This window comes from Methanobrevibacter sp., assembly GCF_045646205.1.
Lineage (GTDB): Archaea > Methanobacteriota > Methanobacteria > Methanobacteriales > Methanobacteriaceae > Methanocatella.
The window spans coordinates 115,344-166,470 of record NZ_JAZRKF010000064.1 but is presented as its reverse complement, the minus strand read 5'-3'; the positions used below and the strand labels follow the sequence as shown (position 1 = coordinate 166,470).

Annotated in this window: 49 protein-coding genes and 1 tRNA gene (1 of these 50 running past the window's edge); 21 read left to right on the top strand and 29 right to left on the bottom strand. The window is 34.2% G+C overall.

The genetic code is table 11. From position 1 onward, the window contains the following. The first annotated feature begins 358 nt into the window (after positions 1 to 358). From ACKI44_RS11845 to ACKI44_RS11835, 3 genes are all read left to right on the top strand, one after another. Positions 359 to 1,096, top strand: a complete 738-nt coding sequence (locus tag ACKI44_RS11845) for a DUF655 domain-containing protein (protein ID WP_407424653.1) — start codon at positions 359 to 361, stop codon at positions 1,094 to 1,096. 112 nt (positions 1,097 to 1,208) lie between these two features. Next, a complete protein-coding gene (rsmA, locus tag ACKI44_RS11840; RefSeq protein ID WP_407424651.1) occupies positions 1,209 to 2,108 on the top strand; it encodes a 16S rRNA (adenine(1518)-N(6)/adenine(1519)-N(6))-dimethyltransferase RsmA in 900 nt (299 codons plus the stop codon). Positions 2,109 to 2,154: 46 nt separating this feature from the next. Further along, positions 2,155 to 2,739, top strand: coding sequence for a HemK2/MTQ2 family protein methyltransferase (locus ACKI44_RS11835; protein ID WP_407424656.1), 585 nt, complete (start codon positions 2,155 to 2,157; stop codon positions 2,737 to 2,739). Between the two features lie 17 nt (positions 2,740 to 2,756). Here the strand turns inward: ACKI44_RS11835 and dapF are convergent, their stop codons facing one another. Together dapF and lysA are read right to left on the bottom strand one after the other, a co-directional pair. Then, positions 2,757 to 3,617, bottom strand: coding sequence for a diaminopimelate epimerase (dapF, locus tag ACKI44_RS11830; RefSeq protein WP_407424649.1), 861 nt, complete (start codon positions 3,615 to 3,617; stop codon positions 2,757 to 2,759). 9 nt (positions 3,618 to 3,626) lie between these two features. Beyond that, the gene (gene lysA / locus ACKI44_RS11825) at positions 3,627 to 4,910 is read right to left on the bottom strand and encodes a diaminopimelate decarboxylase (RefSeq protein WP_407424647.1); all 1,284 of its coding nucleotides are present in this window, start codon (positions 4,908 to 4,910) and stop codon (positions 3,627 to 3,629) included. 130 nt (positions 4,911 to 5,040) lie between these two features. On the opposite strand from lysA, the gene ACKI44_RS11820 reads away from it, so the two are divergent. Beyond that, positions 5,041 to 5,445 carry an NUDIX hydrolase gene (locus tag ACKI44_RS11820; protein WP_407424645.1) on the top strand — a complete coding sequence of 135 codons (405 nt, stop codon included), beginning with the start codon at positions 5,041 to 5,043 and terminating at the stop codon, positions 5,443 to 5,445. On the opposite strand, the gene ACKI44_RS11815 is transcribed toward ACKI44_RS11820, so the two are convergent. Next, positions 5,442 to 6,608: an acetylornithine transaminase gene (locus tag ACKI44_RS11815; RefSeq protein WP_407424643.1), complete on the bottom strand. Its 1,167-nt coding sequence runs from the start codon at positions 6,606 to 6,608 to the stop codon at positions 5,442 to 5,444. The genes ACKI44_RS11820 and ACKI44_RS11815 overlap by 4 nt on opposite strands. Before the next feature lie 79 nt (positions 6,609 to 6,687). Here ACKI44_RS11815 and ACKI44_RS11810 point away from each other — a divergent pair, with 79 nt between their 5' ends. Together ACKI44_RS11810 and fdhD are read left to right on the top strand one after the other, a co-directional pair. Beyond that, positions 6,688 to 7,119: a peptidylprolyl isomerase gene (locus ACKI44_RS11810; RefSeq protein ID WP_303737889.1), complete on the top strand. Its 432-nt coding sequence runs from the start codon at positions 6,688 to 6,690 to the stop codon at positions 7,117 to 7,119. 124 nt (positions 7,120 to 7,243) lie between these two features. Beyond that, complete coding sequence (gene fdhD, locus ACKI44_RS11805) at positions 7,244 to 8,074, top strand: formate dehydrogenase accessory sulfurtransferase FdhD (RefSeq protein WP_407424641.1); 831 nt, start codon at positions 7,244 to 7,246, stop codon at positions 8,072 to 8,074. A gap of 5 nt (positions 8,075 to 8,079) precedes the next feature. On the opposite strand, the gene ACKI44_RS11800 is transcribed toward fdhD, so the two are convergent. Continuing rightward, positions 8,080 to 8,835, bottom strand: coding sequence for a HesA/MoeB/ThiF family protein (locus ACKI44_RS11800; protein ID WP_407424639.1), 756 nt, complete (start codon positions 8,833 to 8,835; stop codon positions 8,080 to 8,082). A 230-nt stretch (positions 8,836 to 9,065) separates the two neighbouring features. Here ACKI44_RS11800 and ACKI44_RS11795 point away from each other — a divergent pair, with 230 nt between their 5' ends. Further along, positions 9,066 to 9,269, top strand: coding sequence for a MoaD/ThiS family protein (locus tag ACKI44_RS11795; protein WP_407424637.1), 204 nt, complete (start codon positions 9,066 to 9,068; stop codon positions 9,267 to 9,269). Here ACKI44_RS11795 and ACKI44_RS11790 read toward each other — a convergent pair. From ACKI44_RS11790 to ACKI44_RS11760, 7 genes are all read right to left on the bottom strand, one after another. Next, positions 9,253 to 10,629 carry an MFS transporter gene (locus ACKI44_RS11790; protein WP_407424635.1) on the bottom strand — a complete coding sequence of 459 codons (1,377 nt, stop codon included), beginning with the start codon at positions 10,627 to 10,629 and terminating at the stop codon, positions 9,253 to 9,255. The two genes, ACKI44_RS11795 and ACKI44_RS11790, sit on opposite strands and share 17 nt — an antisense overlap. A gap of 23 nt (positions 10,630 to 10,652) precedes the next feature. Further along, positions 10,653 to 11,555: a DNA glycosylase gene (locus tag ACKI44_RS11785; protein ID WP_407424633.1), complete on the bottom strand. Its 903-nt coding sequence runs from the start codon at positions 11,553 to 11,555 to the stop codon at positions 10,653 to 10,655. Further along, on the bottom strand, positions 11,552 to 12,376 hold the full coding sequence (hisF, locus tag ACKI44_RS11780; RefSeq protein WP_407424631.1) for an imidazole glycerol phosphate synthase subunit HisF: 825 nt from the start codon (positions 12,374 to 12,376) through the stop codon (positions 11,552 to 11,554). The genes ACKI44_RS11785 and hisF overlap by 4 nt, the downstream gene beginning before the upstream one ends. Positions 12,377 to 12,425: 49 nt before the next feature. Continuing rightward, entirely contained in the window at positions 12,426 to 12,587 is a 162-nt protein-coding gene (locus ACKI44_RS11775) for a preprotein translocase subunit Sec61beta (protein WP_407424629.1), read from the bottom strand. A gap of 97 nt (positions 12,588 to 12,684) precedes the next feature. Next, complete coding sequence (gene moaC, locus ACKI44_RS11770) at positions 12,685 to 13,152, bottom strand: cyclic pyranopterin monophosphate synthase MoaC (protein ID WP_407424627.1); 468 nt, start codon at positions 13,150 to 13,152, stop codon at positions 12,685 to 12,687. Positions 13,153 to 13,161: 9 nt separating this feature from the next. Then, on the bottom strand, positions 13,162 to 14,352 hold the full coding sequence (locus ACKI44_RS11765) for a tRNA pseudouridine(54/55) synthase Pus10 (protein ID WP_407424625.1): 1,191 nt from the start codon (positions 14,350 to 14,352) through the stop codon (positions 13,162 to 13,164). A gap of 7 nt (positions 14,353 to 14,359) precedes the next feature. After that, positions 14,360 to 15,700, bottom strand: a complete 1,341-nt coding sequence (locus tag ACKI44_RS11760) for a signal recognition particle protein Srp54 (RefSeq protein ID WP_407424623.1) — start codon at positions 15,698 to 15,700, stop codon at positions 14,360 to 14,362. A gap of 82 nt (positions 15,701 to 15,782) precedes the next feature. Here ACKI44_RS11760 and hpt point away from each other — a divergent pair, with 82 nt between their 5' ends. The 8 genes from hpt (at position 15,783) to ACKI44_RS11720 (ending at position 20,204) form a co-directional block, all read left to right on the top strand. Then, positions 15,783 to 16,352, top strand: coding sequence for a hypoxanthine/guanine phosphoribosyltransferase (gene hpt, locus ACKI44_RS11755; protein ID WP_407424621.1), 570 nt, complete (start codon positions 15,783 to 15,785; stop codon positions 16,350 to 16,352). A gap of 1 nt (position 16,353) precedes the next feature. Beyond that, positions 16,354 to 17,352: a diphthamide biosynthesis enzyme Dph2 gene (dph2, locus tag ACKI44_RS11750; RefSeq protein WP_407424619.1), complete on the top strand. Its 999-nt coding sequence runs from the start codon at positions 16,354 to 16,356 to the stop codon at positions 17,350 to 17,352. Between the two features lie 74 nt (positions 17,353 to 17,426). Beyond that, positions 17,427 to 17,999 (top strand): exosome complex RNA-binding protein Csl4, encoded by a 573-nt coding sequence (locus ACKI44_RS11745; RefSeq protein ID WP_407424617.1) that lies wholly within the window; start codon positions 17,427 to 17,429, stop codon positions 17,997 to 17,999. Positions 18,000 to 18,012: 13 nt separating this feature from the next. Further along, the gene (locus ACKI44_RS11740) at positions 18,013 to 18,288 is read left to right on the top strand and encodes a DNA-directed RNA polymerase subunit L (RefSeq protein ID WP_407424615.1); all 276 of its coding nucleotides are present in this window, start codon (positions 18,013 to 18,015) and stop codon (positions 18,286 to 18,288) included. A 33-nt stretch (positions 18,289 to 18,321) separates the two neighbouring features. Continuing rightward, positions 18,322 to 18,738, top strand: a complete 417-nt coding sequence (locus ACKI44_RS11735) for an NUDIX domain-containing protein (protein ID WP_407424613.1) — start codon at positions 18,322 to 18,324, stop codon at positions 18,736 to 18,738. Between the two features lie 86 nt (positions 18,739 to 18,824). Beyond that, the gene (locus ACKI44_RS11730) at positions 18,825 to 19,136 is read left to right on the top strand and encodes a transcription factor S (protein WP_303737479.1); all 312 of its coding nucleotides are present in this window, start codon (positions 18,825 to 18,827) and stop codon (positions 19,134 to 19,136) included. 10 nt (positions 19,137 to 19,146) lie between these two features. After that, positions 19,147 to 20,118 carry a topoisomerase IV gene (locus ACKI44_RS11725; protein ID WP_407424611.1) on the top strand — a complete coding sequence of 324 codons (972 nt, stop codon included), beginning with the start codon at positions 19,147 to 19,149 and terminating at the stop codon, positions 20,116 to 20,118. Between the two features lie 12 nt (positions 20,119 to 20,130). Beyond that, positions 20,131 to 20,204 (top strand) — tRNA-Arg (locus ACKI44_RS11720). Between the two features lie 54 nt (positions 20,205 to 20,258). On the opposite strand, the gene ACKI44_RS11715 is transcribed toward ACKI44_RS11720, so the two are convergent. Then, entirely contained in the window at positions 20,259 to 22,088 is a 1,830-nt protein-coding gene (locus tag ACKI44_RS11715) for a helicase C-terminal domain-containing protein (RefSeq protein WP_407424609.1), read from the bottom strand. Between the two features lie 76 nt (positions 22,089 to 22,164). Here ACKI44_RS11715 and cobI point away from each other — a divergent pair, with 76 nt between their 5' ends. After that, positions 22,165 to 22,866 (top strand): precorrin-2 C(20)-methyltransferase, encoded by a 702-nt coding sequence (cobI, locus tag ACKI44_RS11710; protein ID WP_407424607.1) that lies wholly within the window; start codon positions 22,165 to 22,167, stop codon positions 22,864 to 22,866. A 2-nt stretch (positions 22,867 to 22,868) separates the two neighbouring features. On the opposite strand, the gene ACKI44_RS11705 is transcribed toward cobI, so the two are convergent. After that, positions 22,869 to 23,627 (bottom strand): V4R domain-containing protein, encoded by a 759-nt coding sequence (locus tag ACKI44_RS11705; RefSeq protein ID WP_407424605.1) that lies wholly within the window; start codon positions 23,625 to 23,627, stop codon positions 22,869 to 22,871. A gap of 238 nt (positions 23,628 to 23,865) precedes the next feature. On the opposite strand from ACKI44_RS11705, the gene ACKI44_RS11700 reads away from it, so the two are divergent. From ACKI44_RS11700 to ACKI44_RS11690, 3 genes are all read left to right on the top strand, one after another. Beyond that, complete coding sequence (locus ACKI44_RS11700) at positions 23,866 to 25,092, top strand: FprA family A-type flavoprotein (protein WP_407424603.1); 1,227 nt, start codon at positions 23,866 to 23,868, stop codon at positions 25,090 to 25,092. 55 nt (positions 25,093 to 25,147) lie between these two features. After that, complete coding sequence (locus tag ACKI44_RS11695; protein WP_058740194.1) at positions 25,148 to 25,561, top strand: ferritin family protein; 414 nt, start codon at positions 25,148 to 25,150, stop codon at positions 25,559 to 25,561. A 130-nt stretch (positions 25,562 to 25,691) separates the two neighbouring features. Continuing rightward, positions 25,692 to 26,699, top strand: a complete 1,008-nt coding sequence (locus ACKI44_RS11690; protein ID WP_407424600.1) for a LytS/YhcK type 5TM receptor domain-containing protein — start codon at positions 25,692 to 25,694, stop codon at positions 26,697 to 26,699. 143 nt (positions 26,700 to 26,842) lie between these two features. Here ACKI44_RS11690 and ACKI44_RS11685 read toward each other — a convergent pair whose 3' ends face one another. The 5 genes from ACKI44_RS11685 to metK all read right to left on the bottom strand — a co-directional run bounded on the left by ACKI44_RS11685 (position 26,843) and on the right by metK (position 35,956). After that, positions 26,843 to 27,976 carry a site-2 protease family protein gene (locus ACKI44_RS11685; RefSeq protein ID WP_407424598.1) on the bottom strand — a complete coding sequence of 378 codons (1,134 nt, stop codon included), beginning with the start codon at positions 27,974 to 27,976 and terminating at the stop codon, positions 26,843 to 26,845. Positions 27,977 to 27,992: 16 nt separating this feature from the next. Further along, positions 27,993 to 29,210: a gephyrin-like molybdotransferase Glp gene (gene glp / locus ACKI44_RS11680; RefSeq protein ID WP_407424596.1), complete on the bottom strand. Its 1,218-nt coding sequence runs from the start codon at positions 29,208 to 29,210 to the stop codon at positions 27,993 to 27,995. Between the two features lie 25 nt (positions 29,211 to 29,235). Continuing rightward, a complete protein-coding gene (gene purL / locus ACKI44_RS11675) occupies positions 29,236 to 31,374 on the bottom strand; it encodes a phosphoribosylformylglycinamidine synthase subunit PurL (RefSeq protein WP_407424594.1) in 2,139 nt (712 codons plus the stop codon). 9 nt (positions 31,375 to 31,383) lie between these two features. Then, positions 31,384 to 34,623 (bottom strand): isoleucine--tRNA ligase, encoded by a 3,240-nt coding sequence (gene ileS, locus ACKI44_RS11670; protein WP_407424592.1) that lies wholly within the window; start codon positions 34,621 to 34,623, stop codon positions 31,384 to 31,386. A 169-nt stretch (positions 34,624 to 34,792) separates the two neighbouring features. Continuing rightward, a complete protein-coding gene (metK, locus tag ACKI44_RS11665) occupies positions 34,793 to 35,956 on the bottom strand; it encodes a methionine adenosyltransferase (RefSeq protein WP_407424590.1) in 1,164 nt (387 codons plus the stop codon). Between the two features lie 133 nt (positions 35,957 to 36,089). On the opposite strand from metK, the gene ACKI44_RS11660 reads away from it, so the two are divergent. Next, on the top strand, positions 36,090 to 36,764 hold the full coding sequence (locus ACKI44_RS11660; RefSeq protein WP_407424588.1) for a DsbA family protein: 675 nt from the start codon (positions 36,090 to 36,092) through the stop codon (positions 36,762 to 36,764). A gap of 220 nt (positions 36,765 to 36,984) precedes the next feature. Next, on the top strand, positions 36,985 to 37,275 hold the full coding sequence (locus ACKI44_RS11655; RefSeq protein WP_407424586.1) for a DUF192 domain-containing protein: 291 nt from the start codon (positions 36,985 to 36,987) through the stop codon (positions 37,273 to 37,275). Here ACKI44_RS11655 and ACKI44_RS11650 read toward each other — a convergent pair. The 11 genes from ACKI44_RS11650 to ACKI44_RS11600 all read right to left on the bottom strand — a co-directional run. Continuing rightward, on the bottom strand, positions 37,272 to 37,964 hold the full coding sequence (locus ACKI44_RS11650; protein WP_407424584.1) for a dihydromethanopterin reductase (acceptor): 693 nt from the start codon (positions 37,962 to 37,964) through the stop codon (positions 37,272 to 37,274). The genes ACKI44_RS11655 and ACKI44_RS11650 overlap by 4 nt on opposite strands. A 6-nt stretch (positions 37,965 to 37,970) precedes the next feature. After that, positions 37,971 to 39,239 (bottom strand): serine hydroxymethyltransferase, encoded by a 1,269-nt coding sequence (gene glyA, locus ACKI44_RS11645; RefSeq protein WP_407424582.1) that lies wholly within the window; start codon positions 39,237 to 39,239, stop codon positions 37,971 to 37,973. A 158-nt stretch (positions 39,240 to 39,397) separates the two neighbouring features. Continuing rightward, the gene (locus tag ACKI44_RS11640; RefSeq protein WP_407424580.1) at positions 39,398 to 41,386 is read right to left on the bottom strand and encodes a 4Fe-4S binding protein; all 1,989 of its coding nucleotides are present in this window, start codon (positions 41,384 to 41,386) and stop codon (positions 39,398 to 39,400) included. A gap of 246 nt (positions 41,387 to 41,632) precedes the next feature. Then, positions 41,633 to 42,538 carry an AEC family transporter gene (locus ACKI44_RS11635; RefSeq protein ID WP_407424578.1) on the bottom strand — a complete coding sequence of 302 codons (906 nt, stop codon included), beginning with the start codon at positions 42,536 to 42,538 and terminating at the stop codon, positions 41,633 to 41,635. A 64-nt stretch (positions 42,539 to 42,602) separates the two neighbouring features. Further along, the gene (gene radA / locus ACKI44_RS11630) at positions 42,603 to 43,538 is read right to left on the bottom strand and encodes a DNA repair and recombination protein RadA (protein WP_407424576.1); all 936 of its coding nucleotides are present in this window, start codon (positions 43,536 to 43,538) and stop codon (positions 42,603 to 42,605) included. A gap of 22 nt (positions 43,539 to 43,560) precedes the next feature. Beyond that, positions 43,561 to 46,176 carry an OB-fold nucleic acid binding domain-containing protein gene (locus ACKI44_RS11625; RefSeq protein WP_407424574.1) on the bottom strand — a complete coding sequence of 872 codons (2,616 nt, stop codon included), beginning with the start codon at positions 46,174 to 46,176 and terminating at the stop codon, positions 43,561 to 43,563. 148 nt (positions 46,177 to 46,324) lie between these two features. Next, complete coding sequence (locus tag ACKI44_RS11620) at positions 46,325 to 47,728, bottom strand: undecaprenyl-phosphate glucose phosphotransferase (RefSeq protein ID WP_407424571.1); 1,404 nt, start codon at positions 47,726 to 47,728, stop codon at positions 46,325 to 46,327. Positions 47,729 to 47,778: 50 nt separating this feature from the next. Further along, positions 47,779 to 48,636, bottom strand: coding sequence for a glycosyltransferase family 2 protein (locus ACKI44_RS11615; RefSeq protein WP_407424569.1), 858 nt, complete (start codon positions 48,634 to 48,636; stop codon positions 47,779 to 47,781). 6 nt (positions 48,637 to 48,642) lie between these two features. Beyond that, positions 48,643 to 49,599 carry a glycosyltransferase family 2 protein gene (locus ACKI44_RS11610; protein ID WP_407424567.1) on the bottom strand — a complete coding sequence of 319 codons (957 nt, stop codon included), beginning with the start codon at positions 49,597 to 49,599 and terminating at the stop codon, positions 48,643 to 48,645. A gap of 6 nt (positions 49,600 to 49,605) precedes the next feature. Further along, a complete protein-coding gene (locus tag ACKI44_RS11605) occupies positions 49,606 to 50,562 on the bottom strand; it encodes a glycosyltransferase family 2 protein (RefSeq protein WP_407424565.1) in 957 nt (318 codons plus the stop codon). Continuing rightward, positions 50,555 to 51,127, bottom strand: the 3' portion of a protein-coding gene (locus ACKI44_RS11600) for a CDP-glycerol glycerophosphotransferase family protein (RefSeq protein ID WP_407424563.1). It continues 513 nt past the right edge of the window; the window shows 573 of its 1,086 coding nt (coding positions 514-1,086); its start codon lies off the right edge, out of view — the gene reads right to left on this strand; the stop codon is at positions 50,555 to 50,557. Before ACKI44_RS11600 ends, ACKI44_RS11605 begins: the two co-directional genes overlap by 8 nt.

Genomic DNA, 51,127 nt, shown 5'->3' with positions numbered 1-51,127 from the left:
TTTATTCTTCAAAGCAGATTTACTTTTTTTAAACAATTTTTACTACTTTTAAAATTTTTTTTAAATAACTATTTTTTAATTAACTTTTTTTAAAAAATCATTTTTTATTCTATTTTTTTATTAACTTCTTTTTTTTCCATTTTTTATCTATTTTTTAAACTATTTTTATTAAAAAATAAAAAAATTATAAATATTAATAAAGTAAAAATATACTAATATTATATTAAATTTACAAAAAGTAAAATAAAATTTATAAAAAATTGAAGGGAAATTATTAATGGGCAATTACTGAGGACAAATACTAATTGACACTAATTAATTTACTGACTAATAAACAATTATAGTAAGAGGTGAAAATATGGATAATCCAAACATTGATAATCCTACTCCAAAAAAAGAAGAATATGTTATAATTTTAGATTATCTTAAATTTGGGTACGTAAATCCGGAAAGACCAAATGCTCATGGCAAACCTATTGCACAAGCTATTGGAGTAGACAAATTCACATTAATCGAAGTTACACCTAAAGAAGGTATTGATTTAGATATTCATGACAAAGTCTATATAGGATCTGGAAAAAGGGATAAAGTAAATAGAGTGAAAGGATTATTAGACTTTGAAAACTTAACTGCAACCAGTAGAATCGAATTGGAATATGCAATAAAAGAAATCATATCCGAAAAGGAAGACATCTATATAAAATTCTTCAATGAAATCGATTCTCTCAATATCAAAATGCATAAATTAGAGCTAATCCCAGGTATCGGTAAAAAGCACACTCAAATGATTTTGGAAGAGCGTGAAAAGGAACCTTTCAAAAACTTTGAAGACTTGAAGGAAAGAGTTCCTCTTCTTGGAGACCCTGTGGATATGCTTGCAAAAAGAGTTAGGCTAGAACTTGATACCACTACAGTAAAAAGAGGTAAAAGCAAATATTATATGTTTACCCAAGTTCCTTCCAGACACCCTGCCAACAAAAGAAAGAAATACAGCAAAGGCAGAGGCAAAGGTAGAAACAATAGGGGAAGAGGAAGAAGACCTAACAATAAAGGTAAGAAACCTCAAAACAAGCCTAAAACTGAAAGCAAAGAATAATCTTGAGTAAAACTCTTAAATAGAGTTAAACTCATTTCTCTTTTTTTATTTTTATTTTTTAATATTATTTCAACAAGACAAACTACTATTTTAAGGCTCGAAAGGTGATTGATTGACTGAAAAAATATCCTTGGCTAAAGAAACCAAACAGATCTTAAATGAAAATGGGATTATATTGAATAAGAATTTAGGTCAAAATTACCTTATAGATGATTTCAAAAGAAAGAAAATCATCGAATATGCAAAGCTTACAAAAGAGGACACAGTCCTTGAAATTGGCCCTGGAATAGGTACACTTACAATTGAACTTGCCAAAAAGGCAAAAAAAGTAATAGCCATCGAACAGGACACAACTATTTTTAATATACTGCAGAAACGTTTGGAAAATGAAGGTATAGACAATGTGGAACTCATCAACGGCGATGCAGTGAAGGTGGATTTTCCAGAGTTCAACAAGATTGTATCAAATCTTCCATATCAAATATCTTCACCGATCAGCTTCAAATTCCTAGAATCTAACTTTGACCTTGCAGTCCTAATGTATCAAAAGGAATTTGCAGACAGGATGAACGGAAAGGTAGGAACAAAACAATATTCAAGACTTTCTGCCATGCTATACTTCAAAGCAGATGTCAAGTTCCTAACAAAGGTCTCTCCAGAATCATTCATACCATCTCCAAAGGTAGATTCATCTGTTGTCCAATTAAAGCCAAAAGACATCAAATCCATAAAAATCGATGATGAAGAATTTGAAATAGATGATGAGACATACAAAGTATATTCAAAAGTCGTTAAGGCATTGTTCCAGCACAGAAATAAAAAATCAAAAAATGCACTTATTGATTCAAGACACATAATTGGCTTTAAAGACAAGAAAGAATTGAAAGGCATACTTAACAACTTAGAGGATGAAAATCCTAAAGTGAAAGAACTGCTTCTAGAGAGAACAATCAACCTATCTCCAGAAAGCATTATGGAACTGTCAATCTTATTGAAAGATCATCTTAAATAAAGCATAATTAAATTGAAATATTATATTACTGAGGATTATTATGAAAATGGGAAAATTTGAAATAGAAACAGATGAAATGGTTTACATTCCTTCAGATGACACTTTTCTATTGGCTGAAAACCTTGAAATCAAAGAAGGGCAAAGTGTTCTTGAAATAGGAACTGGATCAGGTCTTGTTTCTATGTATGCAAGTTTACTCACAGATGACGTTACAGCAACTGACATCAACTACAATGCTCTTGAACTTGCTGAAAAAAACTTCAAGCTCAACAATATTGACACCATAAGGCTTGAGTTCGGCGACCTCTTTGAACCCGTGAAAAATGAAAAGTTTGATGTAATTTTATTTAATACTCCATATCTTCCTACCGATTCTGATGATATTATTGATGGTGATTTAAATTATGCGTTTGACGGTGGATTAAATGGAAGGAAAGTTATTGATCTTTTTTTAAATGAAGTGAAAAATCATTTAAATGATGGTGGAATTGTGCAGCTGATACAGTCTTCACTTTCAGACAATGATGAAACATTAAACCGATTGGATGACCTTGGTTTTATAGCGGAAATTGCAAAAAAAGAGCACTATTTCTTTGAAGATATAGTATTGATAAACGGATATTTAATATAATTAAAAAAGGAGAATAATTAGAATTCTCCATCAAAAACAAGTTTAGCAGGACCTTTCATGAATGCGCCTAACTCGCCATCTTCCTCATAGATTTCGAAGTTCAGGTCTCCGCCAGGCAAATGAAGAAGAATTTCATCATCAAATAATCCTAATTTATAACCGGAAATGGCAGTTGAAGTTGCACCGGTACCGCATGCAAGAGTAACGCCGGCACCACGTTCCCAGGTAATCATTTTTCCTTCATTTCTGCTTATGACTTCAACAAAGTGCACATTGATTTTTTCAGGAAAAACCTCATGTGCTTCAATGGCCGGACCGTATTTATTAATGTCAACCGCATCAACGTCGTCAACGAAAATGATTGCATGAGGATTGCCGACACTTATTGCCGTGACATTGAATTTGGTGTCCAATACTTCAAGCTCACCGTCAACAAATTCGTCCTCATCACTGGTCATTGGAATTTCAGGAGTTTTAAATGTTGATGTACCCATATTTACTTTAAATAAAACAGGTTCATCATTTTCTAAAGTTATTTCTATGGTTTTAATCCCGGCTCTTGTCTCAACAGTCATTTTTTCCTGTTTTAAAATGCCTTTCCTGTAGACAAAATCACCAAAGCATCTTATACCGTTACCACACATTTCAGCTTCGCTTCCATCAGGATTGAACATTCTGTATCCTATATCTGCAATGTCGGACGGTTCTACAAAGAGCACTCCGTCTCCGCCTACACCGAAGTTTCTGTGGCATAATATTCTGCATGCTTCCGGTTTATCAGCTTCAGGAATTACTTCCCCTTTGGATTCATCGATAATGGGAAAGTCATTACCTATACCATGCATTTTTGAAAATTTTAATCCTTTTAAATCAAGCATAACTATCACTTATTTTAAATGATCAGGAATAATCTGATGGGCGTATAAATCTTCAAAGGTCTGTCTTTCACGGACAACCTGACATTCACCGTCAGTTACCAATATTTCTGAAGATAAAGGTCTTGAATTGTAGTTTGAAGACATTGTAAATCCATATGCTCCTGCATTCAATATTCCCAATACGTCTCCTTCTTCAACATCAGGCATCGGTCTGTCACGTGCAAAAAGATCTCCTGATTCACATACATTACCTGCAATGTCAACTTCCTGAGTATTAGGAGCGTCCATTCTGCTTGCATCGACAATGTGGTGATATGAATCATACATAGCCGGTCTTAAGAGTGTGTGGAAACCGCCGTCTACACCGATGAATTTTCTGTAGCTTTGTTTTACACTGTTAACAGTAACCAATAAGACACATGCATCAGCAACCAAAAATCTACCTGGTTCAAGATACATTGTAGGTGAGCCCATGTCATACTCTTCTAATTTTTCTTTAAATAAACCAATGTTGACTTCTGCAAATTTATCCAAATCAACAACATTTTCTTCAGGAGTGTAAGGAACACCGACACCTCCACCAAAATCAACAAATTCAAAGTCAATTCCAGTATCTTCGTGAACTTTACCTGCAATGTCCATGGTTGATTCAACAGCCAATTTGAATGGTTCCGGGTCTAAAATTCCTGAACCGATGTGGGAGTGCATACCGATTGGATTGAATCCTAAGTCTATTGCCTGTTGATAAACATCACTAGCTTCATTGTCCATAATACCGAATTTACTCATTACTCCACCAGTGATACAGTGGTCATGGTGTCCTGCACCGACCATAGGGTTTACCCTGAATGAAATTTTCAATCCTTCAGGATCAACTACTTTAGCCAATCTTTTAAGTGCTGAAACGGAATCAATGTTTAGGACTGCACCTTCATCATGGACGAATTTCAATTCATCGTTAGTAATGTTATTACCTGTAAATAGGATTCTTTGACCGTCAAATCCTAATTTTTTAGCGGTGTATACTTCACCAGGAGAAACTGCATCAATACAGCATCCTTCACTTTCCAATATTTTCATTACAGCCAAATTGGTGTTAGCTTTACATGCATAAAATACTTTGAAATCAGGATAGTATTTGGAGAATGCACCATAAAATTTATTATAATTTTCTCTTATCCTGTTTTCATCAATAACATAAGTTGGAGTTCCGAATTCTTCTGCAATATCTACTGCATCAGCGCCTCCAATATCCAAGTGGTTTTTATCGTTGACTTTAATATTTAAATCCATAATATAAACTCCTAAAAAAGTTTCATTATAATTATAGTTATATATAGAATTATATTTAAAAGTAGTGAAGGAAATTGAATTGCCAACAAATAATTAAAAGTTAAAATACAATTAATTAATAGGTGAGATGATGGAAAAGCCATACGGACTGACAATGAGAAGTGTTGTGAAAAACAGTGAAGGAAAGATTTTAGTTTTAAGAAGACATCCAAAATCAAAAACAAACCCCCACAAATGGGAATTGCCCGGTGGAAAAATAGAAAAAGGCGAATTCTTTGATGAAGCGTTAATTCGTGAAGTTAAAGAGGAAACCGCATTGGACGTGAAAGTTGGAGACTTCTGTGAAGCGGTACAGGACGACTATCCCCACAAAAGAACCGTTCAGCTAATAATGTATTCAAAAGACATCACAGGCGAAGTAAAAATAAGCGATGAGCATGACGACAGGATGTGGGCCAGTGTTGATGAAATTAAAGCATTGGATATAACTTCATCACTTGAAAAAATAATTGAAAAAAGAAAAGAAAGACTTTAGAGTGTTTCATCTAAAGCTTTAACAAATTGATCTATTTCTTCTTTTTTAATAATTAATGGTGGAACTAACCTTAAGACTTTATCTGCAGTACAGTTGATTAAAAATCCTTTTTCGCGGAGTTTATCAACGTATTCTGCTCCAGGTTCAGTCAATTCTATACCAACCATCAATCCGCAGCCTCTTACTTCCTTGATAATGTCATGATTTTCTTTTATTTTGTCCAATTCATCTTTTAGGTATTGACCCATTTCTTTTGAATTGGCCAATAAATCATCATCTATGATAGCATCCAAAGTTGCATTGGCTGCTGCACAGACTAATGGTCCTCCACCGAATGTGGTTCCATGATCACCAGGTACAAATGCTCCGGCCACTTCTTCTGTTGCAAGGATTCCTCCCATTGGGACTCCCCCTCCGATTCCTTTAGCCATTGTCATTATGTCAGGTTTTACATCAAAGAGTTCATGAGCAAATAAAGTTCCGCATCTGCCGAATCCAGTCTGCACTTCATCCATAATGAAAACAATGTTGTTTTCCTTACAGATTTTGGAAATCTCTTTAAGGTAGTCCATATCCGGGATGTTGACTCCGCCTTCACCCTGAACAGGTTCAACAATAATGGCTGCAGTGTTTTCTGTAATTGCATCCTTAATTGCATCAATATCATTATAAGGTACGTTAATGAAACCTTTTGGTAAAATTGCTTTGAATGGTTCATGATAATGTTCATGACCGGTTGCTGCAAGTGTCATTATTGTTCTTCCATGGAAAGATTCGACAGTGGATATTACTTCACTTTTTCCGGTGTATTTTACAGCAAGCTTAATGGCACCCTCATTTGCTTCAGCACCGCTGTTTGCATAAAATATTCTGTCGAAGTTAGTTAATTCGATTAATTTCTTAGCATAGATTAATGCAGGTTCGTTATAGTAAATGCTTGAAATGTGAATGAGCTTTTCAGCTTGTTCCTGAATAGCTTTTACAAGTTTTGGATGATTGTGGCCTAAAGCATTAACTGCAATACCTGCAAACATGTCAATGTATTCATTGCCATCCTTATCCCATACTTTGACCCCTTCACCATAATCAAGCACGATTGGTTGTCTTGTGAATGTGTTAATAAAATAATTATCTTCAATTTCTATAAGTTCTTTTGTATTCATGATAAAAACTCCATAAACTATTTATCAAATAATAATTATATTAATAGTGATATTTATATATTTAATAAAAGGTGATTAAATGAAAGTCGCAACTATTGAAACTGATAAAGGAAATATCGAATTGGAATTATTCCCAAACGAAGCTCCAGGTACTGTAGCTAACTTTGAAAAATTGGCTAACAGCGGATTTTACGACGGATTAACTTTCCACAGAGTTATCCCTGACTTTGTAATTCAAGGTGGATGTCCTGTTGGAAACGGAACCGGTGGACCTGGTTACACCATCAAATGTGAAACTGAAGGAAACCCACACAAACATGGAACCGGTGCTTTATCAATGGCACACGCAGGTAAAGATACCGGTGGAAGCCAATTCTTTATTACCCACTCACCACAACCTCACTTAGATGGAGTGCACACAGTATTCGGTCAAGTTATTAAAGGCCAGGACGTGGTTAATGCAATCCAGCAAGGAGACAAAATGAATAAAGTTTATGTTGAAGAAAGATAGTTACCTTAACTATCTTTTACTCGTTTTTTAATTATTTGCCATACTTCCAAAACAAATCTTTTTAAAAAATATTTATATAACAATAGTTATATAATAATTATAAACACTGATAAGAGGAATGATTATGGAATTCATTAGGGAAAGTGAAGTTATTCAATGGAAGAACGGAGAATATGAAACAATTATCGAAAATAGCGTAGATGACGAATATACTTATCTGTTCATTGATTATTTGCCTCCGCGAAAATTCACAACATACCCAAAGGATTTAGAAGATTTTGCCATAGGTTACTGTTTGGGTGAAGGATTAATAAAAGATTATTCAGACATTGAATCAATAAAATGCGACGGAACAAATATTTTGGTTACCACAACTCTTAACCATGACCCGGAAGAGGATTTGGAACAGGAAGGGATAGTTCAAGAGCGAAAAGGCAACTGTGAACATGCCTGTGTTTGCAGATTGCTTGAATATCAGGGCGTTAACTCAGATAATGCTGGAGGCATAAGATCTGAACTCAAAAGCATTGAAAAGAATACCTCTGATTTAAAAATTAATGCAACCCAAATCATTAAGGATATCAAACATTTGACAGATGAAGCTAAAATATGGCAAAAAACAGCAGGAGTACATGTTGCACAATTGAAATACGAAGATAAAATCATCATCCGTGAAGATGTAAGCCGTCATGTTGCAGTTGATAAGGTGATTGGAGCAGCATCAAAAGAGGGATATGACTTTTCCAAATGTTACATTTCATATAGTGGAAGAATGCCTGCAGACATGCTGATAAAAGTAATAAGGGTTGGAATTCCAATAATTATTTCAAATGCTGCACCGGCATCATCAGGTATTGATGTTGCAAATGCAGGAAACATTACAATGATCGGTTTTGTTCGAGACAATAGATTTACGGTTTACACGTCCCCTGAACGTGTAAACTTAGAAAAATAGAAGGTTTAAAGTTCATCTAATGAAAATGAACTTAAATCCAATAAATCAAATGTTAAAATTTTTGGAGCTGCAGTAACCTTTCCAACACCCGTAATAACTTTAAAGGCTTCAAAAGCTTCCAAACAGCCAATTAAATTTGGAGTAGGACCTATAACCGGTGGAACTCCAGATGTTACATTTTTTAAATCATCGATTACATCATCCGTTAACTCCTTACCTACTGAAGGTAGATTGAACATTTTTTCGTAAGTCGCATCCCCATCAGGTAAAAAAACGGATATTTGACCCATAGTCCCATGAATTGCACCGTGAATATAAGGAATTCCTTTATTTTTAGCTTCCCTTGAAACAATTACACGGGTCAGTACATTATCCAATGCGTCAATCACGATATCCGAATCTCCAATGACTTTTGAGATATTATTCTGATCAACGTGTTCATTGAAAGTTGTAACCTTAACGTAAGGGTTGATTAATCTGACCTTTTCTTTAGCCACATCACTTTTTACAAGACCCAAATCAGAAATGGCTGCCAATGTCTGTCTGTTTAAATTTGATAAGTCAAAGGCATCCTTATCGACTAAAACAAGTTCTCCAATACCCATTCTAGCCAGCATTTCAATAGTTTCGCCACCGATTCCGCCACAACCGATGACTGTAATTTTAGCATCCTTAAACCTTTGCTGTTCGCTTCTTGTAACAACACTCATTTGTCTGGATATTATTTCCCAATATCCATCACCTATATACCTTGTTGGCAAATTTTCACCTCTTAAAACATTATTCACGAAATTAATATGTCAATTTTATTTTTTTAATCTAAAATAATGGAAAAAATCCAGAACCCCTTCAAAATTTAACTATATAACAATAGTTATTTTTTCCATAAAATAAGTGTATAGTTTATTGTATAAATAGTTTTTTTGAAAAAATATTTAAAGTAAAAAATATAATATAACAATTGTTAACTATAATATTTAAAGGTGAATAAATGAGTTTTAATCTAGAATTTAAAGATATAAATGAAAAAAGAGAATTAGCACAGGAAAATTACACCATAAATGACTTATTAAGAGAATTAGGCTTATCATCACAGACAGTTGTAGCAAAACAAAATGGAGAACTTGCAATAGAAGAAACTGTAATAAATGACGGTGATGAAATTAAATTGATCCAAATTATCTATGGGGGCTAGAATCATTGGATTTAATGCCCACAAATGAAGCAAAAACAGATGCAATACATAACACCACACAAATCAGACATGTCATCTGACAGCTGCTGATTAACAGTGGATAATACTGCTCAATGATAGGAACATCACCCATAACAAAAGCAAATACCAAGGTTAATATCCCCATACTCATTGCCTGGCCAACGGTACGCATTGTTGCAACAGCAGCTGAAGCAACCGAAGTGTCTTTTGGAGGAACCGAACTCATTATGACATTTGTATTCGGAGGGGAGAACAAACCAAACCCTACACCATAAATTACCATCGAAACGATTAAAAATTCAAGAGGCGTTTCGCTTCCTAAAAATGAGAATAAAAAGAGTGAAATTGTACCTAAAGCCATACCGATAGCTGCCAGAATTTGTGGAACAAACTTGTCAGAGAGTCTTCCTGCAATTGGGGCAAGCACTACCTGACACAATGGTGCAACAAGCAGGATCATACCTGCTGACTGTGAATCAAATCCTTTGATATACTGCAGATGATAGTTTAGAATTGTTGTTACTGCAAAAGTTGCCAGATAAGCACATAGTGAAGCGAAATTGGATGATAAAAACTTACGGTTTTTGAAAAATCTTACATCAAATGAAGGATGAGACTGTTTAAGCTCTATAACTCCAAATACAATGAGAATTATTATTCCCAAAATGGTCAATACCACTCCGGATAATGTATTGAGTATTGTAAAGCCATACATGAAAAGTACCATTCCAATCCCATAGGCAAAATACCCTTTTATGTCTAAAGGAACGTTTTCAAAGGTTATCCATTCATCATCGATTTTTGTTAAAAGCAGTGCCAATATTACAAACAAGAACGGAACTCCGAATAAAACTACAGATTTCCATCCCAGATTGTAATTCAAGATTCCTCCAAGAACCGGAGATAATGACAATCCTATATAAACTCCCGTGATATTGATTCCCAATGCCTTTCCTCTCTCTTCAGGAGCGAATGCAGATACTACCATCGCCATGGACGTTACATTAATAAATGACAGGGATATTCCCAGAATGAAACGGCATGCTAAAAATTGCCAGGAAGACGTTACCATTACAGTAACAATGGAAATAATTATAAACAGAATTATACTCAATATTGTAACTTTTTTAAGGCCGAATTTACCTGAAATCTGACCTGCGGGAATGGATAATACCGCAACAACAAGTAAAAAGATAATTATTATCCAGTTTTGAACAATATTGCTCATATGAAATTCACTGGCTATTGATGGAACGACAACCATGACTGCATTGACTGCAAAAACCGTGAAAAATGACAATACCGTACAGATTAAAAGGATTAAATTTTTCTTTTCCATTGAATTAATTTATATAACAGAAATTATTTTAATTTTTCCATCATGCCGGATTTTCTGGCATAATGAAACATGTATAGCTGAACGTAACCTGCATAGTCACCGAACTCTTCCATTCCGAATTCACGAACCTTTTCAACCTTAATATCCTTTCCGTCAAAGTACAAATGAGAAACAATACGTTTAATCCACACGTCACTTGGAAATGCCTCCCTAAATCCAAAACCGTATAATAAAATGCAGTCTGCAACCTTAGGTCCGACACCGGGAACTTTTAAAATCGTTTCAAATGCTTCGTCATAAGACATTTTTGAGATTTCCGAAAGGTCCATTTCAAGTGAAAAAATTTCACTTGCCTTGCGCATATATGGTGCTCTGTAACCAACACCACAAGCTTTCAAGTTATTATCTTTACAAACCCCGGATTTTAAAAGTTCTTCTTCGCCATCTAAAAAAATATTATTAAAAGAATCAGTATCAGGAAAAGAATAATAATTATTGAAATTTCGACCCCATTTGACTTTCATATCGCTTACGGACTTTGTCCACCTTTTAATTGAATTATTGGCAGAGCAAATTGATGATATAATGCATTCAAAAGGGTCTTTAGCATAGAATAATCTTAAACCATTGCAGAATTTAGACATGTCCTTTAACTCATCAAATTCACTTAGATATCGATAAAATTTCTCCAAATCAAAGTCCAAATCATAGATTTTTTTGACTTTTTCAAGAGCCTGATTTTCACTTATATTTCCAGTGTAACTAAAATCAATATAATAACCGTTCTGGCGAACATTAAAAATAGAAGGTTCATCTTCAACAAAAACCAAATCACTGTAAGAATCGTTAACGTTAATCCATGGAGGCTGTGAGGTTTGACCGGAAATCTGAGTCAGTTCCAAATCAATCGGAGCTTTAATTATCATAATCTGACAGCCACATTATTTTCTTTTAAGTATTCTTTAACTTCACCGATTGAATACTGATTGAAATGGAAAATACTTGCTGCAAGAGCTGCACTGACATCAGTCTTTTCAAAAACATCCAAAATATCTTTAGGCTCTCCAACACCGCCACTGGCAATGACCGGAATATCAACAGCGTCATTAATGGCCTTATTAAGTTCAATGTCATAACCTGCCTGGGTTCCATCCCCATCCATACTGGTTAAAAGAATCTCACCTGCACCACGATCCTGGCATTCACAGGCCCAAGCTATTGCATCCATACCTGTAAACTCACGTCCGCCGTAAATACTGCAGTCAAACCAGCAGTATCCTTTGTCAGTTTCAATGACTATTTTATCCTTAGCGTCATCAGGATGGTCGACATATCGCCTTTTGGCGTCAATCCCAATGACTACAGCCTGTGAACCGACGACTTTGGATGCTTCAGTTAATAAAGCAGGGTTTTTAATAGCTGCAGTGTTAGTTGAGCATTTGTCTGCTCCTGCCTTTAGCATTTTGATATAATCGTCAACTTTTCTTATTCCTCCACCGACACAAATTGGCATGAATACGTTTTCAGTCAGTCTGTCAATTACATCAGCCATTGTAGCACGTCTTTCATGTGATGCAGTAATATCTAATACAACTACTTCGTCAGCACCTTCCTCATAATAGCGGGTTGCAAGTTCTACAGGATTACCTGCATATTTAATCTCTTTAAATTCAACGCCTTTTACAACACGTCCTTCAGGAACCTGCAAGTCACAGTCGAGACAAGGAATAATTCTTTTAGTTAACATAAATATCAAATATAAAAAAAGTAGTTATTGTTTTTAAAAAACAATAATATTAAGCTGAATATCTTAAAACAAAACAGAATATTGCTAAAATGATAGTTAAAACAACAACATGCTCAGGAGAAAGTTTTGGTCCAACACTTTCTTCATCAAAGTACCTTACCAAACCAGCACCGGTTTGAGGCATACTAATCTTATTATCTTTTTTTGCCATAATATCTCCTTCAATTAATTAATTAAAATAACTGTAAATAAATATTTTTTTCATAGTATATAATATTATTGAAAATCAGAAGGGTTTTATGAAAAAATTAGATTTTTTCTTTTTTAAGGACCTTAATTTCACTGATTTTAGTGTCCGGATACTGACCATCCTCATCTTTTTCAACAGCCTTAACCATGTCCCAAATAGTTAAAAGACCAACACTGACACCGGTAATAGCTTCCATTTCAACACCGGTTTTGCCTAAAGTGTTAACAGCACATGTGCAGGTAATTACAGTAGGTTCGACATCAAAATCCACTTCAATGCCCGTTAAATTTAGAGGATGACATAACGGAATAATTGATGAGGTGTTTTTAACGGCCTGAATAGCTGCAATCTGAGCGGTCGTTAATACATTACCCTTCTTAATTTCTTCAGCCTGAATCATTTTAACCGTATTTTCATCTAAAAATATCTGACCTGAAGCCACTGCCCTTCTTTTTTGATCAGGTTTTGCACCAACTTCAACCATATGTACTCCACTGTCTGTTAAATGTGTAAATTCATCACCCATATTATCCCCTTATTTATCGCTTACTTCTATAACATCCAATTGTTTGCAAAATGCTTTAACGCCTAATGTATCTGCTACGTTAGGCTGTGATCTTCCTTCATCACCTGAAATCAATTCCTTGATATACAATCCGCCTTCGGTTTTAATTTTCATTTCAAAATGAGTATCATCAATTACTTCACAGGACAAATCAAGAACATGCTTTATACGCACCTTATCAGCACGCCTGTGTGAAACCCTTATCGGAGTCTGCTGATGGATTTCTCCCAATTCAGATAAACTATTCAATTTATCCTTATCATAGGTCTCTTCACATTCGACCAATGCCTTATAAATCTTATATGCATCGGGAGATGATACCTTGATTTCGGCTTTCCTGTTTCTGTGTGTAAATTTAAGATTATGATATTGAGTTTTGCCCTGATTGATTTCATTGATTTCCTTTTCCAGGCTTTCCAAATCAATCTTTCTTATTTTAGGCTCTTTTATTTCAAGTACAAAAGGCCTTCCTGAGCCCAGCATCAATACGTCAATATCTTCTCTGCCCGCTCCATGGAATTTGGCTTCATATCCATCAGTAGCCTTTAAAATATGCTCGGAAATTAACTCTTCTACTGAACATGGATACTGCTTTCCTGTGAAATTACATTCCTCACATCCTCTGCCTCTGCATTTACGGCAAGGCCATTTGGTTTGAGGAATTCCACGGATGAGCTTATTGTATTTGCCTTCAATGAAAATCGGATTAATCTGAACACGGACTTTCGGCTCCTTAATTAAATTAACGTTAACGATGATGTCCTGCTTTTCAAAATTGACTTCCTTTTCAAGTTCCTCTTCCAGTCTTTTACCGATTATTCTATTGATTTCTTTTTTAATCGGCTCGACATCCAAATCCAAACTTTTAATGAACTCCTCATCACGTTTCTGAAGGTCCTTATCAATTCTGGAGCCTACAACGAATGAATCGAATTCCACTTTTAAAAAGTCCAGTTTATCATAAATCTTGTCAAACAATTCATCATCAATTTTATCAAAAATATTACCGCAGATGATGCATTCGCCTTTCAATTCAACGTCCAGAGATTCCGCCCTTGAGACATTGTCTTTGCCTTCAACGCTTTTTGAAAGCATTCTTCCAAGGCAATGTGGACAAATTTTACCATCTGTTTTTTCCAGGATTTCTTCCAATAGCTGCATGTTAATCTTATCTCATGAATTGACCCATCATACGGTTCATTGCACCGCCGCCTAAACGACCACCACGTTTTCCTAATCCTTTCATGGTCTTTTTAGTATTATTATAATATTTTAAAAGGTCTTTAACTTCTGATTCGTCAACACCGGCACCACGAGCAATTCTTTGAACTCTGGACTGTTTGATGATTTTAGGATTTTCCATCTCTTCCTGAGTCATTGATGACATCATAATCTTGTAGAGTTCAATTTTCTCTTCAGTCATTTTTGATGCCTCTTTAGGAATCTTATTACCCATTCCAGGAATCATGTTCAATACCTGCTGCATAGGACCCATCTTATTCATCATATCAAACTGATTTTTCATATCAACAAGGGTGAATTTACCTTTAAGCATGTTGTTCATGGTTTTTTCAGCAATATCCTCATCGATGTTCTCTTCAGCCTTTTCTATTAAACTTTTAATGTCTCCCATTCCAAGCAGTCTTGAAATAAACCTTTCAGGATCAAAGAGTTCAAAGTCATCAATTCTCTCACCTGTACCGATGAATTTAATCGGAGCTCCGGTTTCTGCAACAGCGGACAATGCGCCCCCACCTTTTGCTGAACCGTCAAGTTTTGTAATGATGATTGAACCAATGTCAGTGGCCTGTGAGAATGCTCTAGCCTGTTCACCAGCCTGCTGACCGATTGTTCCGTCAATAACGAGAATAGCTTCGGTAGGATTAATGATATTGTCCAATTCATCCATTTCTGCAATCAAATCAGACTCTTCCTTATGTCTACCTGCAGTATCGAAAATGATAACTTTACGATTTTTAAATTCCTTTAACCCGTTTTCAGCCAATTCCAATGCGTTTTTATTATTCGGATCACCATAAAGAGGGACGTCCATTTCTTCAGTCAATTGTCTTAATTGCTCATAAGCTGCAGGTCTCCATGTGTCTGTACATACAACAGCAGGGTTGAAACCTTTTTTCTGTAAGTATCTACATAATTTTCCAATGGTGGTTGTCTTACCACTACCCTGAAGCCCCAAGAACAATATTTTATAAGGCCTTTCGTTAATATCCAAGGTTGCAGCTTCACTGCCCAAGAGATTTACCATTTCTTCATAAATAATTGTTATAACATGTTCCCTTGGAGTAATACCCTTTGGAGGTTCTTCCTCAAGAGCTCTTTCTTCAATTTTTTTGGATAAATCTAAAACTAAAGCAATATTAACATCAGATTGAATTAATGCACGTTGAATATCTTTAACAACTTCTTTTATTGTTTTTTTATCAATAACGGACATTCCCACTAATTTCTTCATCGTATTAGTGAGATTTTCTCCTAAATTTCCAAGCATGATATCACTTTTAAATAAATTTATAAATTATATTATGATATACTTATATTTATATTAAGTTTTAAAATTTTTGTGTGAGACTATGTTAGAGGAAGTAAAAAAATCTTTGGAAGCATCCCCAATTGTTAAAAAAGGAGATTATAATTATTTTGTAAATCCCATCAGTGACGGTGTTCCTGCAATGGACCCTAAAATGTTGAGAGAATTGTCTTTGGCTGTACATAAATATGCAGACCTGGACGTTGATAAAATTGTGGCTGTTGAAGCTATGGGAATTCATTTGGCTACAGCATTATCCCTTGCAACAGACATACCTTTTGTTGTAATCCGTAAAAGACAATACGGCCTTGAAGGTGAATATCAGGTACATCAAAAAACAGGTTACGGCTCTTCAGAACTTTTCATTAATGATTTGCATGCAGGTGAAAAGATATTGCTCATTGATGATGTTGTAAGTACCGGAGGAACATTAATAGCATTGATTGATACCTTAAAAGATTTGGATTTGGAAATCAAATCAATCGTTGCCGTTATTGAAAAAGGCGAAGGAAAAGAAATTGTCGAAAAGCAAACCGGCATGGACGTTTTATCAATAGTTAAACTTGACGTCATTGACGGAAAAGTAGTCATTGAAAAAACAATTGAAGATTAAAATGTCATTATACAATATGGATTTGGACAGAGCAATCCGTAAAATCAATTCCAAAAATTTCAAGACCGTGGGGCTTCAGTTTCCCGAAGGCCTTAAAATGCAGGCAGTAAACATTGCACGTGAAATTGAAGAGGAATGTGATGTTAACGTAATCATTTCAGGAGATCCCTGTTTTGGAGCCTGCGATGTTAGCGATTATAAAATGAAGGATTCAGTTGACTTAATCATTCATTTCGGTCACACCCCGCTGCCGATAAGGTATGAAATTCCTACACTATTTATAGAAGCCTTTGCCAATATTGACGTTAAAAAAGACCTTAAAAAATGTCTTGAAGCATTAAAAGACTATTCAAGAGTTGCATTGGTTACAACAACTCAACATTTACATTTATTGAATGAAATGAAGGATTTCCTTGAAGACAACGGAAAAGAAGTTGTACTCGGTTCTTCTAAAAGCACAAGAAAAGGTCAGGTTTTAGGCTGTAACTTTTCTTCCATTAAGAATCTGGATGCTGAAGTTTATCTCTTCATTGGAAGCGGTAATTTCCACCCATTGGGAATTTATTTATTTACCAAATCGCCAGTTTATGCCCTTGATCCATATAATAATGAATTAAGAGAAATGACTGAATACGCTGACAGGATTTTAAGAATACGCTTTGCAAGAATTACAAAAGCGCGAGAAGCGAAAAAGTGGGGAATTATAGTCTCATCAAAAGAAGGTCAGTACCGACTTGAACTTGCAAAAGAAATAAAGAAACTGCTTAAGGACAGCGGCATGGAAGGATATCTGATAATGGTGGACAATGTTAACCCCGACGTACTGCTGCCATACTTTGATTTAGATGCATTTATAGTTACTGCATGTCCAAGAATAGCAATTGATGATTCCCAAATGTATAAAAAACCGCTTATAACCCCACAGGAACTTGAAATTGTTTTAAATAAACGGGAATGGGAAAATTATCAGTTGGATGAAATCCTCTTCAGACGAAGATAGTACACTAAATTTAAATATAAACATTGATAAAATTATTATATTAATGAAATTTTTTCTTACTTTGGTGATTTAATATGGGCGAGAATGAAGAACGAATTGTAATGCCAGGAGACAAATTAGGAATAATTGAACAGTATGTACCTGGAGAAGGTACTTATGATGACGATGGAGAAATTAAATCATCAGTACTAGGAAATGTCAAGATTAACCAGAAAAAGAGAGTTATCTCAGTTGACTCAAAACTTGGAAAACCTGCTCTTTTAAAGAAAGGCGATATAGTATACGGTCAAATAACCGACATTAAGCCACAAAGAGCAAACATCAATATTGATTGTATTAAAGATAATCCAAGACCTTTAGCATTACCTTATATGGGTGCAATCCACATATCCCAAGCCAAAAAAGATTATTTGGAAAAATTAAGCGATGCATTTAGAATAGGGGATATTGTACAGGCTAAAGTAGTTAAAATAACTGGAGATAATGTTGATTTAAGTACTGTAGATAAAGATTGCGGTGTCCTAAAAGCAATGTGTACCCGTTGCAGAGATTATATGCACACCACCCAGAAAAAAGATGAAGTTCAATGTAATTCATGTAATAAAAAAGAAAAACGTAAAGTTTCAATAAACTATGTAAATGAATAATCAGGTAGATAATATGAATGATATCAGAATTCTCAATAAAAGTGCAAATGAAATAGAATTTGAAATTGAAGATGAAAGTCATGGAGTATGCAATGCACTTAGACATATCTTAATGGAAGACGAAAATGTTGAATATGCAGTTTACAACATTGACCACCCGCTTACCGGCAAACCAATAATGACCATTAAAACCAATGGTGCAGATCCAAAAGAAGCACTGAAAAAAGCTGCTGAACAACTTAAAGCAGACAGTGAAGCATTTAAACAACTTATTGAAGAAAATTTATAACTTCAATAATTATTATTTTTTTGTGTGGTTTTTATGGGAAAATATAAAAATCCCAGCTTAACGACAGATATTTTTATTTTTGACGATGATGAAAACTTTATTTTGATAAAACGTAAAAATGAACCATATAAGGATTACTGGGCATTGCCCGGAGGATTTGTAGATTATGGCGAATGCGTGGAAGATGCAGCAGCAAGAGAAGCTCTCGAAGAAACCAGCATTCATGTAAAACTGAATAAACTTGTCGGAGTGTATTCCGATCCTTCAAGAGACCCGAGAGGACACACTGTAAGCATTACCTATACTGCAAAAGGAGATATGGCCCAGATGAAAGCTGCAGATGATGCATGTGATATAGCCATTTTTACAAAAAAAGATTTGGAAAAAATAAATCTTGCTTTTGACCATGAAAAAATTATAAATGATTGCCTAAATTCTATTGTTAAGTAAATATTATAATCAATGAAAAATATAACTTTATATAATTTGAAATAAAAATTTAAAATAGATAAAAGAAAAAAATTGAGGTTGATAAAATGGAATTTTGCCCAGATTGTGGAGCAATGTTACTTCCTAATGACAATAAACTTAAATGTTCATGTGGATATACAAAAGATTTATCTTCAGACAACAACGAATATTCCGTTTCACAAGAAGTAAAAGGAAAGCAGGGTGTTGTTGACATGGGTGAGGCTGAAGATTTAAGATCAGAAATTACCGAAATATGTCCTGAATGCGGTCACGACAGAGCATATTATGAACTCAAACAAACCCGTAGTGCAGATGAAGCACCTACAAGGATATTTGAGTGTGCCAAATGCGGACATAAATGGAGAAATTACAACTAAGAGGACGATTATGAAAGATTCCCCAGATAAAGAAAACAGAATTTCTAATTTGAAAAATATGTTTGATCATATGAATGATGAAGAATTAGAAGAAAAATCAGAAATCGATGAATATGACGACATCGAAGAGGATGAAGAGTTAATCCGCTTTTTAAACGAACCCCATGAGGATTACGAAATCGATGACGAGTATATTTATCGTCCGGGTAAAGATTCTCCTAATGTAATTAATCTAGAAGATGAAGCTGAAATTGATGAAAATTTCATTATTGAAACTGATATTAACGAAAAAATAGACGGTCAATCACAGGTAATTAATGAGCCTTCAGACTTTGAAGACACAATTAATGATAACTTTGACAGTATGGTTAACATGAAAATTGGTGAAAAACCGATTTTAGCTATCATTAGTTTGATTTTAGGAATCATATTTATTGTTGCTTCAGTTGTAGTCTATAATTCCGGAACTGATAGAATAGTGGATAATGTTGTTTCCGGTGAAAATAACTTTTTAGTTGTTGTTTTAATAATTATCGGAGCATTATTAATCATTTATGGATTATTTAAACTATTGAATGTTAAAAATCCATTTGAGAGTATGTTCGAATCAATGAATGATGATGAAGAAAAGGAAAAGTTGAAAAAAGTTGAAGATAAACCCGAAAAACCAACTATTCCTAAAAGCAACATTCCATTAGATAAAGAATCATACAAAATCGGTGAGTTCGACATGGATGAGCTTAAAAGCAATCTAAAAAACTCTTTTTCTAAAACCGTGAAAAAACCAGAAGAGCCATCAACTTCAGAACCGGAGGAAATAGATGTTGAAAATCTCCCTCCTGCACGTGAAAAATCTCCAGATAACAAAGGATTAATCAAAGAAGAAATTGAAGAAAAAGACTATGAACAAGCTCAACTTGATGGCGAGTCTATTGATGATATCTTTGCAGATGTTGAAGATTTAAAAGAAAATAAAGAATAATATTTATATATTGGGCCTGTGGTCTAGTCAGGAATGACACAGGACTTCGGATCCTGAAATCGGGGGTTCAAATCCCTCCAGGTCCGCTACTTTTTTTAAAATTATTTAACAGATATGGTGATTAATGGAAACTAAATTAACTATTTTTTTACCCTAACCAAAGCTTCCTTAAAGAAATCCGGAACCAAAGACCTGTAAATCGGACTTTTAAGCACCATATTAATATCTGAATCCAGAATATATGTGTAACAGTAATCGTCCTCTGCACGCATACCACGACCATATGCCTGCATTAATGTCATTACCGTTTTATATGCATACCACTTTTGATCGGTTTTTCTTCTCATGTTAATCTGTTTGTCTCCAAGATACGGGAAAGGAATTTTATAAATAACCTGGAATCTGCATTTATCATAAGGCAAATCCACACCTTCACTCATTGATGGAGAAACTAACACTAATGGATTTTCATCTTTTTCAAAGTAATTCAGGATTCCCTCACGATTATCGGAATTATGTGATATTAATCTTGAATTAATCAGATTATTATTGATGAAATGCTGGCACTTATAGCTGTTAGTGTGAATTAATCCTTTTTCATCCTTATGTTTTTCAAGAATTTCTTTTAAAATCGGAATTGTTTTAGGTGCAGTCTTTTTAATCCTATTTTTAGACATTTTTCCAACTGTATTTAAAATAATAGGTCTTTTTTCTTTAGAAAACGGACTGTCCACTTTAATATGATAGACTTCATCCGGAGATAAACCCAGCCATTTCGAAAAGAGATTGCTGGATAAAATCGTTGCACTCATGAAAATGACAACATCACCATATTTAAGCAAACTGTCTTTAGCATAATGATGGACTCTTAATGGTTTGAATGAAACACCCGCTTCATTGGTGTCGATAACCCAGTTTTCAGGTTCACTTTCAAGGTTTTTCTTAAGGGTTTTGAGTCTTGAAATAGTGGATCTTATTCTATCTGCCTTATTTTTGGACAAATCTTTAATTTCAATGTCCTCATATGACTCGCTGATGGCTGCTATTTCCATAAGCCAATCCTCAAGTTCACCGTCATTGAGGGTTTCTTTGGAAATGACTTTGCTTATGTCTTTTTCCAGACGGTGATTATACAGATTGACTTCCATCGTATTCATTAATTTGGATTCGATATTATGGGCCTCGTCCAGAATGAGAAGTGAACGAGTACCGAAATGCTTAACGTAATTCAATTCGGCTATCGCATAATCATAGTTCATTAAAGTAATCGGAGAGTTGATTGCATTTGCCTTTTGCTCCCAGTAATGACAATGGTCACATGACTGGTAAAATACAGCACCCCCAAAGGAATCCTCAAAAGCCATCTCAGCGTCCAAAGTAGGGTTTTTGGCAACACCGAAAGCACAGAAGAAATTGCTTGATGTTGGAGAAGTCTTACAGGCACCCATATCACAGGTAACATCAAGTCCATCATGCAGACATGAGAAATTGGATCTTCCTTTAACCAAAGGGAACTTAAACTCGTCGCTGTACTGTGACTGCAACTGTTTTGTCATTGTTAATATATAAGCGGAACCGTACATTTTAGCAAGTGTTGTAGCAATAGCTGACTTACCAGTACCTGTTCCGGCTTCCAGAATGATATATTTATAGCCCTGCTTAATTGCATCATCAATATCCTGAATAATCTGAAACTGGCCTAATCTAGGTTCGTAGAATGGGAAATTTTCAATTATATCCTCATCAATATTAGGGTATTGCTCTTTAAGTTCGAAAAATCTATTGACCTGCATTTTATGGTCTTCAATTGAATAGACTTCTGGAATCTCATCATCTAAAATTGAAGATGACCTTGGCTTTGTAAAACTAAATAAATTAGCAGAAGCCTTTTTTTCACTAGATTTCTTATTATTACAAATACAATTGCTTTTAAGCATACCACAATTTGGACAAAACATAGAATTTGACATCAAAAATATATTAGTAATGTATAGTATAAATAAATTATATAAGAGCATTTGACGAGAAATATTTATAAGTGATAATATGGCCGAAAGAGGAAAATTATATGGAATTGGTGTTGGACCTGGAGATACTGAATTATTGACTTTAAAAGCTGTTAGAATCTTAGAAACAGTTCCAGTCGTTTTTTCACCAAAATCCTCAAAAGAAAAAGAAAGTATAGCATTTTCAATTGTCAAACCTGTTATTGAAGGCAGAAAAGATTACAAAAAATTAATGTTGGTAGAACCAATATTTCCAATGATAGAAGATAAAGAGGAACTTGAAAGAGTCTGGACATCCGCTTCTGAATTAATTGCACAATATCTCGATACCGGACGTGACGTTGCATTTATTACACTTGGAGATCCATCTATTTTCAGTACCTATTCATATGTTCAAAAGAAATTGAAAGGAGCTTATGAAATTGAAACTGTTCCTGGAATTACTGCATTTACTGCCTGTGCGGCTGCCCGTAATGAAGCATTAGTCGAACAGAATGATATTTTATCTGTTGTTCCAAAAATCGATGATAGGTTGGATGAGGTAATAGAACACAGTAATGCAATAGCTTTAATGAAAGCATCAAGAAATATGCGTAAATTAGAATTAAAAATTGAAAATAACAAACGTACAACCGACATTTATTCCGTTCAAAATTGTACCCGTGAAAATGAAAAAGTTATTGAAGGTTTTTCAAAAGATAAACCCTATCTAACTACAACAATTATTAAACTAGATGACTGAGTCTAGTTTAATGGTTCAATTTCGAAAACACATTTGCCGTCACCCATAGTATAACATTGAATTTCAATTACACTAACCGGTGAATTGAAGTATTCGCTAAATAATGCTTCAAAAATACCAGTATCTAAAAAACATGCAGGTTTACCTGTTTTTGGTAATAATCCGCATTCAAAACAATCGACAGAAGTTACTTTAATTATGTCCCCAATTTCAAATGAGACTCTGCCTAATCCCTGATTTTCCCAAAATTCTCCAATGTTTGTTAAGAACTGGTTTAAATCCTCATCATATAAGGAATCAAATAATGATTTTCCGATTTGGTTTCCCGTTGCCTGCAATACCGGGTCTATGTTGATTCCTTCCTGAATAAGCATTGATCTTAATGTATGGAATAATAAGAGTGTAAAATCTCCATTATCATTGATAATATTGTTGACCAAATATTCTTTTTGGGTCTCTTCAAGCTCCTTTTGTTCTTTAAGATTAACAGAGCCCAAATATTTGGAATTAATATAAAAAATCTTTTTTCTATTATCATTAGGATGAATTTTAAATGATACAATTCCCATTTCCCTTAATCTTTTTAAGTGTACAGAAACCGTAGATTTTGATTTACCAGTATTAGAAACAATTTCATCGAATTCCATTTCACTGCTTCTTAACATTTCTAAAATGGTAAGTTTTACTGGACTTTTAACTACATTTACACCTATATTTTTTTCGGGACTTGAGAATATTTGTATCGGTTTATCTTCCCCCATTAATTTACACCTCTTAAAATTAATTTAGATTTTTAGGTTAATATATTTAACTAAGAACATAATTTTTTGAAAAATGATTAAAGTGAAAAAAAGATTTAAAAAAATATTTCTAACTGTTCAATTTCAAAAACGAACAATTTCATTAATCATAATCTATATATATGCACATTAACAAAAATAACATTAAATCTATATATCATTCGTATAGATTAAAACAAAATTTATTTGAGGAATAAAAATGAAAGCTAACGCTCAAAAAATAGCTGAAGGAGTATACTGGATTGGTGTTCTTGACTGGGATTTAAGAACTTACCACGGATATACCTTAGATGGTACAACATACAACGCATACATTGTATTTGGTGAAGACAAAGTAGCAATAATTGATAATGCTTACCCTGGAAAAACTGCTGAAATGATGGCACGTATCGACGATGCATTCGCTCAAGAAGGAAGAGATGTAAAAGTTGACTACATCATTCAAAACCACGTGGAAAAAGACCACTCTGGTGTTTTATATGATTTACACAAAAGATTCCCTGAAGCACCAATTTACTGTACTGAAATCGCTGTAAAAGGTCTTTTAAAACATTACCCTAACTTAGAAGGTGCTGAATTTATAACTGTTGGAACCGGTGACACATTAGATGTTGGCGGAAGAACCTTAGCATTCTTGGATGCATTCTTACTCCACTGGCCAGACAGCATGTTCACATTACTCGCTGATGATACCGGAATTTTATTCCCTAACGATGCATTTGGTCAGCACTTATGTTTCACACAAAGATTCAGTGATGAAATCCCTGAATACGTATTAATGGATGCAACACAAAAATTCTATGCAAACTTAATCACTCCACTCTCAAAATTAGTACTTAAAAAATTAAATGAAGTAGTGGAATTAGGTTTACTCGAACAAATCAAAATGATTGCTCCATCCCACGGTCAAATCTGGAAAGACCCTATGCAAGTAATCGGAGCTTACCAGAACTGGGCTACCGGTGTTTGTGAAGACAAAATCACAATCATTTACGACACAATGCACTACTCAACCCAAACCATGGCTCACGAAATTGCAGAAGGTGCAATGTCTGAAGGATATGATGTTGAAATCTTCTTCTTACACGAAGATGAAAGATCAGAAATTGTTAAAAGTATCTTGACAAGTAAAGGAATAGCTATCGGTGATCCAACCATCAATGATGTGCCATACCCAAGTATCGGAGACATTATGTACTACTTGAAAGGTCTTTTATTCAACAGAACCGGCATTGAAAGAAAAGCTGTAACCTTTGGTTCCATGGGTGGAAGAGGAGGAGCTCCTGATAAACTCGCAGAAGAATTAGGTAACTGCGGATTTGATGTTGTAGAATCCCAAGAAATCTACTTTGTACCAAATGAAGATGAAAACGAAGCAAGCTATGAATTAGGTAAAAAATTAGCTCAAGCTTGTAAAGAATTATAATTATTTATAGTTGTTGAAATAAAACAATCAATATCCAAAACGGAGATGTATTAATATGGTAAAATACGAACATGAAATTGGAATTACAAAAGGAACTCCTGTAGAAAAATTCGTTGCAGGAAACTTTGAAGGTGAAACTAACGAAGTAGGAATCTACTTAGCTATGTCCAGACAAGCTTCCAGAGCAGGCTACGGAGAATTAGCTGAAGTATTCAAAAGATTAGCATGGGAAGAAGCAGAACATGCTGCAAGATTCTGTGAAATGAACGGAATCATTAAAGATGACCTCAAAGCAAACATCGAATGGATGATGGGCGGAGAAAAAATGGCTAACGCTGAAAAAAGAGAAGCTTCTGAAAAAGCTCAAGAAGCTGGAATCGAAACCGCTGCTGATTTCTTCAGAGAAAGTTCCAAAGACGAAGGTCGTCACTACAAAATCTTAGAAGGTATTTTAGAAAGATACTTCTAAATTGAAAGATTAATTTCTTTCAATTATTTTTATTTTTTACACCAGAACCACCAAATTGAAAAAACTTTAATAATATCACCAATATATTAAGAACTGAAATATTATTAAAACTAAGTTCTTAGCGATTTCAATGACAGAAAAAAAATTTAAAATCAGCAATTATTGGAAAATGAATATACTATATTCATTATTGATAATTTCAAATATTGTACTTCTTATAGGATTGATTTCTCATTTTTCAAAATTTGGAATTGGCATCAGTTTAGAAACTTTCCAGGATATTGCAGCCGCCATAGCGACCTTGAGTATTTTAGGATATGTATCCGGAAAATTGCCTAAAATAAAAAACAGAGGAAATAATCCCCTTTATGGAATGTCATATATACTCATAATGTGTGTAATAGGTATCATGACTTCTTATTTTGGAAGTAAAATTGACGCTAAAACTTATTTTGGACCATATTTAGAAATGTTTGGAATTTTATGTGGAGTTTTAATCTTTCTTATCCTTGCAACTAACTTAAAATCCTTTAAAGAGATTATACTTGGAAATTTTACTAAAAAAAATCAACTAAAATGTCTTATCATATTTGCAGCAATTGGGCTTTTTGCTTCATATGCCCATGTAACTGTTAATGATACCCCCGCCAACATCAGATGCCTGATAGTTATGATCAGCGGTTTATTTGGAGGTCCTGTTGTTGGAATACCTGTAGGATTAATATCCGGAGCATACAGATTTACCCTAGGAGGAGCAACTGCCCTGCCATGTGCAATTTCAACGGTGCTCAGCGGAGTTATCGGAAGTCTAACCTTTATTTGGAATGATAAAAAATTCCCTAAAACTCTTCATGCCATATTACTAATGTTTCTATTTACAGGATTTGATATGTTACTAGTCGTTACATTGAGCCCACCAGACATTTCATTTCCTTTCATTCAAAATATTTACCCAATAATGTTATTTGCATCTGTTGTAGGAATGTTATTATTCTCAATAGTCATTAAAGAATTAAAAGAACATATAAACCAGCCTAGCATAGAAGAAAAAAAAATCAAAGAACTTGAAAATAAACTGGAAGGATATGACAAAGAAATTGAAAAGTTAAAAAATGAAATCAAGAATCTGAAAAAATAATTTTTCCCACCAACATTTGATAGCATTTACTTGAAATAACCATCAATAATTTAATAGGTTAATATAAAACTATTAAAAATATTTAATGAATATGTAAAATAATAAAAGTTAATAATTAAAAAATAATATAAAAATAAGTAAATCTATATGAAACTGGCCACAATACTGAAAACAATAATCATTGCCATGATAACTGATATTGAATTGACAAGTGGCTTGTAGATATTTTCCGGAAGCTTATAGCTTAATAGGATTTCAAGCATTTTACCACCATCTAAAGGTTTCATTGGAAGTAAATTGAATGTACCGATTCCTAAATTCAAAATAAACATCCATTGGAATAATTCTAATAAACTAAAGTATATCCAAGGCAGCGGACCGAAAGCATTGCTTTTCAATTCATAATGTTTGCCGGCCTGTATACCGAAGTATCCTACTGATTCATTGTTCGGATTTTTATCCAGCGTCAGCGTGTATGATCCCTCATTCGTTCCCACAGTTACGTTATCTCCAGGCTTAAATGAACTGACAACATCCAAATAGCTGGTTGAGTTGTCAATTGTGTGATTATCAATTGATTCGATTATCATTCCTTCCTTTAGATGTTCACTGGCCGGAGAGTCACCTACAACACGATTGATTTCAATACCGTTTTCAGAAAAATTACCTGGTATCGCATATGATGAAATCACCAAGAATATTACCAGTGCAACAGCTGCAAGGGACATGTTTGCAATGGAACCTGCAGCATAAACCCGAAGCTGTGACAATCTGGAAGATTCTTTCAATTCATCTTCATCAGGCTCTACAAATGCACCGGGAATTATTGCAAATAGCAATAAACCAATGGATTTAATGCTTATCTTTTCACTGACAGCTAAGATACCATGTGAAAACTCGTGAATCACCAATACAGTAGCCAGACCAATTAATCCATAACCTAAAGGTACATAAATTGATGAACCGGGCATTTCAACTCCAGGAATAACGAGAGATACCGAAGGAGTGGTTGTTACAGTTTCAATTGATGATATTAAAAGCCATGCCATACCTATCATCGTGACAAATGATACTGCAATACCCAGCGTCATGAAATATTTCCAAAAGCGGGGAGATATGTCAGAAATTCGCTTAATTAATCCGCGAAGTCTTTCAGTTCTCCACATTATTATCGGAAAATCAATATCAAAACCATAATTGGATAATTTATTATTAAAAATTAAAGCTATTGTCCATATAACAAAGAAAGCTATCACATAATAATAAATTCCATTCATTTTAACACCTTATTAACTACCAAAGCAGGGAATCAAAAAATACAACATCAACTATATCGCCTTTCTGATATCCTTCATCGTTTTCATTAATTATAATATAACTGTTAGCCTCTACCATTGAACGGATAATGCCGGAACCTCTGTTTAAGATATGTCTTGCATAATCATCATCAGTAAATGCACGGATGAAATCTGTTCTTCCAAGCTGGGAAGGAATCTTTAATTTTGCTTCCCTTTTAACAATATGAAAATCAAAGTCTCTGCCCTGCATTTTAAATAAATATTTACGGGCAAATATATCAAATTGAGACATGGCCGCTACAGGCTGGCCTGAAAAGGTAAATATCATTTTACCGTTGATGATACCTGCACCAATAGGTTTACCTGGCCTTATTGCAACGCCGTGGAAAAGAATATCCCCCAAATCATCAACTACGTCCAGTACAACGTCACCTTTACTGATGGCCGTTCCGCCAGTAGTCATGATAACATCATATTCTTCACTTGCCTTTAAAACTTCTTCACGGACTTCTTCAAAGGTATCGCCTGCATGGGCAATGCTTACACATGCTCCTGCATCTTCAATCATAGATTTAATAGTAAAGTAATTTGAGTTTATAATTTTAGCCTTATCTATTTCCTCTTTTGTAGGTTCGACTAACTCATTACCTGTAATTATTAATTTGATTTTAGGTTTTTTATAAACTTTAACACTATCGTAACCTGCTGAAGCGATTAATCCCATTTCCTGATATCTGATAAAAGTATTTTTAGATAGAATTTGAGATCCTTTTTTGATATCTTCAGCTTTTGGAGAAACATTTTCTCCAGGAGTAACCTGAGAATAAATTGTTAACTCATCACCATCTGTTGTAGTGTATTCCTTCATTAAAACAGCATCTGCCCCCTCAGGAACCGGTGCACCTGTGGCAATAACAATAGCTTCCCCTTCATGTATTGTCTTGTCACAGAAATCTCCAGCACCAATTGCATCGACTATTTTTAATGTTTTAGGATTGGACTGTGATGCACCGAACGTATTTTCCCCTTTAAGTGCAAATCCATCCATTGCAGACTTGTCAAATGGAGGTGAGTTATGATATGCAATAATCTCTTCAGCTAAAACTCTTTTATGTGCTTCGGTTAATGGAACCTCTTCGGTATCCATAATCTTTTGATTTTCATCAATAAGCTTTAAAGCATCGCTTAAAGAGTCTAATTTAGATAAAAACATGTAAACACCAGCCAACTAATTATATTTATGCCATATATTTTTCAATAACTCCACGATAAGAGTTATTTAACTCATCAATTGTGAATTCATTATCATTGATTTTTAAGACATCTCCTTTAACTTCCCCTATAACAGTTACAGGAACATCTATTTTTGATAAAATTTCATCACATGCATCAGCTTTAACAGTCACTAAATATCTGGCGTGACTTTCTGAGTAAAGTAATTGATTTTCATCCAATTCATCACTGGTTAACTCTACTTCACAACCTTTTTCAGAAGAAATAACCATTTCTGAAAGTGCAATAGCTAAACCGCCTGCAGATACATCATGTATTGCTGTGATATTCTTATCAGCATCTTCATCCAATAGCTTTAAGATGGTTTTTGCATTTGCAACTTCATCATCAACCCTGATTCTTGGAGCAACACCTTTTTCCAAATCATGGATTGCACGGTGGTATTCAGAACCTGTTAACTCATCAAATGTCTTACCAATTAGTAAGATTTTATCTCCTTCATTTTTAAAGTCCATAGTTCTGATATTTTCAATATTTTCAACTCCAATAACTCCAACGGCAGGAGTAGGATTGATTTTAATTCCTTCAGTTTCATTATAGAAACTTACGTTTCCGCTGATAACGGGTGCTTCAAATTTCTCAGCAACCAAACTCATACCTTCAATAGCTGTCTTGAATTGCCATAATATTTCAGGTTTTTCAGGATTACCGAAGTTAAGACAGTCAACAACTGCATAAGGAGTGGCTCCCATTGAAACAACATTACGTATTGCTTCAGCAACACATCCTGCAGCCCCATCAAACGGAGACAATTTAGTGTGAATAGTATTGGAATCTGTTGTAAGTGCAATAGCCGTTTCATCATCAATTCTTAAAACAGCAGCGTCATCACCAGGTTTTACAACGGTTCTTACCTGAACCTCATGGTCATACTGTTTGTAAACCCAGCTTTTTGAAGCGATATTAGGTGAAGACAATAATTTAGGTAAGGATTCTTTGATTGGTGGATGAGCAACTTCCACTTTTTCCAAATCTTCAGGAATTTCTTCTAAAGGTCTGTCAATGGAAGGCGGATCTGCCAAAAGAATAGTAGGCAGGTTTGCAATTTCCTCACCGTCATCTGAAATAATCATGTTGTTTCCTTCACGAACTTCACCAATGACAGCTGAGACGATTTCATGTTTGTCACAGATTTGCTGAGCAAGTTCCACATCATCAGGATTTATTACAAATACCATTCTCTCCTGTGATTCGGAAAGCATAATTTCATATGGAGTCATACCAGTTTCCCTTAAAGGAATGGCACGTAAATCAACAAATGCTGCATTGTTTGAAGCGTCAACAAGCTCAGAAATACAGCAGGTAAGACCTCCACCACCTAAATCTTTAACACCGCTAACATCAATTTTTTCTAAAATTTCGAGTGATGCTTCAAGAACTCTTTTTTTGGTGAACGGGTCTGCAACCTGAACAGCAGGCCTGTCTTCAGTTTCAGAGTCAGATGTTAACTCTTCAGATGCAAAGGTAACTCCGTGAATTCCATCACGACCGGTAGTTCCACCCATTAAAAGGAATACATCGCCAAAGTTAGGTGCCTGAGCACGGACAATGTTTTCTTTTTCAACAAGACCTACACACATTACGTTAACTAAAGGATTTGTTCTAAAGGATTCGTCAAATTCGATTTCACCGGCAACGGTTGGAACACCAACACGGTTACCGTAATCGGAAATTCCTTTTACAACATGCTCGAATAGATATCTTGATTTTTCATCTTCCATTGGCCCGAATCTGAGTGAATCCAAAAGTGCAATAGGCATAGCACCCATTGATATAATATCTCTTAAAATTCCTCCAATACCGGTACCTGCTCCACCATAAGGCTCGATAGCAGATGGATGGTTGTGAGATTCCATACCTACAGCCAATGCATACTTATCGGTTACAGATACAAGTCCTGCATCGTCACCTGGACCTAAAATAATGTTTTCTCCTTCTGTTGGAAAAGCTCTTAAAAACGGTCTGCTGCTTTTGTAGGAACAGTGCTCTGAAAACATTACATCAAGCATTCCTTCTTCCAGTTCATTCATTTTCCTACCAAGGATTCCTTCAATATATTCAATTTCAGAATCAGCTAAAGTCATGTTAACACCTTAATTTTTAATTGAAATAATTACTTTTTCTCCTTCAATATCCCATTCTTTGGTATAATCTTTAGAGTCTTTACTGCATTCTTCACTGTCAGTTATAATTAAGCTATCTGCCCTTACTTCATGAGATATGAACTCAGATTGAGGAACGATTAAGTCTTTAAATTCAGCGGATGTTTCTACATCAACATTAATGTTTGCTTCGACATCCAAATCCAAATCTTTTCTCATGTCCTGAATTCTTCTAATTAATTCACGAGCCATAGCTTCTTGCCTAATTTCTAATGTGATATTAGTATTTACAAATACATTTCCGCCTTCAAACTCTGATGAAACGAAATCATCCGGAAGTTCTGAGTCGAATAATATATCATCTGATGACAATTCATGTCCTTCGATGGTTATACTTCCATTAGCTTCAAGGTCTGCCTTGATTTGATTACCGTCACCCTGCTTTAAAGCACCCATTACTTTACCCATATCTCCCTTGAGTCTTGGGCCTAAGGTTTTAAGGTTCGGTTTTGCATTAAATGATAATTTTTCAAATTCACTGGCGCATAAGACCTCTTTAGTATTAGATTGATCTTTAATAATATCAGTCAACTCTTCAATAGCTTTTAAAACATCTTCATCCTGAGATACTACTGTAATATCTGATACCGGCCATCTGAGTTTGTATTGTGCAATATCACGGGCTCTAATGGATGCATCGATAACTTCACGTGCAACATCCATTTTAGATTCCAGTTCCTCATCAATTGCATCTTCATCGTATCCCCAGTCATTCATGTGGATACTTTCAGGTGCATCAGGATTAACGCCTTTTACAAGGTTTTCATAGATTTCTTCTGATACATGAGGAGCTATTGGACATAAAACTGAAATTAATTTGATGAGTGCAGTGTATAAACTGTAATATGCACCCAATTTATCAGGGTCGTCACTTTCAACCCAGGTTCTTCCACGGATGAGCCTTACATACCAGCGGCTTAAATCTTCAAGGATGAAATTATTGATTTTTCTTGTTGCCTTATGGAAGAATAAATTATCTAAGTCTTCAGCAACTTCTTTAACTAATGTATTGGCTCTGGATATAATCCATTTATCTTCCAATCTTAAAATAATATCATCTTCAGTTAATTCAACAGGATTGAAGTTATCGAGGGACATGTAAGTGGTTGAAAATACATAAACATTCCATAAGATGTTGAACATTTTGTTGATGTTGAGGAGTTCATCCCATACGAATTTCAAATCATCCCACGGTTTTGAAGCCCATAAGAGATAGAATCTTAATACATCAGCACCGTATTTTTCAATAACTTCTTCGGGAGCCACTACGTTACCTAATGATTTGGACATTTTATTTCCTTTATCATCCAATACAAATCCATGCATTAATACTTTTTGATAAGGACTTTTACCCATTGAAATTACCCCAGTACCTAATTGTGAGTAGAACCATCCTCTGGTTTGGTCGTGACCTTCAGTAATGAAGTCATATGGGAACCAGTCTTCGAATTTTTCTTTTTCTTCAGGATAGTAAAGTGAAGCCCATCCGGCAACTCCTGAATCAATCCATACGTCTAAAACATCAGGAATTCTTTTTATAGCTTTTCCACAGCCGTCACATTTAATTTCAACTTCATCCACATATGGTCTGTGAATGAGTTCGGCATCAGATACATCGATATCTGTTAAAGCTTCAGATTTTAATTCGTCTAAGGAGCCTATAACTTTGATTTGACCACAGTCAGGACATTCCCAAATAGGAATAGGAATACCCCAGTATCTTTGTCTTGAAATTGTCCAGTCACGGGCGTTATCTACCCAATCATGGAATCTGCCTTCTCCAGCCCATTTAGGTACCCATTCCACACGGGCAATTTCATCCAGCATTTTCTGCTTAATGTCTGTTACTTTCAGGAACCATTGTTTGGTTGCAATATAAATGATTGGAGTTTTACATCTCCAGCATACCCCGTATCTGTGCTCAATGGTTTCTGATCTATACATTAAACCTTTATTTTCTAAATCTTCAATAATTTGAGGGTTTTCATCTTTAGTAAATTTAGTAGCGTATTTGCCTGCATCTTCAGTGAAGCATCCGTCTTCACCAACAGGACAGAAAATCGGAAGGCCATTGGCCTGACCTACTTCAAAGTCCTCAGGACCGTGTCCAGGTGCGGTATGAACCAAACCTGTACCTTCGCCAAGTTCTACATGGTCACCGGATAATACTGTATGGACTTTTTCAATTTCTGAATCAAATTCCATTTGTTTTGGAATTTCGTCTGCCAAAATATAATCATAACCGAATCCGATAATGTCTGTACCTTTAACTGTTTTAATTACTTCATATAAGACTTCTTTTTCTTCAATGATTTTGTCCTCTTCGTCTTCTGATTCGGCAGGTATCTTGGTTTTATGGATTTTAACCTGTTTGCCTAAAACCTCTTCCATAAGGTTTTCAGCTAAAATCAAGGTTTCACCATCTTTTAAAACGTAAACATAATCAAATTCCGGATTGGCACAGATTGCCATATTTGCAGGAAGTGTCCAAGGAGTGGTTGTCCATACAAGGAAATAGGTATTTTCCTCACCGGTGACAGGGAATTTAATGAATATGGAAGGGTCAACTTTATCTTCATATTCAATTTCAGCGGCCGCAAGTGCTGTTCCACAATGAGGACACCAGCTGATTACTCTCTGGTCGTTTACAAGCAAATCCTGGTCATTGGCTCTTTTTAATGTCCACCATGAAGATTCCATATATTTCGGATCAAGCGTCATGTATGGGTCATCCCAGTCCATCCAAACTCCTAACTGGTCGAATTCCTCTTCCATAGCCACCTTATTTTCCATTGCAAATTCCCTACATTTATCGACAAAAGCAGCTATTCCGATTGTATCTTCGATTTCCTGTTTGGATTTAATGCCCATTAATTGCTCTACTTTATGCTCGATTGGAAGACCGTGCATATCCCAACCTGCTTGTCTTCTTAAACTAAATCCATTCATTGATTTATAACGTAAATATGAATCTTTAATAACTTTATTCCAAGCAGTACCCAAGTGTATTTTTCCACTACAATATGGTGGACCATCTAAAAATGAGTATTTGGGACCTTTTTCTCTAAGTTCTGTGACTTTTTTGAAAGTATTTTCATCTTTCCAGAATTTCTGTACTTTCTTTTCTATCTTATCATGATCGTATGATTTTTCTGCCTCGTTTATTGGCATTGTAACTCCTCAAAAATTAATAATCTATAATATTTATACTTTTGTTTTAGATAATAAATAAAGGTTATTACAATCATGAATATTTTAAAAAAAATAGAAAAATTTCAAAATAAAAACAAGAAAAAAAATTTAAAAACTTATCCTCAAAAAGAGGAAAGTTCAGTTTAATTTAAATATATTTTTTTAAGTCTTCGGCTTTATCGGTTTTCTCCCATAGGAGTCCTTCAATACCGAAGTGACCGTATTTAGCAGTTTGTTTATAAGTAACGTCTCTTAAACCTAATGTTTCGATAATTCCATCAGGAGTTAATTTGAAGTTTTCACGTACAATTTTTTCAAAGTCCAAATCTGCTGCAGCGGTTCCAAAAGTATCTACCATAACTGAAGTCGGTTCTGCAACTCCAATTGCATAGGATAGCTGGATTTCACATTTTTCAGCAAGACCGCTTGCTACAATGTTTTTTGCAATGTATCTTGCCATGTAGCATGCACTTCTGTCTACTTTGGTACAGTCTTTACCTGAAAATGCTCCACCACCGTGTCTTGCATATCCCCCATAGGTGTCTACAATGATTTTACGGCCAGTTAAACCAGCATCTCCGTGAGGACCGCCTATTTCAAACTTACCGGTCGGATTGATATGTTCTTTAGTGTCTTCAGTCATTAATCCTTTAGGAATGACTGCCTTAAAGAGTTTTTCACGGATATCTTCTTTTAATTGATCTTGATTATCTGATACTGACTCATCATGCTGGGTTGACAATACAACAGCATCAAGTGAAACGACATTGCCGTCTTTATCGTAATTTACTGATACCTGTGCCTTACCGTCAGGTCTTAAATATGGAATTTCACCGCTTTCTCTAAGTTCAGTTAATTTATTAGTTAATTTACGGGCAAGATCAATTGGATAAGGCATTAATGATTCTGTTTCATTGGTTGCGAAACCAAACATCATTCCCTGATCTCCAGCCCCGGTTTCTTCATCTCCACGGTCTACTCCCTGATTAATATCTGCAGACTGTTCATGGAGTCTGTTTTCAACTTTACATGTATGACCATCAAATTCCAAATCAGGATTATCATAACCAATTTCAATGATTGTGTCCCTTATGATTTTTTCAATTTCGTCTTCTGAGATATGAGCTGATGAGGTTATTTCACCAAATACCATACAAAAATCAGTTGTTACACAAGTTTCACATGCAACATGTGAATTTTTATCCTGTGCCATGTACGCATCCAATATAGCATCAGAAATAATGTCTGCAACTTTATCAGGGTGTCCCTGAGTTACTGATTCTGATGTAAATGTTCTACCTATTTCGTTCATATTATCACCAATATTAAATTCAAATAATTATATCAACATTATAAAATATTCATTAATTAATTATATCATAAATTATATATATAAATTATTGATTAGATATTTTTTAAATTCACAAGCAGACAGATGATAAACGATGAATATTATTTACATGATTGATTTTAACTGCCCATATTCTTATATTGGACTTGAAAGAGTTAAAAAAGCAGCTGAAACCTTAAATATTGATGTTGAATGGGAAATGAAAGCTTTTGAACTTGAACCCTTAGCCGTGAAAAGGCATGTAAAAAGCACTGCTGAAAGATACAGCGAAAAAAATGATGTATCCATAGAAGAGGCATCGGAAAAAATTAGAGAAATAGAAGAAATCGCACTTGAAGACGGCTTAAAAATTAATTATAAGGACATGTTACTTACAAGTTCAAATAATGCTTTAAGATTATCCAAATTCTGTCAGAATATGCATCCCGAAGTTACTTTAAAACTTGTTGAGGAAATATTTTATGCAAATCTTGTTGAAAACAAAAATATTGCAGACAATAAAGTTTTAAGTGAAATAGCTGTATCATGCGGACTGGAAGAATCCGAAGTCAGTAAAATTCTTGAAAACAATTATTACAATATTGAAGTATACCTTGATGCAGAAGAAGCTGTTTCTTATGGAATTACCGCTACCCCATGCTTTATATTTAATCATAAGGGAGAAAGACTCATCATTCCGGGAGTATTTTCAAACGGAGAATTTGAAAGTGCCCTGAAAGATATGGAAAGCGGTGAAATTGAAAAAAAGACTTTTGTTAATCCACATTAATCCAAAAGTTTTTACTTATTTTTATTACAAATTCTATTAAATTGATTGTGTGGCTGAAAATATATTAAGTCATTCAATCATTCATCATTTTAAATGACCATGAAATGCATTAAATGACAAGTAAAATCTTACCTCTTTTTTGATAATTACAAAGTAAGAGCAATATTGCTTTTAAAAATGAGTTAAATTTAATATAAATGAATTAAATAAGCAATAATCCATGATAAAAATAAAAATAGCCGATAATTATTTCAAAAGACTCATTGGGTTAATGTTTAAAAGAGATATCAATTATGGATTGTTAATCGTTTTAAAATATGGATCAAGCATTCACACCTGTTTCATGCTCTTTACAATAGACGTTTACTTTCTGGATGAAAATAAGATTGTTTTTGATAAGGTTACATTAAAACCCTGGAAATACTACAAAGCATCAAAAAAAGCCAGATATGTTTTGGAAGTTAAAGAAAATTCAATTGATTTGAATATTGGAGATAGATTGGATTTTTAGATATTATCCAAAATATCATCAGGATGTTCAAAAATCTGAATATCATCAATTTCAGATAATTTGCGGGTATTTTCAATGTCAATATCCCGCATATAAATAGTAATTATTTTACCTTCAGAAATTGCATCATAGGGACAGGAATTTCTGCACTGGCCACATCCTACACATTTGGTCAGGTCAATTTCATCATGAGGAATAATTGCACCTTCAGGACATGCCAAGGCTGCAACGCAATCATCACAATTTTTACATTTATCTTTTTCAACTTTTGAAGGTAAAACTGTATCAACAGGTCCCGGATGGATATCTACAGGAACCATGAATGTTTTAACGGCACCTTTTCCGGCCTGCGCAACAACATTTGTTACTAAAGTATCGGCAATACCGTAAACAATTTTGGAAACGGTATTGGCAGTGGCAGGTGAAACAATCAATAAATCATATTTACCGAGTGAGAATCTGCCTGTTATTGGAAATGAAAATTTTTGGTTGGAATCTGTAGCAAGCTCTCTATATTTACCACCAGTTAATCTGGTAACTCTTTCATAAAGCCCATACATTTTCAATACTTCTTCAGCTGCTCCTGAAAGAAATATCGTGACTTCATGATCTTTAGCTAGTTTTTCAGCAAGCTGAACAGATTCATTGAGTAAATGACCTGCTCCAGTAAAGGCAAACCCTATTCTCATAGTAATCTATAATTTATGATATTGATATGCGTCTCTGTCTGAAAATGCATAGTCCAAGCTTGTGTATTGGTTCATGAACTCTGCAACTTCATCAGCAATGTCTTCTTTGTCAACTGCTACACGTTTAATGAACTCAGCAACTTCAGTCATTTCTTTTTCTTTTAATCCTCTTCTGGTAATTTCCTGAGTACCGATTCTTACACCTGAAGGGTTATCGGAATTGTCCCTGTCATCACCAGGCAAGAGGTTTTTGTTTAAAATGACATTATTGTCAGCCAATTCTTTAGCAATATCGGATGCTGATCTGATATCAGATAAATCAACAGCAATTTGGTGAGATTCAGTAAATCCTTGTTCTTCACATAATACATTGAATCCTAACTCAAACATAGCCTGACCTAAAGCCTGAGCGTTTTTAATGGTTTGTTTTGCATAAGCTTCACCGAATTCTAACATTTCAGCTGTTGCAATACCTAAACCTAATAAATGGTGCAAGTGGTGGTTACTTACAACACCAGGGAAAACTGCATTGTCAATTATTTCTGCGTTTTCTTCGTGTGAAAGGATAATACCTCCTTGTGGACCAGGGAAAGTCTTGTGAGTACTTCCCATCATCAGGTCTGCACCTTCTTTTAACGGTTGTTGGAATTGGCCTCCTGCAATAAGACCTAATACGTGAGCTCCATCATACATGATTTTAGCTCCAACTTCATCAGCAGCTTCACGAGCTTCTTTAACTGGATGAGGGAATAAGAATAAACTTCCACCGAACAAGACAATTTGAGGTTTTTCTTCCAAAATCTTTTTATTCATTGCATCGATGTCAATGTTCATAATGTCCTTGTTTAATGGGTGGAAAACTGTTTTAAGACCACGAATACCTGCTGCACTAACATCAGCGTGTGAAATGTGTCCTCCTGAAGGAACTTCAAGAGCCATTACTTTTTCACCAGGTTTTGCAAAACCGAAAAATGCTGCGAGATTAGCGGTTACACCTGAAACAGGCTGAACGTTTGCATAATCACAGTCATAAACTTTACATGAAAGCTTTTTGGTTTTATCTTCAATTAAATCGACAAATTGACATCCTTCGTAGAATCTTTCAAAAGCTTGACCTTCAGCATATCTGTGAGCAAAATCCGTAGCTAAAGCTTCAGAAACTTCTACACTAGTAACATTTTCAGAAGCAATCAAATTAATACTGTTTCTCATATATTCAGTATGTTCTTGTGCTATTTTTTCAAAGTTTAAAATTTCATCATGATAATTAGTCATTTACTACACCTAAAATTTATTAAAATATTATGTATTAATTTTTGTTTATCTTATAATATAAGAGTTATGAAAAAATAGGTATCTTAAAAAAAAAAGTAAAATCTGTAAAAAAAGTGTTAAAAAAAAGTAAAAGAAATAGAGATTAAAAATCTCTAAATCTATTTTCCTATGTCTTCAAGAGCAGCACTGATTTGTGCCATAATTTGATCGGTTTTGAAGTGTTGTTGATCCATAGCACCGGATGGACATGCACCTACACATGTACCGCATCCTTTACATAATGCAGTGTTAATTTCTGCGTGATGACTTCCAGAGTCTTCGACAATGGAAATAGCAGCAAATGGACATAATTCAACACAAACTTCACAAGCACCACAAATACCTTCATCAGTACGTGCTACGATAGGTTCGATTTCTACTTGACCTTTAGCCATTGGGATAGCTGCTCTGGATGCTGCAGCTGAACCTTGTGCTACTGAGTCAGGAATATCTTTAGGACCTTGAGCTACACCAGCAATGTAAACACCGTCAGTTAAGGTGTCAACAGGTCTGAGTTTAGGGTGAGCTTCCATGTAGAATCCGTCTGCGGATTTGGAAACACCTAAGGTTTGTCTGAGTTCGTCAGATCCTGCAGAGTGTTCGAGACCAACACTTAATACAACTAAGTCGTAAGTGTATTCGGTTACTTTACCGAGTAAAGTATCTTCTGCTCTGATGGTTAAGGTTAAATCATCATTTTCGAAGATTTGTGCAGGTCTACCTCTGATAAATTCAATTCCGTATTTTTCTTGAGAGGTTTTGTAGAACTCTTCGTATTCTTTACCGAATGAACGAATATCCATGTAGTAACAAGTTACTTCAGTGTCAGGTTCGTGGTCAATACATAATTGAGCGTTTTTCATGGAGTACATACAACATACTCTTGAACAGTAAGGTTTACCGATTTGCTCATCTCTTGAACCAACACAGTGGATAAATGCAACACGTTTAGGTTCGATACCATCGGAAGGTTTGATAACGTGTCCACCAGTAGGACCTGATGCGTTAATCATTCTTTCAATTTCCATTGCAGTAATTACGTTTGAGTAACGGCCGTATCCGTATTGGTAAATACTGGAAGGATCGAATGGATCGTAACCGATAGCTGCGATAATAGTACCAACTTCTAATTCGATTTCTTCAGCTTGTTGGTTGTGGTCGATTGCGTCTGGTCCACAAGCTTGTACACATAAGTTACATTCGATACAGTAGTCTTTATCGATAGTTGCGCATAAAGGTACAGCTTGAGGGAAAGGAATGTAAGCAGCTTTTACCATACCGACACCTTCGTCGTAGTAGTTAGGTATTTCGATAGGACAAGCTTCTTGACATGCACCACATCCAGTACATAAAGATTCATCGACATATCTTGGTTTTTTCTCAACTTTTACATTGAAGTTTCCGATGTATCCGTCTACTTCTTTAACTTCAGCGTAAGAAATTAATTCAATATTTTCATGTTTGAATGCGTCTACCATTTTTGGAGCTAAAATACACATTGAACAGTCAAGAGTAGGGAAAGTTTTATCTAATTGTCCCATTCTTCCACCAATGGTAGGGTTTCTTTCTACCATGTAGGTTTTGAATCCCATATCTCCTAAATCTAAAGCGGTTTGAATACCAGCTACTCCACCACCGATAACTAATGCTTTGTTATCTACTGCTACTTTGGTAGCTTCTAATGGTTCGAGTAATCTTGCTTTAGCAACAGCCATACGAGTTAAGTCTTTAGCTTTTTCAGTAGCTTCTTCTGGTAATGACATGTGTACCCAGGAGTCTTGTTCTCTTAAGTTAGCAAATTCAAATAAAAATTTGTTTAATCCTGCTTCTTCAACACATCTACGGAAAGTAGGTTCGTGAAGACGAGGGGAACAAGCTGCTACAACAATACGGTTCAAGTTTTTCTCTTTAATGTCTTCTTGGATTAAAGCTTGACCAGGGTCAGAACACATATATTTGTAATCAGTTGCGTGAACAACGCCAGGTAAGGTCTTAGCGTATTCAGCTACTTCAGGACAGTCAACTACTCCACCAATGTTTACACCACAGTGGCAGACGTAAACTCCTATCCTTAATTCTTCATTATTATCTCTTATTTCTTCTGCCATAATTTTCACCTTGTACAAGTGTGCGAAATTATCTAACATATAGAGTTAGATATTAAATATGTAGTTGGAACACATTTATAAAGCTTTCTGAAAAAATATGGGAGTAAAGTATATATATGATGAAATAAAATAATCCTAAAAACAGCTTTAATTAAAAAATAAAGCTTTATAAGAGCTATTTTAAAATTTAATATATTCTTATCAAAGATTTTTAGGAAAGCAAAAATATTAATTAACAAAAAAATGTCAGATTAACATGATTATAAGGGGCAAAGTTACAAGGGAAAAAACCGTGTTGATTAATATGCAATCAGAGGTCAGCTCAAAGTCCAGCTTGTAGGTTATTGCCAAAATTAAGGATAACATACCTGAGGGCATAGCCGCTTCAATTACAGTAACATTATATTGCAAATCAACAAGTCCTAAAAATGAAACTATGATTAATGCTATTAATGGGAAAAATGCCAGCTTCATAATCGATGTAAATATAATCATGGCCTTGGAACGCTTAATACCCGCCAAATCAATGGAGATACCTAAGGATAACATGATTAAAGGAATAGCACCGTCACCCAAATAATTTACAGTATTTTCCAAAACCGGACCAATTGGAATATTCAATAAATTAAGAGAGATTCCCATGATAATTGCCCATAATGGAGGGAAAAGTGCTATTTTTTTAACTGCTGTTTTTGTACTGCCTCCAAATTTTAAAACCAGCGCAAATGACAATATCAGGAATATGATCATGGTAGCGATATCACAAAATATTGCTCTTAAAAATCCTTCATGACCATATATACCTAAATTAACGGGATATCCCATAAATGCAGTATTTGCAATCATTACAGTTACCAAAACACTCCATAGTTTCTTATCCGATAAGTTAAGCATTTTCAAAATGAAAAATGATATGATTCCGGTTACAAAAGATGAGGCTAAAATAATAAATGGAAGTACTCCCAATTGAGGAATCAAAGATAAATCTGCTGAATAAAGAGCAGAAAAAATCATGCATGGCAATAAAATATAAATCACTATATTATTTAACACATCCACATCATTAACGGATATGAAATCGATTCGCTTTAGAATATATCCCAAAGCAATCATCAAAACAATAGATAAAATAGTAATTTCAATAGCATTCATTATAAAAAAGTAGTTAATTAAAATATTTAAAATTAAAGGAAAAAGAAAAAATAGATGAAGATATTTAATCTACAATACCTTCATTAGTGATTTTGAATACACATTCTCCTTCAGGCAAATGAGGACTGTCAACTAAACGAGCAATTCTTTTACCTGCAAGTCCTTTTTTAAGCCAAATTCTGTAAGTGGAAGCGTGTCCTAATACGTGACCACCAATAGCTTTAGTAGGACTACCGAAGAATGAATCTGGTTTAGCTTGAACTTGGTTTGTAATAAATACAGCTACATTGTATGTGTTAGCAATCTGCTGAAGGGAATGTAAATGCTGATTTAATTTTTGTTGCCTTACAGCTAAGGACTCTCTTCCAACGTATTCTGCTCTGAAGTGAGCCATTAATGAATCAACAATAACCAACTTAACATTAGTACCGCTTTGAATGAGTTCATTGATTTTATCAACCATCAATATTTGGTGAGAGGAATTAAATGCACGGGCAACATGAATTCTTTGTAAAACACTTTCTACATCCAATTCAAAACCGTTTGCAATTTGTTTAATTCTTTCAGGACGGAATGTGTTTTCAGTATCAACAAATACACAGTCTCCATCAAGACCACCTAATTCTTCAGGTAATTGAACAGTAACAGCTAATTCATGAGAAATTTGACTTTTACCGGATCCAAATTCACCAAATACTTCTGTAATAGCTTGAGTTTCAATACCCCCTGCAATCAAATCATTGAATCCTTTACTTCCTACAGAAATATGACCAACATCTTTTCTTCTTTCATCAACTTCTAATGCAGTTTCAAAACCAATATCTTCAGCTTTACGTGCAGCTTCAATAACTTTTTCAGCAACACCCTCACCAATTTCAGCTTTAACGGATAATTCTTTTGGAGTAGCAGTAGCTAATCTCATCATATCTGCAAAACCTGCATCTCTTAATTTTTCTGCTGTTTTTTCACCGACACTTGGTAAATCTTCTAATTCCACCATAATAATCCATCCTTAATTTGTTTTAATAGTATTTTTGTAAAATTTTTCTTGGGTTGAGTTTTCTATCCTCATTATATTCGTCATAACTAACATTTGCAATAATTTCTACAGTGAGTCCTTCTAAATCTTCAATTCTTCCATCTAAAGCACCAGGCTCATCACTAACTATGTTAACTATTTCTTCTTTTGGCATTTCTAATAAATCTTCAACTAAATTGTCAAAGAATGTTAGAGTAATTTCACCAGTTTCATCCTCTAATGTAGCAGGAATCATGATTGTAGTTCTTGGTTCATCAAAGGTTTCACCACAGAAATCACATATGCTTTCACTGTCAACATCCAAGTTTCCAATATTGTTACCACAGTGAGGACATTTTCTAAGAAGTAACCTGTCCGGATTAACCTCCTTAAGAGTTCCGGTAACACGGACATTAACGTCATTGTCTTCAATTGCCTCGATTTCTTTTGGAACATAAATAGCTTCTTTTAGTTCATCAAAAGAAGGCAAATTCATTAATTCCTCATCACTAGGTTTGACAATAGCGGTTGAACCTGCAATGTTTAAAGTTAACTGATCATTGTATAAGTCTACTCTAGGATTTTGTATTTTGATTGCTTCTCCTTCATCAAATTCTCTTTTAGCATTATCTCCCCATAAAGATACTCTAATCGCTTGAGAATTATCAGCAATTTCTATATTTCTAAGTAAGTATTTACTGCCGTCATCTCTTTCCAATTCACGAGCTTCAAATACTTCAAATATTCTACCGATGACGTAAACATTTTCATCATACTCGTCCAAATCAGAAATTTCACGATATTCATAAATCATTTTTTCTAATGTTTCAAATGACGGTAAGAATTTAGCGTCATCTTCAGATAATTTAATAACTCTTGAGGAGGATCCGATATTTAAACTAATTGAATCCATACTGAATCTGACTCTTGCATTTTCAAGCAAATAAGCACTGCCTACTTCCAATTCTATTTGAGATTTATCATCCCATAAAGATAATTGAACGACTTCAGTACCATCAGAAAATGATGCTGAACGTACTTTTCCTTGGCTGCCGTCAGATGGTCTTTCAAATGTTCTAACATCCCCTACAGACATTATTCTACCCATAACATCAACGTCAACATTTTCTTCATCACCTAATACCACTTGTTCTATTGGCATTGGTTGTAATTTTTCTCTGATGGAATCAAATATTGATAAATCCTCTTCAGATAAATTTTTAGGATTTACACTGACTTGAGTTGAGAAATTGGTATTGATGGAATGGCCTTCTTGAGTATATTCATCATAAACAACATTTCCACCAATTAATTTAACAATATCCCCTTTGTTAATATCTAAATCAGCACTGTCTCCCCACAATGTTACTCTAATAGAGCCAGTGTCATCAGTGATGTTAAAGTTTCTTAACTGACCTTCACTTTTATCGGATTTCCTGATAAATTTCCTTACATCCTGGATTTTAGTAACAACTCCGATGATTTCAATGTCACTGTCGCCATCATCCAAATCACCGATTTTTGAAATTTCATGTTCAAAATCAGGAACTTCAAAATCACCTTTTATTATTCTTCCATCCCAATGGGTTAAAGATTTTTCATCATTTCTTTCTCTTACTTGAGCTTGAAGGATTTTAACAGTGTCTCCATCATTTAAATCTAATGATTCAATTAAATCAACGTTATTATTCCATAAAGTGTATGAGATTGTTCCGGAAGCATCCTGAAGTTCTAAGGATGCAACTTTACCTTCCTTACCATTTTTATTATATGATCTGATTGGCGGGATTCTGGTAATTCTTGCAATAATATTGACTTTGGTATCAGCTTCAACATCCTTAATAGGAGTAATTTCTTCTTCATAAATTGGATAATCTTCAGGGTTAGCGTCAACTGCTTTTTCAAATACTGATCTTGGTCTCATTGTAGCTTCAAGACCGGAGTATCCGTCTTTAATGTCTACTCCTGCAACATGAACAATGTCTCCTTCGGAAATATTTTTTAAATGTTTAATATTTTCTGTCCATAAAACAACACGAATTTTACCGGTTTTATCTTCAACATCAACATTACATACTTTACCGGAGTTTCCTTTACGTGTTTTGAATGATCTTGGATTACTTATCGTTTTTACAACACCAATGAATGATTTGTCTTTGTCACCATCTTCAAGCAATCCGATATTATCGCTGGAATATTCTTCCCTATCGGTTAAAACTTCATTTTCCTTTTCAACATAACGGCCTATGATTTGATCAGCAAATGTTTCTTCATTCATGAAAGAAACATTTAAATTTTCTTTTTTAAGTTTGTTCATTTCATTCAGGAATTCATCTTCTGAAATGAATTCTTTAATTTGGTCGTATTTTTCCAAAAGTTCATCTGTCATTACAACTTCTTCAAAAGTTGAATCATCATTATTTTCTTCTAGAGAATCTTCAGTTTTTGAAATGTCATCTGCACCAATATGATTTTTAACAACTTCTTTAGCAACGTCTACCTCATCCATAAAAGGTAAATCTTCGAAATCAGGGCGAACTTCATCCATTTCGGCTAAAAATTCTTCTTCAGAGAGTATATCTTTGACTTTATTATATTGTTCTAAAATTTCTTTTTCCATACCAAACCCCTCATTAGAAAGTTAATTATTATTTTGTATTTTACTATAATATAAGTGATGTGGGAGAGCATTTGAAGAGTATTCTGCGATACTAAAATTGCTTAAAATGCCTTAAATCTTAAATAAATATATTAAAATGTGATGATTATTAATATGCATTAGGATTTTTCTTAACAACAGTTTTTATCATTATACCAATATCTAATCCAATATGCCAGTTTTCTACGTATTCTATATCGTATTCAATACGTTTTTTAATAGACGTATCTCCTCTACAACCATGAATCTGAGCCCAACCAGTAATGCCTGGTCTGACCTGATGCTTAACCATGTACTTAGGAATTTCTTTTCTGAACTCATCGACAAAATATGGTCTTTCGGGTCTGGGACCGACAACACTCATGTCCCCTTTCAAAACATTGAAAAATTGAGGCAGCTCATCAATACTGGTTTTTCTAATAAAATCCCCAACCTTAGTTTTTCTGGGATCGTCCCTTGTAGTCCATTCTGATTTTTCGTCATTAGGACTTTGAACCTTCATACTACGGAATTTGTACATTTCAAAAGGTTTACCGTGAAATCCGATTCTTTCCTGTTTAAATATAATTGGACCTGGAGACGTTAATTTAATTGCAATGGCTGTAAGAATCATTATTGGAGAAGTTATAATAATGGCTATTATTGCGATAATATAATCTGAAAGGAATTTTATAGCTTTATTAAATGCATCATCCAAAGGAACATACCTTATATTAATAATTGGAATATCTTCAATCATGTCAACTGACGGTTGAGCAGGAAAATACCTTATATAATCTGGAATGATTTCAGCCTTTATTCCAACACGCTCACAGCTTTCCACTAATTCATTGATTTTATAATAATATTTCAATGGAATAGCCAAAACAACACGGTCATAATTATTGTTTTCTAAAACTTTATCCAAATCTGTAAATGAACCGATAATCTTACTTCCTTCTATTTCCATGCCGACACGATTACTTCTTCCTAAAAATCCACTAATATCAAAACCCAAATACGGATTGTTTCTAATTTTTCGTGCAAAGGTAAATGCTAAATCATTATCTCCGACAATGAGAATATGTTTGAGATTTCTATTGTTAATGCGTATTTTTTTAAGAAAGCTTCTGACAATAAATCTTTCAATGATACCGAATACTGAAGCAGTAATTCCTAAAAGAAAGAGCATGATTCTTGAGAAATTAGGCTCATTTATAATAAATAATATAGCAACTAACACGACAAAGGCCACAATATTAACTTTAATAATCTGAGTGGCCTCAGAAAAAATTGTTTTATAGGTTCTGCGAGGTTTATATAATCCAAAGGAAAAATACAAAATTATATAAACTGGAATTACGGCCAATATTAAGAAGAACAGATAATTTTGAAGTGGTAAATGTCCTCCAATAGGTCCGAACATGGTGGTTTTAAAACGTAACCACCAGGAAATAGCCAGAGATATGGAAATAACGGCCACATCCATTAAGACCAGAATTAAATTTAATGTTTTTTGATTTTCTCTTATCATATATTAACCACGAAAATTAGTTAATATTATAATATAGACTTCATTAATATTTAATTTTTCTTTTTAAAAATATTCAAAAATAGCTTTAAAACACACAATACTGCGATTCCCAAATAAACAACCAGATTGGTTAAAAAATTAGATTCATGAGCATGATGTTTTTTATAATAAATATACATTGCCCTGTAAAACTCATAAATAAGCTTAGGCTTTTGTTTTGTACTGCTGGCGCCTTTAAAATGAGTGATTTTATCCTTCCCATAGTAAATTATTTTCCAATTTGCATCCTTAATCCTATAACACAAATCAATGTCTTCACCATACATGAAAAATGTCTCATCCAGAAAACCAATATCATCCAAGACCTTTTTTCGGGTAAAAATAAAAGCGCCGGTTAAGCAATCTATTTCATAAATGCCATTATCGTCCAAATCGTCCAAATTATAATTATCGTCCTTGCTCTTTGTTGGAATGTGGAATAATCTGAAAAAAGAGTTTTTTACATTTGGAAAACTTCTTTTGCATGCTTTATCGAGAGAATTGTCTTCCAAAAGCACCTGACAGCCGCAGGCACCGACATCAGGATTATTTTCCATGTAACTGTAAATGTCTGCTAACGTATTTTCCCAAACTATCGTATCGGAGTTTAAAAGCAAAACATATTTTGAATCAACGACTTCTAAAGCCTGATTATTACCTGCGGCAAAACCTCTGTTTGTTTTTGATGCGATGAATCTAACTTTGTCATTGAAATATTGCCTTAGTTTTGATAAACTGTCATCCGGAGATGCATTATCAACGACAATGACTTCTACACTAAAGGGGTAAGAGTATTCCAATATGGAATTAATAGTGTTTTTAGTTAATTCAAATGTTCCGTAATTTACTATTACAACCGATAAATCCATGATAATTCACTTTTTTAGAAATTTTAATGTATTTATAATTAATTTGTATTCCAGTCTGAAATAATTTTTTAAATTAGATTTTTTAAAAGATACCTTATTAATTTTATTTTTGGTATTTAAGCCCTCTTTCAGTCCACTAAGATAGATTGAACCAAATCCCTTTTTTAAAAAGAATATATATTTTATCAGAAAGCCTAAAAATAAAAATATGAAATTGATTATCTTTAATGGAATTGGGAGATTTTTATAAACCGTCCAGACATTGTTTCTAGCGGCGATCTTTACCTTAAACTCATTATATCTGCTGCCGCTTGTAGCACTTCCAATGTGATAGACAATAGCATCAGGACACAGCAAGTTTCTATATCCATAGATCTGTGATCTGATTGCCAAATCAACATCTTCCATATATGCAAAGAAGTTATCATCAAAACTTCCGATTTCTTCCAATACTGATTTTTTATATAATGCAGCCCCCGCACAGCTTGAAAAGATTTCAAAAACTTCCGAATACTTATCTGAATTCTGATTTTCGCCTATCTTTTTAGTCCATGCAAGTAAGTTATACTCATCTCCCGCATCATCAATCAGCTGTTTATTGGCTGCCTGAAGCATTTTTGCCTGAACAGAAAACACCCCATCGTCCTGAATCAAATCAAGCATTGCCTTGATAGATCCCTTTTCAATTTCAGTGTCATTATTGAGAGAAAATATATAGTCATATTTTGATTTTGATATTCCCTGATTTACAGCAGGTGCAAAACCAAGATTTTCATCATTTTTTATTACGACAACAGGAAAATTAAAATTATTTTCCCGAATATAGTCCAGACTAGAATCATCAGATCCGTTATCAATAATTATAACTTCACCAATGCATTCACTGTCCTGATTAAGCGAATTAAAATAATTTTTTAAAAATTTAACTCCATTGTAATTTGGAGTGACCACTGAAACTTTCATATTAATCTAAATAGAATTTTTAAATTTTTTCCACATTATATAATATAACTTAGGGTTTAATAAAAATAACTTAATTTTAAGAGCGAATTTCTTATCCCCTTTAAATTTGGATAATTTATCAAACAAATCCAACTCCTTCATTTTTTGAATAACATCATCATAATCATAATTATGATAAAAAAAGAAGTTCATATTGCCGAAAATAGCTCTTGGAATTCTGGAAGTTTGAATTAATTCAGCCAAATCATTTTGATTTTGCCTTTTGAAAAAGTCAGCCAAATCCTCTAAAACAGGAATGTAATCAAAACGCTTAAGCTTTGAAGTATTGATTAATGACTCCTGATGCTGCAAATAATAATAGGTAATTTCATTACTGATTTTAATAGAATCTCCATAGCTCAATGCCCTTAAAGCAAAATCAGTGTCTTCACCGTAACTTACATCTTCACGGAATTTAAGATTATATTTTTTAATAATATCCAGCTTATATGACAATTGGACAAAATTAAAAGGGATTTTCATTTCCAGTTCCTGTTTAATGAACTCTTTGGTTGTAATTTCATCAACATCATAAATATGGGGATCTGTAATATTATCATTTTCTTTTTTAACCATCTGCGATAAGGAAAAATCATATTGAGGATTATAGAGCTCCTTTAAATGATTTGTTAAAATATAATCGTCCCCATCGACAAATACTATATATTCACCTCGGGCTAGAGAAATTCCTTTGTTTCTTGCAGCGCTGACTCCTTTATTTTTCTGGTGAATAATCTGATTATTAATGTCTGAGTTTTCAAAAGTTTCTTTGACAATATCCAAGGTTCTGTCACCGGATCCGTCATCAACCACAATTACTTCAAAATCATCAAAGTCCTGATTAATTATTGAATCCAAAGTGGCTTTAATATAGTCTTCCTCATTAAAAACGGGTAATATTATACTTATCTTTATATTATCCATTTTTTTCACCTTCATTCAAAGCAAAATCAACTATTCTTTTTGAAGCATTGCCGTTAATTTCATCGAATTGAGTTTTTATAAATGAATCCAAACTGGATAAGTCAATGCCTTCGTCAATGCATGCAACCAATTCATCTGTTGTATGAACAATCGGTCCCGGAAGATCTTTTTTATAATCCAGGTAAAACCCACGCTCATTGGATAGATAATTTTCCAAATCATAAGCAAAAAATATTATAGGTTTATTTAAAAGACCAAATTCGATCATTATGGAAGAATAATCTGTTATTAATATATCAGACAACAATAAGAGTTCCTGTTCATTTTTATAATCACTGCAATCAATATACTCCCCGTTAACAGAAATTTCTGAAGAATAGAATTTCTTTATTTTAGGATGAAGTCTCAAAAGCAAAACATATTCATCGGAAAGTCTTTTATTGAATTCCTCCAAGTCCAAATAATTGAAAACGTTGTTGAATTCCTCATCTTCTCTAAAAGTTGGAGCGTATAAAATGATTTTTTTGGTGGAATCCACACCATATTTCTTATTAAAATCATCCCT

Coding starts and splice junctions, on each gene's coding strand:
- ACKI44_RS11845 (WP_407424653.1), top strand. CDS start 359: ATGGATAATCCAAACATTGATAATCCTACTCCAAAAAAAGAAGAATAT.
- ACKI44_RS11835 (WP_407424656.1), top strand. CDS start 2,155: ATGGGAAAATTTGAAATAGAAACAGATGAAATGGTTTACATTCCTTCA.
- dapF (WP_407424649.1), bottom strand. CDS start 3,617: ATGCTTGATTTAAAAGGATTAAAATTTTCAAAAATGCATGGTATAGGT.
- lysA (WP_407424647.1), bottom strand. CDS start 4,910: ATGGATTTAAATATTAAAGTCAACGATAAAAACCACTTGGATATTGGA.
- ACKI44_RS11820 (WP_407424645.1), top strand. CDS start 5,041: ATGGAAAAGCCATACGGACTGACAATGAGAAGTGTTGTGAAAAACAGT.
- ACKI44_RS11815 (WP_407424643.1), bottom strand. CDS start 6,608: ATGAATACAAAAGAACTTATAGAAATTGAAGATAATTATTTTATTAAC.
- ACKI44_RS11810 (WP_303737889.1), top strand. CDS start 6,688: ATGAAAGTCGCAACTATTGAAACTGATAAAGGAAATATCGAATTGGAA.
- fdhD (WP_407424641.1), top strand. CDS start 7,244: ATGGAATTCATTAGGGAAAGTGAAGTTATTCAATGGAAGAACGGAGAA.
- ACKI44_RS11795 (WP_407424637.1), top strand. CDS start 9,066: ATGAGTTTTAATCTAGAATTTAAAGATATAAATGAAAAAAGAGAATTA.
- ACKI44_RS11790 (WP_407424635.1), bottom strand. CDS start 10,629: ATGGAAAAGAAAAATTTAATCCTTTTAATCTGTACGGTATTGTCATTT.
- ACKI44_RS11785 (WP_407424633.1), bottom strand. CDS start 11,555: ATGATAATTAAAGCTCCGATTGATTTGGAACTGACTCAGATTTCCGGT.
- hisF (WP_407424631.1), bottom strand. CDS start 12,376: ATGTTAACTAAAAGAATTATTCCTTGTCTCGACTGTGACTTGCAGGTT.
- ACKI44_RS11775 (WP_407424629.1), bottom strand. CDS start 12,587: ATGGCAAAAAAAGATAATAAGATTAGTATGCCTCAAACCGGTGCTGGT.
- moaC (WP_407424627.1), bottom strand. CDS start 13,152: ATGGGTGATGAATTTACACATTTAACAGACAGTGGAGTACATATGGTT.
- ACKI44_RS11765 (WP_407424625.1), bottom strand. CDS start 14,352: ATGCAGCTATTGGAAGAAATCCTGGAAAAAACAGATGGTAAAATTTGT.
- ACKI44_RS11760 (WP_407424623.1), bottom strand. CDS start 15,700: ATGCTTGGAAATTTAGGAGAAAATCTCACTAATACGATGAAGAAATTA.
- hpt (WP_407424621.1), top strand. CDS start 15,783: ATGTTAGAGGAAGTAAAAAAATCTTTGGAAGCATCCCCAATTGTTAAA.
- dph2 (WP_407424619.1), top strand. CDS start 16,354: ATGTCATTATACAATATGGATTTGGACAGAGCAATCCGTAAAATCAAT.
- ACKI44_RS11745 (WP_407424617.1), top strand. CDS start 17,427: ATGGGCGAGAATGAAGAACGAATTGTAATGCCAGGAGACAAATTAGGA.
- ACKI44_RS11740 (WP_407424615.1), top strand. CDS start 18,013: ATGAATGATATCAGAATTCTCAATAAAAGTGCAAATGAAATAGAATTT.
- ACKI44_RS11735 (WP_407424613.1), top strand. CDS start 18,322: ATGGGAAAATATAAAAATCCCAGCTTAACGACAGATATTTTTATTTTT.
- ACKI44_RS11730 (WP_303737479.1), top strand. CDS start 18,825: ATGGAATTTTGCCCAGATTGTGGAGCAATGTTACTTCCTAATGACAAT.
- ACKI44_RS11725 (WP_407424611.1), top strand. CDS start 19,147: ATGAAAGATTCCCCAGATAAAGAAAACAGAATTTCTAATTTGAAAAAT.
- ACKI44_RS11715 (WP_407424609.1), bottom strand. CDS start 22,088: ATGTCAAATTCTATGTTTTGTCCAAATTGTGGTATGCTTAAAAGCAAT.
- cobI (WP_407424607.1), top strand. CDS start 22,165: ATGGCCGAAAGAGGAAAATTATATGGAATTGGTGTTGGACCTGGAGAT.
- ACKI44_RS11705 (WP_407424605.1), bottom strand. CDS start 23,627: ATGGGGGAAGATAAACCGATACAAATATTCTCAAGTCCCGAAAAAAAT.
- ACKI44_RS11700 (WP_407424603.1), top strand. CDS start 23,866: ATGAAAGCTAACGCTCAAAAAATAGCTGAAGGAGTATACTGGATTGGT.
- ACKI44_RS11695 (WP_058740194.1), top strand. CDS start 25,148: ATGGTAAAATACGAACATGAAATTGGAATTACAAAAGGAACTCCTGTA.
- ACKI44_RS11690 (WP_407424600.1), top strand. CDS start 25,692: ATGACAGAAAAAAAATTTAAAATCAGCAATTATTGGAAAATGAATATA.
- ACKI44_RS11685 (WP_407424598.1), bottom strand. CDS start 27,976: ATGAATGGAATTTATTATTATGTGATAGCTTTCTTTGTTATATGGACA.
- glp (WP_407424596.1), bottom strand. CDS start 29,210: ATGTTTTTATCTAAATTAGACTCTTTAAGCGATGCTTTAAAGCTTATT.
- purL (WP_407424594.1), bottom strand. CDS start 31,374: ATGACTTTAGCTGATTCTGAAATTGAATATATTGAAGGAATCCTTGGT.
- ileS (WP_407424592.1), bottom strand. CDS start 34,623: ATGCCAATAAACGAGGCAGAAAAATCATACGATCATGATAAGATAGAA.
- metK (WP_407424590.1), bottom strand. CDS start 35,956: ATGAACGAAATAGGTAGAACATTTACATCAGAATCAGTAACTCAGGGA.
- ACKI44_RS11660 (WP_407424588.1), top strand. CDS start 36,090: ATGAATATTATTTACATGATTGATTTTAACTGCCCATATTCTTATATT.
- ACKI44_RS11655 (WP_407424586.1), top strand. CDS start 36,985: ATGATAAAAATAAAAATAGCCGATAATTATTTCAAAAGACTCATTGGG.
- ACKI44_RS11650 (WP_407424584.1), bottom strand. CDS start 37,964: ATGAGAATAGGGTTTGCCTTTACTGGAGCAGGTCATTTACTCAATGAA.
- glyA (WP_407424582.1), bottom strand. CDS start 39,239: ATGACTAATTATCATGATGAAATTTTAAACTTTGAAAAAATAGCACAA.
- ACKI44_RS11640 (WP_407424580.1), bottom strand. CDS start 41,386: ATGGCAGAAGAAATAAGAGATAATAATGAAGAATTAAGGATAGGAGTT.
- ACKI44_RS11635 (WP_407424578.1), bottom strand. CDS start 42,538: ATGAATGCTATTGAAATTACTATTTTATCTATTGTTTTGATGATTGCT.
- radA (WP_407424576.1), bottom strand. CDS start 43,538: ATGGTGGAATTAGAAGATTTACCAAGTGTCGGTGAAAAAACAGCAGAA.
- ACKI44_RS11625 (WP_407424574.1), bottom strand. CDS start 46,176: ATGGAAAAAGAAATTTTAGAACAATATAATAAAGTCAAAGATATACTC.
- ACKI44_RS11620 (WP_407424571.1), bottom strand. CDS start 47,728: ATGATAAGAGAAAATCAAAAAACATTAAATTTAATTCTGGTCTTAATG.
- ACKI44_RS11615 (WP_407424569.1), bottom strand. CDS start 48,636: ATGGATTTATCGGTTGTAATAGTAAATTACGGAACATTTGAATTAACT.
- ACKI44_RS11610 (WP_407424567.1), bottom strand. CDS start 49,599: ATGAAAGTTTCAGTGGTCACTCCAAATTACAATGGAGTTAAATTTTTA.
- ACKI44_RS11605 (WP_407424565.1), bottom strand. CDS start 50,562: ATGGATAATATAAAGATAAGTATAATATTACCCGTTTTTAATGAGGAA.